Raw genomic sequence first — 44,836 nt, 5'->3', positions numbered from 1 at the left:
TTTAGAGATACCCAGAAGTGTTGCTAATTCCTCACCGTAGGTAAATGTAAAGAGTTCATAAGCGGATTTTCCGTTGAAAGCAGCTCGTTTGACGCTGTTGACATGCGAACAAACTAGGTTGATGTCATCCTGTGTCAAGCTATCAAAGTTAGTTCCTTTAGGAAGAATGTCTCTGATGAGTGTATGATTCTTCTCAATTCTCCCCTTCTGGTCAGAACGATTTGGGTCACAGAAGAAGAGTTTAGATTCTCCACGAACATCCATTTCGATATCGTCTACTCTGGCGAACTCACCGCCATTGTCGGTCAGAATGACAGGGAATAGTTCGCAGAAGTCTCTCTCTTTCTGATGTAGGTCATTCTTGATAGCGTAGAGGTGTTTAGCGACCTCATTAGCTGTTTTATTATCAAGTAATCGAGCGAAGATAAAGTTACAGAAGGAGAGGTTGAAGGTGAGAAGTACCTTTCCGCCGATCCGTCCAGTAACGGTGTCCATTTCCAGCCAATAGCTGATTCCTTTCTCTGTGAGGAAGCGTTGGAAGTCCTCGTAAGACCGTCCTTCTTTGGCAGTTTTAGGAATGGGTTGGAGGTTTCTGGTTCTCCGCTTTCTGAATTTCACGACACGGGGGAAATCAATGGGCTTTGTGGACAGATAGCCTTTTTCAAGGTAACGATAGATAGAAGCTCTGGATGCCGAAAGTTCGTTTGAGGCGATGATGTGGTTGAGGTGTTGTCCCTTTTGGATGGAAGAAGAGACAATCTCGTCCATGCGATAGAATTCTTCCTTGTTTAGGGCAACACCTGTTCTCGAATCTGAGAGCTTAGCTTCATAATCAAGCTGAGCTCTTTTTGCGTAGTAGAACTGTTTCTGGTATCCACAATTGCTTCTCTTTTTCGGACAAGCATTACAAACGTAGGGAGCCTTTTTGAGTAGAGGGCAGGTCTCACAATTAGATGTCACAGAATTTTCTTTAACCACTCGATTTCTCCGAACTTCTTTTGAGATTGTGGACGGATCTTTTCCTAGCTTAACAGCGATAGCTGAGAAGGACTTAAGTTGTTCGATTCCTATTTGAATATCGTTGCGATCAGAGAGAGTTAAGTGTTTGTTTTTCATTATCAGTTACCAACTTGTCCCATAGTAAGTTCTACCTTATTTCCTTGTCTCAGTCTAATTTCCAGTTTTTGGGCTAGACTAGAACTTACTTTGAGAATTTTGGATGCCTTTTTATCTTATGCTTTTTTTATTTTTATCTTGTTTTTTCATTTTTTATATGATATACTTAACAAGTTAATTAAAAGGTTAAGGAGCTGATTATGAATCAGGTTGCATTAGAAATAGAGAAGTACCTGCATGAGATTGTGTTGAGTTCAGAGAATCAGTTAGAGATTTTAGTTGGCTCATGTCAAAGCTCTGTGAAGTTGACAAATACACAAGAACATATTTTGATGCTGATTGATAAAGCAGCTTATACAAATACAGAAATAGCTAAGCAGTTAAATGTCAGTCAGGCTGCAATTACTAAGGCGACAAAATCTTTGGTTGCTCAAGGTCTATTGGTTGCTGTTAGGGATTCTAAAGATGCCCGTGTTGTTAGATTTAGTTTGACCGAGGCAGCTAAGCCTATTGCTACGGAACATGCTCATCACCATGCTCATACTTTAGAAGCTTATGAAGAGCTTCTGGAGAACTATAGTTGTGAAGAGCAAGAGTTGATTGCTAGATTTTTAAATGAATTAGTGGAGAAAATTAGAAAGTAAATGAGATATATTACTGTTGAAGATTTGTCGTTCAATTACGATAAGGAGCCTGTTTTAGAACATATTCATTATTATTTAGATAGTGGTGAATTCGTTACATTAACTGGTGAGAATGGGGCGGCTAAGTCGACCCTTATTAAAGCAACTTTGGGAATTTTAAAGCCAAAACAAGGACAAGTTTTATTTTCAGAGAAAAGTATAAAAGGTAAGAAACTACGAATGGCTTACCTACCTCAGCAGATTGCAAGTTTCAATGCTGGTTTTCCAAGTACAGTTTATGAGTTTGTTAAATCAGGTCGCTATCCTCGAAATGGCTGGTTTCGTAGATTGACAGCACATGATGAAGAGCACATTCGGATTAGTTTAGAATCTGTAGGGATGTGGGAGCATAGAGATAAACGATTAGGGGCTTTGAGTGGAGGTCAAAAACAACGTGCGGTCATTGCTAGGATGTTTGCTTCGGATCCAGATATTTTCATTTTAGATGAGCCTACTACGGGAATGGATGCTGGAACAAAGGATGCCTTTTATAAGTTAATGCACCATTCTGCTAAGAAGCATGGAAAGGCTGTTTTGATGATTACTCATGATCCTGATGAGTTGAGTCGGTATGCAGATCGTAATATTCACTTGGTTCGTGACCAGGCTTCCCCTTGGCGTTGTTTCAATGTTCATGATGCGGAATTAGAAACGGAGGTAGGCCATGTTTGATCTGTCTATTTTCCATTATGATTTCATGCAGCGGGCTTTTTTGGCAATTATTGCTATGAGTTTGTTTTCGCCAATTCTGGGTGTTTTTCTCATCCTCAGAAGACAGAGTTTGATGTCGGATACCCTTAGCCATGTTTCTTTGGCAGGTGTGGCATTTGGGTTGGTATTGGGTATCTCGCCAACTATTTCAACGATTCTTGTTGTCATTGTCGCGGCTGTATTTCTGGAATATTTGCGGACTATCTATAAGAATTTTATGGAAATAGGAACGGCCATTCTCATGTCAACCGGTTTGGCGATTTCCTTGATTGTTATGAATAAATCAGGAGGGAAGTCGGGATTGAGTCTGGAGCAGTATTTGTTCGGTTCGATTGTGACCATTAGTCAAGAACAAGTGGTTGCTTTGTTTGTGATTGCATTAATTGTCATTGCCTTAACCTTACTGTTTTTACGTCCTATGTATATCTTGACCTTTGATGAGGATACAGCTTTTGTGGACGGTTTACCAGTACGTGCCATGTCGATTGCTTTTAATGTGGTGACTGGTGTTGCCATTGCCCTGATGATTCCTGCTGCAGGGGCTCTTTTGGTTTCGACCATTATGGTTTTGCCTGCTTCAATAGCCTTACGCATAGGAAAAAGTTTTAAAGCGGTTATCTTTACAGGAATGGGCATTGGTTTCTTTGGAATGGTCACTGGTTTGCTAACATCTTACTATGCTGAAACACCTGCAAGTGCTAGCATTACCTTGATTTTTATTAGTATTTTCTTGTTGGTGAATCTAGTAGCCAAGTTAAAAAAATAGGAGGAATTATGAAAAAATTAGCAGTTTTAGGTTTGAGTTTATCGCTTTTGGCTTTGTCGGCCTGCGGCAATAGCACAGCTTCTCAGGATGATGAGTTGAACATCGTGACTACCTTTTATCCTGTCTATGAGTTCACCAAGCAGGTAGTCGGTGAGGAGGGAACGGTCGATTTGCTGATTGAGGCAGGAACAGAAGTTCATGACTTTGAGCCGTCTGCCAAGGACATTGCCGTTATTCAAGAAGCGGATACCTTTGTCTATGAAAATGAAAATATGGAAACCTGGGTTCCAGATGTACTGGATACTATTGATACAGAACAGGTTGGTGTCATCAAGGCGACGGAGGGAATGTTGCTCTTACCTGGTAGCGAGGAAGAAGAACATGACCATGCTGAAGGGGAAGAACATCACCATGCATACGACCCACACGTTTGGTTGTCGCCGGAACGTTCCATTACCTTGGTAGAAACCATTCGGGATGGTTTGATTGCCCAGTATCCTGAGAAAAAAGCTATTTTTGAAGAAAATGCGGCAGCATATATTGAAAAATTGACTGATTTGGATGCCAAGTATTATGAAACTTTATCTGCAGCAAAACAAAAATACTTTGTTACCCAGCACACTGCCTTTGCTTATTTGGCTTTGGACTATGGTTTGCACCAAGTATCCATCACCGGTGTCTCTGCAGACCAAGAGCCTACGGCAACTCGCTTGGCAGAATTGGCTGAATACATCAAGACCTATGGCATCAAGTACATCTATTTTGAAGAGAATGCTTCTTCAGCAGTAGCAGAAACCTTGGCCAAGGAAACGGGCGTTGAGTTGGATGTCCTTGATACTTTGGAGAGCTTGACGACAGAGGCTATGGACAAGGGCGAGGACTACATTTCCATCATGGAAGCCAACTTGGCGGCCTTGGAAAAAACAACCAGTCAAGCAGGTGTGGAGATCTTGCCAGAAGAGGGTGCGGAAACGGCTCAGACGGTTTACAATGGGTATTTTGAAGATTCTGCGGTAAAAGACCGGACTCTTTCAGATTACGCAGGTGAGTGGCAGTCAGTTTATCCTTATTTGCTGGACGGAACGCTGGATCAAGTCTGGGACTACAAAGCCAAAATCAAAGGCGATATGACTGCTGAAGAATATAAGGCATACTATGATACAGGCTACAAAACAGATGTTGATCAAATTAACATTACAGACAATACAATGGAGTTTGTAGTGGGTGATAAGTCTTATAAGTACACTTACAAGTATGTTGGGTACGAGATTTTGACCTACAAAAAAGGAAATCGTGGAGTTCGTTTCTTGTTTGAAGCAACGGATGCAAATGCTGGCAACTATAAGTATGTGCAATTCAGCGACCACAATATCGCACCTGTCAAAACAGGTCACTTCCATATCTATTTTGGTGGAGAGAGCCAAGAAAAACTTTTGGAAGAATTGGAAAACTGGCCGACTTACTATCCAGTTGGTTTGACTGGTTTGGAAATTGGTCAGGAAATGCTGGCTCACTAATATGAAAAACGACCGAGTATCTTGCTCGATCGTTTTTCTTGACAATTTTTGACTACAAATGTAAACTAAAGTTAGAAAATGATTGTTGGGAGGTGAATGTGTGGAGCAAACAATTTCTGCTGCGGAGTGGCAGGTTATGCGGGTCCTGTGGGCCCATCCTGGTGCAACTTCTCAGGAAATTATTCAGGCCTTGCAGGAAGGTTTTGACTGGCAGGCGACGACCATTAAGACACTCTTGGGGCGGCTGCGGAAGAAAAACTATCTGAGAATGGCTAAGGAAACTAGTAAGTACCACTACTATCCGCTGATCAGTGAAGAGGAACATTTGCAGGGGCAGGTGGAGCTCTTACTAGCTGCCATATGTTCCACAAAACAGGGGCAACTGGTTGAAAAACTGCTAGACACAGGGACATTTTCCAAAAAAAGCCTTGAAAATCTAGCCAGCAAAATCTCGCAGCTACAAAAGACCGCACCTGAGCAAATCGCTTGTCGGTGCTTGGCGGGGCAATGTACTTGTGGGCATCATCATCCTCTTCGAAAATCAACCTCAGACGTTGTTGACTTGATTTGATGAGTGTAAAGCTCCGGTGGAGCTATACAGCCTACTACCTGAAAATGCGAAAGTAGTAGGGGTCTATCTGCTATTGGAGAAACGAAGACGTTCGCCCAATTTCCAACCTTCAAAGGTTCCCCGAACCTTTTTGTAGCGAACAGTTTCGCCCAATTTCCAACCACCAAAGGTTCCCCAAACCTTTTTGTAGCGTACAGGTTCGCTTTATTTCCAACCTTCAAAGGTTCCCCGAACCTTTGAAGCTAGTCTGAATCTGATTTTCATTGAGTATAAAAAAGGAGAAAGAACATGAAGCAAACTTTGAAATTGAAAAACTTATCGTGTCAGAACTGTGTCAAACACGTGACCAATCACCTTTTGGACTTGGACGGGGTGGAAGAGGTGAAAATCCAGCTGGAAGAGCAGTTGGCGGAGGTGGAAACCTCGGTGGCCTACGACTTGGAGCGTTACCAAGAGGTGCTGGAAGACACTATCTACGAAGTGGAAGAATTGATATAAACGAAAAGGCAGCCGTCGGGCTGCTTTTTATAATGCTTTGAGAAAATGAGCCAGGTCCAGCTGCACTTGTGCAAGTGAAATTTGGTCCCAGAAGCCGTCTGATCGAAAGCGTGGAATCAGGTGGACATGGAAATGGGTGCCAGTGTCAAACAAGCGATCGTTGCAGGCTAAGGTCACACCGTCAATTGCCAATGTTTGACAGAGTTTCTCAGTCAAAAAGACTTCTAGGTCTGATAATTCATAGCGAACAGCAGTAGGGACTTGGCTGAGTGTGTCATAATGTTCCTTGCTGATAATCAGTAGATGTCCAGTTTGGATAGGGTCAATATCCCAGACGACCTTGAAATGTTCCGTCTGGTAGAGAATATCTTCTTCTTTGAGTTGATGGCAAAAAATGCAGGTCACGTCATTTCTCCTAGGTTAGTAGAAAAGGAAATCACATAGGATTTCCTTGAAAAATATTAATAAGTCAAAACAGAATACTTCTTCTTCCCACGACGGATAACGGTTAGCTCGCCGTCAATCTTGTCGCTGTCAGAAAGGGTATAGTCCAAGTCCTGCACACGCTCACCGTTGACATAAATGGCACCATTTTGCACATCTTCACGAGCTTGGCGTTTTGAGGTGACAATACCAGAGGTAACTAGAAGTTCCACGATGTTAAGGTTGTCTTCAGCCTGGACAGCGTAGTTTGGAACGTTGCTGAGGCCCTGCTTGAGTTCTTTTGCGGATAGGTTTTTGATGTTGCCAGCGAACAATTGCTCGGTGATGTTAAGGGCTTGGTTATATGCTTCTTCACCGTGAACCAATGTCACGACTTCCTTGGCCAAAATCTTCTGAGCCAGGCGTTCATGACGGGCAGCGTCAAATTGTTTCTCGATTTCAGCAATCTCATCTAATGACAAGAAAGTAAAGATTTTCAAGAAACGAACGGCATCATCGTCCATGACATTGAGCCAGAATTGGTACATTTCATACGGAGAAGTCTTGTCGGCATCCAACCAAACAGCGTTACCCTCTGACTTACCGAACTTCTTACCTGTCGAGTCGGTAATGAGAGGTACAGTCATCACGTGGCCAGACTTGTCAGCCTTGCGGCGAAGCAATTCAGTACCTGCAGTCATGTTGCCCCACTGGTCAGAACCACCGATTTGCAGGGTCACATTGTGCTTGTCATTGAGCTCGTAGAAGTCATAGCCCTGCATGATTTGGTAGGCAAACTCGGTGTAGGAAATCCCAGTTTCAATCCGTTTTTTCACAGAGTCCTTGCTCATCATGTAGTTGACCGTGTAGTATTTACCAACATCACGAAGGAAGTCGATAAAGCTGATGTCTGAGAACCAGTCGTAGTTGTTGACCATTTCAGCCTTGTTGTCACCATTTTCAAAATCCAAGAAGCGAGAAAGCTGACTTTGGATTTTTGTTACCCAGCCGTCCACGGTGTCTTTGGTTTGCAAGCTGCGCTCCGCATCCTTGAAGGAAGGGTCGCCAATCAGACCAGTTGCACCGCCAACTAGGGCGTAAGGCTTGTGGCCAGCTAATTGCAAGCGACGGCTAGTTAAGATAGCAACCAAGTGCCCCAAGTGTAAACTATCTGCTGTTGGATCGTATCCTGTGTAGTAAGATACTTGCCCTTCTGTCAATGCTTTTACCAAGGCTTCTTCGTCTGTCGTTTGAAAGACCAAGCCACGTGCTTTTAGTTCTTCAAAAATGTTCATGCGTTTCTCCCTCAATTAGATGCTTCAATGTTTAATATTACAAAATAAATCTGCATCTCTTCCTTAAAAATTCTCTCTTATTATACCATGAAATTGCGGAAAATAAATAAATTTTGATATAATGGAAAGATAAGGAGTTAAAAATGGCGACTAATTCAAATAAGCAAGAAATGAAAGAAAATAGAAAGCACCTACCCCTGACGGGAGTATTTAGCATATTTCTACGTACCTTGAAATTATTATTTAATTCTGTGGCTGTATTGTTGATGCTTTTTGGTGTATTTGGAGCCGGGATCGGAGTTGGCTTTGTCGTAAGTTTGTTCGATAATGTAAAGGTTCCTGCAACTGAAGAGCTCTTAGCAAAAGTTTCGGAAGTTAGCCGTATTTCCAAAGTGGTGTATTCTGATGATACATTAGTTTCAGAAGTTAATTCGGATTTATTAAGGATACCTGTTGAGTCTTCTCAAGTATCTGACTATCTGAAACAAGCTGTCATTGCAACAGAGGACGAAACGTTTGAAAGTCATAACGGGGTTGTACCTAAGGCTGTTTTACGTGCTGCACTAGGGTCTGTCGGTGTGGGCTCGTCTAGTGGTGGTTCAACCTTGACCCAGCAATTAATCAAGCAACAGTTGGTCGGCGATGCACCAACTTTCACTCGGAAGGCAAATGAAATTGTTTCTGCTTTGGCCCTTGAGCGAAACATGTCAAAGGAGGAAATCTTAACGATTTACTTAAATGTTTCTCCATTTGGGCGAAACAATCAGGGGCAAAATATTGCCGGAGCTGAAGCAGCGGCCCAGGGTATTTTTGGAAAACCGGCTAGCGAGTTGACAGTTCCGCAGGCAGCTTTCATCGCTGGTTTGCCACAAAGTCCGATTGTCTATTCACCTTATGCATCGGATGGAACTCGTAAATCAGATGAAGATATGGTTTATGGTATGGGACGTTATCAAGATGTTCTCTTTAATATGTATCGTGCATCTTTCCTTACAAAGGAAGAGTATGAAACCTATAAAGCTTACGACATTAAGCAAGATTTCATTGCACCAGCACCAGTAACAGCTGATACCAAAGATTACTTGTATTACGAAGTGATGGAAGAAGCTGATCAAGTAATGTTTGACTACTTGGTGAAGAGGGATAATGTTTCTGAAAACGATCTGAAGAATGATGAAACTAAGGCAGCATATGAAGAGCTGGCTCGACAAGAATTGAGTCAAGGTGGCTATACTATTAAGAGTACGGTGAATAGAGACATATATGAAACTATGCAGTCGGTGGTCGCTAACTATGGATCGGTATTAGATGCTGGCAATGAGTATGTTGAAACAGGTAGTGTCTTGATTGACAATGCCACAGGAGCCATTCTTGGATTTGTTGGTGGTCGAGATTACGCAACCAACCAGAATAACCACGCTTTTGATACCTTGAGATCACCAGCATCGTCCATTAAGCCTTTGCTAGCTTACGGAATTGCGATTGACCAAGGCTTGATGGGGTCAGCAAGTATTCTATCGGACTATCCGACGAATTTTTCAAGTGGACAACCTATTATGTATGCTTCTAGTCGGGGTTCAGGCATGTTAAACCTTCAGACAGCAATTGATAAGTCTGTTAACATTCCAGCATTTTGGACATATAAGATGCTACAGAATTCTGGAGTTGATGTGAAGTCATATATGGATAAAATGAATTACAATATTTCCATGTATGATATCGAAAGTGTGCCACTTGGAGGCGGTGTCGAAATTTCTGTTTTGACCAATACAAATGCTTATCAAACTTTGGCAAATGGTGGAGTTTATAATAAACATTATATAGTTGAAAGCATTACAGCAAACGATGGTACGGTAGTTTATCAACACGAAGCTGCACCTGTTCAAGTATACTCAAGGGCTACTGCTAGCATCATGAATCAATTAATGCGTCAAGTTATCAATTCGGGTACAACCTCAACATTTAAAAATCGACTAAGCGCCCTAAACCCACAGGCCGCTAGTACGGATTTTGTTGGGAAAACAGGTACAAGCAATGAAGTTAATGATGTCTGGTTAATGCTCTCTACACCGCAGGTAACTCTCGGGACCTGGGCAGGGAATGATGATAACTCAGAAATGTATGTGTGGACTGGTTATCAAAATAACGCACAGTATGTTTCCCATATGGTTGATGCGCTATACAATGTAGACTCAAATATGTTTTCTGGTAAATTTGAATTGGATAGCAGTGTTATTTCTTCGACTGTCCTTGCTTCGACTGGTCAACGTGCGGGAACAGTTCAGGTTAATGGTCGTCCAGTGACAGTTGGAGGAGCAACGACTACAAGTTATTGGGCGAAGAATGGTGCACCAGTTACAAGCTATGATTTTATGATTGGTGGCACAGAAAGTGACAAAGCACAGGCATGGAGTAGTATTCTAGGGGCTCAAACAACAACAACTCCAAGTAGCTCAACTCAAAGAAGTAATTCAAATCGCTCCAATTCGTCAAATGATCAGAATAATAATGAATAATACTTGATAATTGCATAGTATTTTGCTATAATTGTATAAATAATTTGTCGTGTGTCTTGTTTGAAATATTGTCCAAACAAGGCTTGCAGCAGTTAAATCAAACTTTTTCAAAGGAAGATTTAGCTGCTCTTTTTGTGTCTATGAGGAAGATTTTTAAGTGTTGTCATCTATTCTTAAAGATTCTAAATATTCAGACAAAAGGACAAGTATTGGTCATTTGATGGCTGTTTTAATTGAACTCGGGCTAAATTTGTCGGAAAAAAGATAAATCTCCTAGTGTCTTGTTGACACTTCGTCGATTTCCTATTTTTCTCTCAAATTTTACGCCCTCGTATCTTTTAATTGAACTCGCCTACAACTCTGTGAAAAAAGATAAGGTTTGTAGAGCTTTGGTTTTGTTTACTTCGTGGCATCGTAAACGACTGAACTTTCTTCGACTGTTGGTCTCGAAAGTCCTAGTCGTTCTGACGAGGGTACGTCAACAAAATCAAAGATTTTGGACTTACCGCTTATTTTTCTTTGAGTTGCTTACGGCTTAGTATCTTTAATTGAACTCGGGCTACATTTGTCGGAAAAAAAGATAAATCTCCTAGTGTCTTGTTGACACTTCGTCGATTTCCTATTTTTCTCTCAAATTTTACGCCCTCGTATCTTTAATTGAACTCGGGCTACACTCCTATAGAAAAAGATACATCTCCTTGCAATCCTTTGATTGCTTTGTCGATGTCCTATTTTCTTTTGGAGTGTTACACGCCCTCGTATCTTATTACAAAGGAGAAAACTTTTGGCAGGACATGAAGTTCAGTACGGTAAGCACCGTACCCGTCGTAGTTTTTCAAGAATCAAGGAAGTTCTTGATTTACCAAATTTGATTGAAATCCAAACGGATTCATTTAAAGATTTTCTTGACTATGGTTTGAAAGAAGTCTTTGAAGATGTGCTTCCAGTTTCAAACTTTACAGATACCATGGAATTGGAATTTGTTGGTTATGAGCTAAAGCAACCTAAGTACACATTGGAAGAGGCGCGTGCACACGATGCCAACTATTCTGCTCCAATTTATGTGACTTTCCGTCTTGTCAATAAGGAAACTGGCGAGATCAAGACTCAAGAAGTCTTCTTTGGAGAGTTTCCAATCATGACTGAAATGGGTACTTTCATCATCAACGGTGCAGAGCGTATCATCGTTTCTCAGTTGGTGCGTTCACCAGGTGTCTATTTCAATGATAAAGTAGATAAGAATGGTAAAGTAGGTTATGGTTCAACGGTTATCCCTAACCGTGGAGCTTGGTTGGAATTGGAAACAGACTCAAAAGATATTGCCTACACTCGTATTGACCGTACGCGTAAGATTCCGTTCACAACGCTTGTTCGTGCGCTTGGTTTCTCAGGTGACGATGAAATCTTTGATATCTTCGGTGATAGCGAATTGGTTCGCAATACCATTGAAAAAGATATTCACAAAAACCCAGCAGATTCTCGTACAGATGAAGCGCTTAAGGAAATCTATGAGCGCCTTCGTCCAGGTGAACCAAAGACAGCTGAAAGCTCTCGTAGCCTTTTGACAGCTCGTTTCTTTGACCCACGTCGTTACGACTTGGCACCTGTTGGTCGTTATAAAATCAATAAAAAACTCAACCTTCGTACTCGTTTGCTCAACCAAACACTTGCTGAACACGTGATTAACGGTGAAACTGGTGAAATCGTCTTAGAAGCAGGTACTGTCTTGACTCGTGATGTGCTTGAAAAAGTAGAAGCACAATTCGACGAGTTGAACATTGTAGAATACATTCCAAATGACAACGCTGTACTTCTTGAGCCAGTTCTTTTGCAGAAATTCAAGATTGTGGCACCTAAGGATCCAGAACGTGTAGTCACTGTGATTGGTAATGCCAATCCAGCTGAAAATGTGCGTATTGTTACTCCAGCAGATATCTTGGCAGAGATGAGTTACTTCCTTAACCTTGCAGAAGGTCTTGGTCGTGTTGACGATATTGACCACTTGGGTAACCGTCGTATCCGTGCCGTTGGTGAATTGCTTGCCAACCAAGTCCGTATCGGTTTGACCCGTATGGAGCGTAACTTGCGTGAGCGTATGTCTGTTCAAGACAATGAAGTATTGACGCCACAACAAATCATCAATATCCGTCCTGTTACAGCTGCCATCAAAGAATTCTTTGGTTCATCCCAGTTGTCACAGTTCATGGACCAACACAACCCACTTTCTGAGTTGTCTCACAAACGTCGTTTGTCAGCCTTGGGACCTGGTGGTTTGACACGAGACCGTGCAGGCTATGAAGTTCGAGACGTTCACTACACTCACTATGGTCGTATGTGTCCGATTGAAACGCCTGAGGGACCAAACATCGGTTTGATCAACAACTTGTCATCTTATGGTCACCTCAACAAGTATGGTTTCATCCAAACACCATACCGCAAGATTGACCGTGCAACAGGTACAGTAACCAACGAAATCGTTTGGTTGACAGCGGACGAAGAAGACGCCTACATCGTAGCCCAATCAACATCACCTCTTGATGAAAACAACCGTTTCGTTGATAAGATTGTTATGGGACGTCATCAAGGTAATAACCAAGAGTTCCCAGCAGATTCAGCAGATTTCATGGACGTTTCTCCTAAGCAGGTAGTTGCCGTTGCGACAGCATGTATTCCTTTCTTGGAAAACGATGACTCCAACCGTGCCCTCATGGGTGCCAACATGCAACGTCAGGCTGTTCCATTGATTGATCCAAAAGCACCTTACGTTGGTACCGGTATGGAGTATCAGGCTGCCCATGACTCAGGTGCGGCAGTTATTGCCCAACATGATGGTAAGGTTGTTTACGCAGATGCGGATAAGGTTGAAGTTCGTCGCGAAGATGGCTCCTTGGATGTTTACAGTATTCAGAAATTCCGTCGTTCAAACTCAGGTACTGCCTACAACCAACGTACCCTTGTGAAATTGGGTGATGTCGTTGAAAAAGGTGATTTCATCGCAGACGGTCCTTCTATGGAACGTGGGGAAATGGCCCTTGGTCAAAACCCTATCGTTGCCTACATGACGTGGGAAGGTTACAACTTCGAGGACGCGGTTATCATGTCTGAACGCCTTGTGAAAGATGATGTCTATACATCTGTTCACTTGGAAGAATACGAGTCAGAAACACGCGATACCAAGTTAGGCCCTGAAGAAATCACTCGCGAAATTCCAAACGTTGGTGAAGATGCTCTTCGCAACTTGGATGAAATGGGGATTATCCGTATCGGTGCTGAAGTTAAAGAAGGCGACATTCTTGTTGGTAAGGTAACACCAAAAGGTGAAAAAGATCTTTCTGCTGAAGAGCGCCTCTTGCACGCTATCTTTGGTGATAAGTCACGTGAAGTACGTGATACATCTCTTCGTGTACCTCACGGTGCCGATGGTGTCGTTCGCGATGTGAAAATCTTTACCCGTGCCAACGGTGATGAATTGCAATCAGGAGTTAACATGTTGGTTCGTGTTTACATCGCTCAAAAACGTAAGATCAAGGTCGGAGATAAGATGGCCGGTCGTCACGGTAACAAGGGTGTCGTTTCACGTATTGTACCTGTTGAGGATATGCCATATCTTCCAGATGGAACACCAGTTGACATCATGTTGAACCCACTCGGGGTGCCATCACGTATGAATATCGGTCAGGTTATGGAACTTCACTTGGGTATGGCGGCTCGCAACTTGGGTATCCATATCGCAACACCAGTTTTCGATGGTGCAAGTTCAGAAGACCTCTGGTCAACTGTTAAAGAAGCAGGTATGGACTCAGATGCAAAAACCATTCTTTACGATGGCCGTACAGGTGAGCCATTTGACAACCGTGTGTCTGTCGGTGTCATGTACATGATCAAGCTTCACCACATGGTTGATGATAAACTTCACGCCCGCTCAGTCGGACCATACTCACTCGTTACCCAACAGCCACTCGGAGGTAAGGCTCAGTTTGGTGGTCAGCGTTTCGGTGAGATGGAGGTTTGGGCCCTTGAAGCCTACGGTGCTTCTAACGTCCTTCAAGAAATCTTGACTTACAAGTCAGATGATGTGACAGGCCGTCTGAAAGCCTATGAAGCCATCACCAAAGGTAAACCAATTCCAAAACCAGGTGTTCCAGAATCATTCCGCGTTCTTGTTAAAGAATTGCAATCACTTGGTTTGGATATGCGTGTCCTTGATGAAGATAACAATGAAGTAGAATTGCGTGACCTTGATGAAGGTGAAGATGATGACATCATCCACGTAGATGATCTTGAAAAAGCACGTGCAAAAGCCGCAGCTGACGCAGCCGCAGCCTTTGCAGCAGAAGAAGCAGAAGGTAAAGAATAGTTCAATTGGATGGAACAAGTTGGTCCAAACCTCAGAACGGAAAGGGATGAGGACCAACGGTCTTCCACCGTCTGATTTATAGAAAAATAGCTTACCAGCTATCCATTCTGCTGATTATTGTTCAAGAATTTGAGGTGTGGAAAACCAGCCTCTCACAAGAAAAGAAAGGGATTATTAGTGGTTGACGTAAATCGATTTAAAAGTATGCAAATCACGTTAGCTTCACCAAGTAAGGTTCGTTCATGGTCTTACGGTGAGGTTAAAAAACCTGAAACAATCAACTATCGTACACTTAAACCAGAACGTGATGGACTTTTTGACGAAGTCATCTTTGGTCCAACAAAAGACTGGGAGTGTTCATGTGGTAAATACAAGCGTATCCGTTATAAAGGGATCACTTGTGACCGCTGTGGTGTGGAAGTAACTCGTGCAAAAGTACGTCGTGAACGTATGGGACACATTGAGTTGAAAGCACCAATTTCACACATTTGGTATTTCAAAGGTATTCCAAGTCGTATGGGCTTGACCTTAGATATGAGCCCACGTGCGCTTGAAGAAGTTATCTACTTCGCAGCTTACGTGGTGATTGATCCGAAAGATACACCGCTTGAGCACAAGTCAATCATGACAGAACGCGAATACCGTGAGCGTTTGCGTGAATATGGCTATGGTTCATTCGTTGCCAAAATGGGTGCAGAAGCCATTCAAGACCTCTTGAAGCAAGTGGATCTTCCAAAAGAAATCGCAGCTCTTAAAGAAGAATTGAAAACAGCTTCTGGTCAAAAACGCATTAAAGCAGTTCGTCGCTTGGATGTACTCGATGCCTTCTACAAATCTGGTAACAAGCCTGAGTGGATGATTCTCAATATCCTTCCAGTTATTCCACCAGATTTGCGTCCGATGGTTCAGTTGGATGGTGGTCGTTTTGCCGCATCTGACTTGAACGAACTCTACCGCCGTGTTATCAACCGTAACAACCGTTTGGCTCGTCTCTTGGAACTTAACGCTCCAGGTATCATCGTACAAAACGAAAAACGGATGCTCCAAGAAGCTGTGGATGCTTTGATTGACAATGGTCGTCGTGGTCGTCCAATTACAGGACCAGGTAGCCGTCCGCTTAAATCACTCAGCCACATGCTGAAAGGTAAGCAAGGACGTTTCCGTCAAAACTTGCTTGGTAAGCGTGTTGACTTCTCAGGACGTTCCGTTATCGCCGTTGGTCCAACGCTGAAAATGTACCAATGTGGTGTGCCACGTGAAATGGCAATCGAGCTCTTCAAACCGTTTGTCATGCGCGAAATCGTTGCCCGTGATATTGCTGGTAACGTCAAAGCCGCGAAACGTTTGATTGAACGTGGTGATGATCGTATCTGGGATATCTTGGAAGAAGTGATCAAAGAACACCCAGTTCTTTTGAACCGTGCACCTACCCTTCACCGTTTGGGTATCCAGGCTTTTGAGCCAGTTCTAATTGACGGTAAAGCCCTTCGTTTGCACCCGCTTGTCTGTGAAGCCTACAACGCCGACTTTGACGGTGACCAGATGGCGATTCACGTTCCATTGTCAGAAGAAGCACAAGCAGAAGCACGTATCCTTATGCTTGCGGCAGAACACATCCTTAACCCTAAAGATGGTAAACCAGTCGTAACACCATCTCAGGATATGGTTTTGGGTAACTACTACTTGACCATGGAAGATGCTGGTCGTGAAGGTGAAGGTATGGTCTTCAAGGATGCGGATGAAGCTGTTATGGCTTACCGCAACGGCTATGTTCACTTGCATACCCGTGTTGGTATTGCAACAGATAGCCTTGATAAGCCTTGGAAAGACAACCAAAAACACAAGGTCATGATGACAACTGTCGGAAAAATCTTGTTCAACGCGATTATGCCAGAAGGTCTTCCTTACTTGCAAGAACCAAACAATGCTAACTTGACAGAAGGAACTCCTGATAAATACTTCTTGGAACCAGGATCAGATATCAAGGCTGCCATTGCAGAATTGCCAATCAACCCGCCATTCAAGAAGAAAAATCTTGGTAACATCATCGCTGAAATCTTCAAGCGTTTCCGTACAACTGAAACATCAGCCCTGCTTGACCGTTTGAAAGACTTGGGTTATTATCATTCAACACTTGCTGGTTTGACAGTGGGTATTGCCGATATTCCGGTTATCGACAACAAGGCTGAAATCATTGAAGAATCTCACGAACGTGTAGAACAAATCAAGAAACAATTCCGCCGTGGTATGATTACGGATGATGAGCGTTATGCAGCTGTTACAGATGAATGGCGTTCAGCTAAGGAAAAATTGGAAAAACGTCTGGTTGAAAAACAAGATCCGAAGAACCCAATCGTTATGATGATGGACTCTGGTGCCCGTGGTAACATTTCCAACTTCTCCCAGTTGGCCGGTATGCGTGGTCTGATGTCAGCTCCGAACGGACGTATCATGGAATTGCCTATCTTGTCTAACTTCCGTGAAGGTCTTTCTGTATTGGAAATGTTCTTCTCAACTCACGGTGCCCGTAAGGGTATGACGGATACGGCCTTGAAGACAGCCGACTCAGGTTATCTGACTCGTCGTTTGGTTGACGTTGCCCAAGATGTCATCATCCGTGAAGACGACTGTGGAACAGACCGTGGTCTTGACATCCGTTCTATCACAGATGGCAAGGAAATGATCGAGCCACTTGAAGAGCGTTTGCAAGGTCGTTACACTAAGAAAACTGTTAAACATCCTGAAACGGGTGCCGTTATCATTGGTCCAAACAAATTGATTACGGAAGATATTGCCCGTGAAATTGTCAATGCAGGCGTTGAACAAGTAACCATCCGTAGCGTATTTACATGTAACACTCGTCACGGTGTCTGCCGTCATTGTTACGGTATCAACTTGGCAACAGGTGATGCGGTTGAAGTGGGTGAAGCAGTTGGTACGATTGCAGCTCAATCTATCGGTGAGCCTGGTACACAGCTTACAATGCGTACCTTCCACACGGGTGGTGTAGCCTCAAACAGCGATATCACGCAGGGTCTTCCTCGTGTTCAAGAGATCTTTGAAGCTCGCAATCCAAAAGGGGAAGCGGTTATCACTGAGGTCAAAGGGGAAGTTATCGCTATTGAAGAAGATGCTTCTACTCGTACCAAGAAAGTCTTTGTTAAAGGTGTAACTGGTGAAGGCGAATACGTGGTACCATTTACAGCCCGTATGAAGGTTGAAGTGGGTGACCAAGTTGCGCGTGGTGCAGCCCTTACCGAAGGTTCTATCCAACCAAAACGCTTGCTCGAAGTCCGTGATGTCTTGGCGGTTGAAACTTACCTTCTTTCTGAAGTTCAAAAAGTTTACCGTAGCCAGGGTGTAGAAATCGGCGACAAGCACATCGAGGTAATGGTTCGTCAAATGCTTCGTAAAGTTCGTGTCATGGATCCAGGTGACACAGATCTTCTCATGGGTACCCTCATGGATATCACAGACTTTACAGATGCCAATGCTGACGTGGTTATTGCAGGTGGTATTCCGGCAACAGCTCGTCCAGTTCTTATGGGTATCACAAAAGCGTCCCTTGAAACCAACTCATTCTTGTCTGCCGCATCCTTCCAAGAAACAACTCGCGTTCTTACAGATGCAGCTATTCGTGGTAAACGTGACAACCTTCTCGGTCTTAAAGAGAACGTTATCATCGGTAAGATTATCCCAGCAGGTACAGGTATGGCCCGCTACCGTAATCTTGAACCACAAGCCATTAATGAAGTTGAAATCATTGAAGACACAGTAGCTGAAGAACTTGCAGCAGAAGCAGACCTTGAAGCTGTAACTGAATAAGATTTAAGACACATCTCTTTCTGAGGGATGTGTTTTCTTGTGTTCAGAAATAAAGCGCTCACATAACTTGATAAGGAATTAACAAGCAGAATGTTTTCTTAAATCAGACGAATTCGGTATAATGTGTACGAAAAAGGAAGTATGTGTTATGTATCAAGTTATTAAAATGTGTGGAGATTTTGAGCCCTGGTGGTTTTTAGATGGTTGGGAAGAAGATATTGTTAGTAAGGTAGCCTTTGACCGTTATGAAGATGCCTTAAAAGCATTTCAGAAGGAATGGGTACGGTTGTCCGAAAAGTTCCCTAAAAAGCAGAGTAAAAATGGCACAATGGTAGCCTTTTGGGACGAATCAGACCAGCATTGGTGTGAGGAATGCGATGAATATTTGCAGCGGTATCATTCGCTGATGTTGGTAGAAGCGAGAGAAAATTTACCTGCTGGATTTATCAAGCAGTCTACACAACCCCGCCTACGTCCTTGTAAATTAAAACAAACTAATTGTGTAAATGAATAGAAAATAAAGGACCCAACGGGTCCTTTGTTCACGAGCCAAGAAATTAGAGAGTGAGTAATGGCGCTGAGACCATTTTTCATGAGCTTGAAAACCAGATGGCGAATCAGGACCCCAACAGGTCCTTTTTAGCTGAATCTGATAGAAAAGGCTTCGGCATCAAGTTCTAGCTGTCCACCGATGGTAATGGTAAACAGAGGCTGGGTATGGGCAAAGTCCAAATCATAGAGAACAGGAACTTTTTTGAGAATAGGGTGCTTGTCCAGAATCGCCAACAAAATCTCCTCGGTCATCTTGGTTTCCTTAGGAAAACGACCCAGGACAAGAGCCTGTGGATTTGGATAGGCTTGTAGAAGGGCAGTCAAGTGACGAGCGATAATCAGATAATCGTCGTCTTCCGCCTCTTCTAAAAATAGAATATAGTTGTCTGGTCTGGGTGCGAACTCTGTCCCAGTCAGTAGGTTGAGGGTTGAGATGTTTCCGCCGATGGCAATACCAGAGGCCTTGCCTGGATTGTAGATTTTCCACTCTGTTGGGTAAAAGGTGCGAGGGGCGTCTGGTAGGTACCAGGCATCGCTAGACCATTCTGGACTCGGGATCAGTTCATAGGAATCTTGTGCCACAGCCTTGAGCCAGGCTTCTGTTTGATACTGTTGGGCTTGCACCATTTTAAAGCTTGAATAAGCTGGACCCATGTAGGTTGGCATGCCTGTCTTAGCGTAGATGGCATTGAGCAGGGCAGTCGTATCCGAATAACCGCAGAAAATTTTCGGATGGCGGGCAATTAGGTCAAAATCCAGATAAGGTAGCAGTTCGTTAGAGTTGAAACCGCCAATGGTTGTCAGAATGGCATCGACCGACTCATCCGCAAAGGCTGCTTCCAAGTCCGCAACACGACTGGCAATCGGATCCGAATCGAAAATATCGTTTTCAAAATAATGTTCTGAGAAAGAGAGTTTGAAGCCCAGTTCTTCCAATTTTTCCTTGGCGGCAAGATTGGCTTCAAAACCACCAATTCTTTCAATAGATGAAGAGGGGCTGACTACGCGTATGTGGTCGCCTTTTTTTAATCTTTTCATAAGAACCTCCAAACTTTTTTATTATTTTAACAAAAAAGTATGGAAAATCAAGTTTCCTTGCGAATAGATAGGGTGAGGAGGTTTTATGATTCAAGAAAAAGCAAGAAAGATGATTGAAGAGGCGGTGGCAGATAGGGTCAGTGACATCTATTTGGTTCCTCGAGGTAAGTGTTACCAAGTCTACCATCGCATCATGGATGAACGGGAGTTTGTGCAAGACGTGGCTGAGGAGGAAGTAACAGCCATTATCAGCCATTTCAAGTTTTTAGCAGGCTTAAATGTTGGTGAAAAACGCCGTAGTCAGCAGGGTTCCTGTGACTATGATTATGGGAGCGGAGAGATCTCACTTCGCTTATCAACTGTCGGAGATTATCGTGGCAAGGAAAGTCTGGTCATCCGCCTGCTCTATGACAATGACAAGGAACTCAAGTTCTGGTTTGAGGCAGCTGAGCGACTTGCAGAAGAAATAAAGGGACGAGGGCTCTACCTTTTTTCGGGTCCAGTCGGCTCTGGTAAGACCACACTTATGTACCATCTTGCCAGGCTGAAATTCCCAGACAAGCAGATTTTGACCATTGAGGATCCCGTCGAAATCAAGCAGGAGGACATGCTGCAACTCCAGCTCAATGAAGCCATCGGAGCCACCTACGACAATCTGATCAAACTGTCCCTCCGCCATCGACCAGACCTGCTCATCATCGGTGAGATTCGGGATGCGGAAACCGCTCGAGCAGTCATTCGAGCCAGCCTGACGGGAGCTACCGTTTTCTCAACGGTTCACGCAAGGTCTATTTCAGGTGTCTATGCTCGTATGTTGGAATTGGGGGTCAGCCCTGAAGAGTTAAATAATGCCCTTCAAGGTATTGCCTATCAACGTTTAATAGGGGGAGGAGGTGTGGTAGATTTTGCAAAGGGAAATTACCAAAACCATTCCGCAGACCAGTGGAATGAACAAATTGATCGGCTTTTTGCAGCAGGACATATCAGTCTTCGGCAGGCAGAAACAGAAAAAATTGCCCTTGGCTCGCCAGCGTAAGGTCATTGAGCTTTTCAATAATCTTTTTGCCAGTGGTTTTCATCTGGGAGAGATTGTTGATTTCCTCAAACGCAGTCAGCTTCTGGCGGATCCCTATACCCAGGTCTTGTCAGACGGGCTGTTAGCAGGCAAACCCTTTTCAAGTTTGCTGGCGGATTTGCGGTTTTCAGATGCGGTGGTCACACAGGTGGCTTTGGCAGAAGTTCATGGCAATACCAGTTTGAGTTTGAGCCATATCCAGTCCTATCTGGAAAATGTCAGCAAGGTTCGTAAAAAGCTGATTGAGGTGGCGACCTATCCGATTATATTGCTTGGTTTTCTGCTTTTGATTATGCTAGGCTTGAAAAATTATCTTCTGCCCCAGTTGGAGGAAGGCAATGCTGCGACCATGCTGATCAACCATCTGCCGACTATCTTCTTGTCCCTTTGTGGTCTGAGTTTAGTGGCTGTCATGTCTAGTCTGGTTTGGTTTCGCAAAACTAACAAAATCAAGGCATTTTCCCGCTTGGCAGCTCTGCCATTTTTCGGAAAACTCATCCAAACCTATCTGACGGCCTATTACGCCAGGGAGTGGGGGAGTTTGATTGGGCAAGGCTTGGACCTGCCGCAGATTGTGGGCTTGATGCAGGAGCAGCAATCGCAGCTCTTTCGAGAGATTGGTCAGGACCTGGAGCAGTCGCTTTCCAATGGTCAGAGCTTTCACGAACACATCCAAACCTACGCCTTTTTCAAGCGGGAGCTGAGCCTCATCGTGGAGTATGGGCAGGTCAAGTCCAAGTTGGGTAGCGAGTTGACAGTTTATGCAGCCGAGTGTTGGGAGGATTTTTTCTCTCGGGTCAATAGAGCCATGCAGCTGATTCAACCGCTGGTCTTTCTCTTTGTGGCCTTAATGGTCGTTCTCATCTACGCAGCCATGTTGCTGCCGATTTATCAAAATATGGAGTTATAAAATGAAAAAATTAATTGAAATGAAGGTAAAAGCATTCACTCTGGTGGAAATGTTAGTCGTTTTGGGGATCATTAGCCTGCTCTTGCTTCTCTTTGTACCAAATTTGAGCAAACAAAAAGAAGCGATTAAAGAGTCTGGAGGTACAGCTGTCGTCAAAGTCGTGGAAAGCCAGATGGAACTTTATGCATTGGAGCATGATAAGGAAGCTACAGTAGCAGATTTGCAGGCAGCTGGCTATATTACGGAGAAACAAGCAGAAGAGTATGCTAAGGCGAAAAAATAAGGCTTTCACGCTTTTGGAAAGTCTACTGACCTTATTTGTCGTTAGTTTTTTAGCTGTTTCCTTGTCGGGAACGGTACAAATGGCCTTTCGGTCTGTTCAAGAAGAGATTTTTCTCTGGGAATTTGAAGCTATCTATAAAGACAGTCAGAAATTGGCAGCTAGTTCTCACCGAAAAGTGAACCTTGCTATCGGTGGACAGGAGGTTACAAATAATTATCAGGCTGTAGAGGTGCCCAGAAACGTAGAGGTCTTAGAGGAGAAAACTATTCAGTTTGAAGAAGATGGTGGAAATTCTTCTCTGACCAAGATTCGTTTTCGGCTTAGTCGAAAAACAGTCACGTATCAATTATATATAGGGAGTGGTCGCTATAAGAAAACAGAAGAATAAGGCTTATATTTTGCTAGAGAGTCTGGTTGCCCTTGCGACCCTAGTAACCATCTGTAGCTTGATTTTGACAGCTGTGGATGTAGGTCGTAGGCGACAGGCTTGGGAATTGGAACAACAGGAGGTTCTCAATCTAGCTCAGATGGCTGTGCAGACCGGGCAAGATAACCTAGCCTTAAACGGTGTTACAGTGCAGGTTCAACGAACTGCGGATAAGATTATTGTTTTCCACGAGGGAAAGGAGGTTTTATCGGTTGTTAAAAAGTAAAGTTCCTGCTTTTACTCTCTTGGAATGCTTGGTAGCCTTAGTCATCCTATCAGGAAGTCTTCTGGTCTTTGAAGGCTTGTCAAAACTGTTGGTTCAAGAAGCGCATTACCAAGGTCAGACCGTTCAAAAGGAATGGTTGGTCTTCTCTAGTCAATTGCGGTCGGAATGGGACCAGTCGGAATTGGTCAAGATTGAAAATGGCAAGGTCTATGTCAATAAGGATGGACAAGCATTAGCCTTTGGCAAGTCACGTTCGGATGATTTTCGGAAAACAAATGACAGAGGACAGGGCTACCAGCCTATGATTTATCAGGTGGACAGCGCAGCTATTTCCCAAGAAAACCAACTGGTGCGTATCGACTTTAGCTTTAAAAATGGAGAGGAGCGGACCTTTATCTATGCTTTTAAAGAAAAAAGTTAAGGCTGGCATCCTACTCTATGCCCTTTTGATGCTGGCGGTTTTTAGTCTCTTGCTTCAGTTTTATCTCCACCGCCAAGAGGCTGAAAGTCAAATAGCTCAAGTAGCTAAGCAAGAAGCGACAGCCTATATCATGGCCCAGATGGTCTTGGATCAGGTTGAAGGAGACTTGCAGGAGCGTCAAGCAGTTGCTGAAAAGGTGGCTAGCCAAACAGAGGATAAGAAAGAGGATGAAGTAGTCGCTAGTGAGACTGTTGATGAGAAGGAAGTAAAGGAGGAACAACCAACTAGAGAGAGTCAAGAAAACGCTGAAAAACCTGCTCAAACGAGTTCTAAGAAAAAGGAGGAAAGTAAACCAATAGAGACCGAGGGAAGCGTCTTGTTTCGAGAGGGTCAGGCCAGCTATCATATTAAAAATAGAACTGTATCGGTTAACGTGAATCTAAGAAATGGAGGGGAGTATCACTATCAATTTCCGGTTAAAATATAGTCATTTAGTTTATCTTTGATTACTTCGACGAGCGAGGAAACGTCGTTTCCTTATTTCCAACTTCAAACACTCCACAGGAGTGATTTGAACTCGCTTTGCCGTACTCCAGTACAGCCTGCAGCTCGTTGCCTTGTACTAAAAGCAAACTAAACGACTATAGTACCCGAGGGGAGTGGCTAGCCGCTCCCTTTTTGGTGCAAAGTCTGTGAAATTTTGATAAGATAGGAGTATGAATTTTGAAAAAATCGAACAGGCCTACGACCTGCTATTAGAAAACGTACAGACCATCCAAAACCAGCTAGGCACCAATATCTATGATGCCATGATTGAGCAAAATGCAGCCTATCTAGCTGGTCAGCATGAGACGGACTTGATTGTCCGCAACAATCAGACTTTGAAAAATCTGAATCTGACCAAGGAAGAGTGGCGTCGTGCCTTCCAATTCCTGCTTATCAAGGCCAACCAGACCGAGCCAATGCAGTATAATCACCAGTTTACACCGGATTCTATCGGTTTTATTTTATCATTCTTGGTAGATCAACTAGTATCTACTCCTAAAGTAACAGTCTTGGAGATTGGCTCAGGAACAGGTAACTTGGCGCAGACCATCCTTAATGCCAGCCAGAAAGACTTGGACTATCTGGGGATTGAAGTAGACGATCTCTTGATTGATTTATCAGCTAGCATGGCAGATGTGATGGGGGCGGAGATTTCTTTTGCCCAGGGCGATGCGGTACGTCCGCAGATTTTGAAGGAAAGTCAAGTCATTGTAGCGGATCTGCCAATCGGATATTACCCAGACGACCAGATTGCTAGTCGTTATCAGGTGGCTAGCCAGACGGAGCATACCTACGCCCACCATTTGCTCATGGAACAGTCCCTCAAATATCTGGAAAAAGATGGCTTTGCTATTCTCTTGGCTCCAAATGATCTTCTAACCAGTCCACAGAGTGATTTGTTGAAAGGTTGGTTACAGGAGCAAGCTAATATCGTTGCCATGATTGCCCTGCCACCAAGTCTTTTTGGAAAATCGGCCATGGCCAAGTCTATTTTTGTCTTACAAAAGAAAGCTGCAAGACAATTGGCACCATTTGTCTATCCCTTGCAGAGTTTACAAGAACCAGAAGCGATTCAGAAGTTCATGGTCAATTTCAAAAATTGGAAGCAAGAAAATGCAATTTAAGTAAAAATCTGTTATACTGATTAGGAAAACGCTTTAAAAGGGGAACATTATGTCAAAAACAATTGCAATTAATGCAGGTAGTTCTAGTTTAAAATGGCAATTATACCAAATGCCAGAAGAAACAGTTTTAGCAGCGGGTATTATCGAGCGTATCGGCTTAAATGATTCTATTTCTACAGTTAAATATGATGGGAAGAAAGATACCGAAGTATTAGACATTCCTAATCATACAGTTGCGGTTAAAATTCTTTTAGAGGATTTGCTCAAACACAATATTATTGCAACTTATGAAGAAATTACAGGTGTTGGACACCGTGTTGTTGCAGGTGGAGAGATTTTCAAAGAATCAGCTGTTATTGGACCAAAAGAGGTTGAGCAAATTGAAGAGTTGAGTGCCTTGGCACCACTTCATAACCCAGCACACGTGGCGGCGATGCGCGCATTTGAAGAAGTATTGCCAGAAGTATTGAATGTAGCTGTTTTTGACACTGCTTTCCATACAACAATGCCAAAACACGCTTATCTCTATCCGATTCCAAAAAAATATTATACAGACTATAAAGTTCGTAAGTATGGTGCTCATGGGACAAGCCACTTCTATGTAGCGCATGAGGCAGCAAAAGTTTTGGGTCGTCCAATTGAAGAATTGAAATTAATTACGGCTCATATCGGAAATGGTGTATCCATCACTGCTAACTATCATGGTAAATCTGTGGATACGTCAATGGGCTTCACACCTCTGGCTGGTCCGATGATGGGAACTCGTTCAGGGGATATTGATCCTGCTATCATTCCTTACTTGATTGCGAATGTTGAAGAGTTGAAAGATGCTGCAGACGTTATTAACATGTTGAATAAACAGTCAGGCTTGTTTGGTGTATCTGGTCTTTCAAGTGATATGCGCGATATTGAAGCAGGCATCCAATCTCACAATCCAGATGCAGTATTGGCCTACAATATTTTCATTGACCGTATTAAGAAATTTATCGGTCAGTATCTTGCAGTTTTAAATGGTGCTGACGCCATCATCTTTACAGCAGGAATGGGTGAGAATGCTGCTGCAATGCGAAATGATGTCATTGCAGGTTTGTCTTGGTTTGGTATTGAGTTGGACCCAGCAAAAAATGTATTTGGCAACTATGGTGACATTTCAACGCCAGAATCAAAAGTTCGTGTCTTGGTTATTCCAACGGATGAAGAATTGGTTATTGCGCGTGAAGTTGAACGTTTGAAATAATCAGATATAGGCAAGGTCGGTGTCAGCACCGGCCTTTTATCGTCATTCAGTTTTGCTTTTACTACTTCGACGTAAGAGGAAACTCCGTTTCCTTATTTCCAACTTCAAACACTCCACTGGAGTGTTTGAACTCGCCTTGCCTGATTTTGTAATAGTGACTTGCTTTGCAAGTATTATATCCAACCTTGGACAGTTCATTGACTGTCCAAGCAGTCTGGGGGACTGTTTCAAGTCAATGCCTAGAAACAAGAAAGCATTGAGTTATGTCTGCGGCTTTTGATGCGAACTTTGTTCGCTTTATCTTCAACCTCCAAAGGTTCCCCGAACCTTTGGAGCGAGTACTAAGAGTAAACTAGAAGACTATATCTATAGCTGTTTCACATAGCCTGTCATAGTTAGAAGTGATTGGTCAGCCTAGATGAATTATGGTACAATGGTTAGGCAAAGAAATTTGCACAGAGTAGATGGTTTGCGTCAAGTGTATGTGGATGGGATGTTGCCACATAACGAAGCTTATCGTCATTTAGTTTTTCTTTTATTACTTCGACGTAAGAGGAAACTCCGTTTCCTTATTTCCAACTTCAAACACTCCACTGGAGTGTTTGAACTCGCCTTGCCTAACTCCAGTTATGCCTGCGGCTTTTGATGCGAACTTTGTTCGCTTTATCTCCAACCTCCAAAGGTTCCCCGAACCTTTGGAGCGAGTACTAAAAGTAAACTAAAAGACTATATCTTTGCTTGTATCTGGTGTCTCCTAGAGTAGGAGCATTGGGGTCTGGCTGAGACTAGCGCGGTAAACCATTGCATCCGCTGTCGAATACACACGACAGCTCCATTTTTTGAAAAAGGAGCATTTTTTATGGAAAAGAAAATTCCAAAACTAACGGTGCAGTTGTTGACTGCTATTGCGATGACCCTTGCCTTGGTTATGGTTGTGGAGAACTATTTCTCCATTCGGATTTCAGAAACCTTGCAGGTCCAGTTTACCTTTATTCCCAATACTATTTTGGGAGCTATTGCTGGTCCGGTTTGGGCGGCTGTCTTTGCGGCGATTGCAGACCCAGTCTTTGTCTTGTTTAGCGGGCAAACTGTCCTCTTCACTTGGATTTTGATTGAGGCGGTATCGGCTTTTATCTATGGCTGGTTCTTTTATCAGAAGCCGCTAGACACCAAGAACAAGGCTGATTGGCTCTATGTTGCAGGGGTTGTTGTCTTGATTCAGGTTGTGATTTCCTTTATCATGACGCCTATCGCCCTCCATTTCCATTTTGGAACACCTTGGATTGCCTTGTATAGCAGTCGTTTCATAAAAGCTATTTTTGAAATTCCATTACGCATTGTCGTGACCATGCTTGTCTTGCCAAGTTTACAAAAAATACCTGAATTGGCCAAGTTAATGGGTATTAAATAAAAACAGTTTCGAGCAACAGGTCATCCCCCTGTTGCTGCTTTTGTAGAGAGGGAATCATGAATTATCAAGAAACTCGCCGGTGGCTATCTAGTCGCCCGGCCTCTGATTTAGAACATGGGGTTGCACGTGTCAAATGGCTATTGGAAGGTTTGGACAATCCCCAACTTCAAGTGCCGACCATTCACTTTGTGGGCACAAACGGTAAAGGTTCGACCCTCAATGCCTTACAGTCCATCCTACAGGCTTCTGGCTACACCGTCGGCCGCTTTACATCACCGTCTATCATTGATTTTCGAGAGCAGATTGTCTACCAGCAAGAGATGATTTCGGAGGAGGATTTTGCGAGGATTGTGACAGACTTGCAACCCTTGATTGAGGACTTGGACCAGACGGCTGGACTGGATGCCATCTCGGAGTTTGAGATTGTAGTGGTGGCCATGTTTGTCTATTTTGCCCACTACCAACGCCCCGATATTCTCTTGGTGGAGGCAGGCATGGGCGGTTTGCAGGATGCGACCAATGTCCTTGCCCCCTTGGCAGTAGTTTGCCCGTCCATCGGCTTGGACCATCAGGCTTTTTTGGGAGAGACCCACGCTGCTATAGCCCGTCACAAGGTCGCCGTCTTGCGTGAGGGGGTTCCGCTCCTCTATGCGACCAATCAGCCAGAAGTGGTGGCAGTATTTGAGGATCACGCTCGTCAGCTTCAGAGTCCGACCTATGCGGTGGGGCGGGAGATTCTTTTGGAAAATAGCAGAGCAGGCTTTGCAGTTTCAAGTCCTTTCGGCCGTGTTGAGGGTTTGAGGCTACAGATGCAGGGCCGTCACCAGGAGGTCAATGCAGCCTTGGCAGTGACAACAGCTCAGCTTCTAAGCCCTGATTTTCCAAAGATTACCAATGAAACCATCCGCCAGGGCTTGTCCCAAGCCATCTGGCCAGGTCGCATAGAGTTGATTAGACCTAATCTCATGATTGACGGTGCCCACAATAATGAAAGTATCGCCGTCCTGACCCAGCTCTTGGAAGAAAAGTATGCTGACAGAGATATTGAAATTCTCTTTGCAGCCATCAATACCAAGCCAGTGGACCAGATGTTGTCCCAGCTTAGCCAATTTGGACCTGTTAGCGTGACGACTTTTGACGATTTCAGAGCGGTGCAGTTAAAAGATTATCCGTCAGGCTATGAACGAGTTCAGACCTATCAGGAGTGGTTGGAGCAGGCGGAGTTGGGCAATCCCAAAAAACTTTACCTGATTACAGGCTCGCTTTACTTTATTACTTATGTGAGGAAGTACATTTTAGAAGAGTTATTCTGATATTAAAATTTTACCCAAAAAGTTTTTGACAAAATTCTTAAAAATCAAGCAAAATACTTGACAAAAGCCCTGCTATACTAGTATAGCAGGGCTTGACACTTAGGCCAAGCCCTTCCTATTAGCATAATCAGGAGGAAAAGATGAGAAAGAACAATTATATATTTGGAGGTTTTGCAGCGACAACTGCAATTACCCTTGCAACCGTTGGTACACCAGTCCAAGCAGAGGAAGTAACTGCAACAGTTGAAACAGCAACAACTGTCGCTGAGGTTCCTGTAACAGCTGCTACTGTTCAATCTGCCCTTGAAGTAGCTGAGCAAGCACAAGCGTCTGTAGATGCTCAACAAATTGTTGTTGAAGCTGCAAAAGGTTCTCTCGAAACAGCTGAACAAGCAACTTCTCAAGCTAAGGAACAATTAACTAAAGCAGAGGAGAAGGTCGCTCAAGCTACACCAGAAAATATCCAAAATGCTGAAGATGATGTTGAAAATGCTAAAACAAACCAAGCAACTAAAGAAACAGCAGTACAGGTATCTCAAGATGCTGTTAAGGAAGCTCAGGATGCTGTAGATAACCAAACTAAGGTTGTTGAGTCGGCTAAAAAAGTGACCTCTAAAGAACAGGCTGATGTAGATGCAGCACAACAAAAGGTGAATACAGCCGAGGTTGCGTTTGATTCTGAATCATTATTGAAAGCACAACAAGAAGCCGGGTATCTAGATGCAAAAGTAAAAGAAGGGCAAAAAACAGTATCCGATCTAACATCTAGTCTATCTACAAGAGAGCAAGAGCAACGTGACCTAATTGCTAATGGTACTAAAAAGCGTCAAGAACTGGAACAAGCTGTAACAAGTGCAGGACCAGAATACTATACAGAAGTAGTAGAGCGTGAGTTAGGAAGACATGAGGTAAGTGAGAGCGAGTTGGTTTCCACACCTAAAGACCCAACGTATGTTAAAAATGGAAAAACATATTATGTTACAGCTAATGAAAATGTGATATTTGATGGTGAAAAAGTTGAAACAATTGTTCTTCCCAACAAAGAGGCATTCAATCAGAGAAAAACAGTTGACTATAAAAAAGTTTCTGAGTATCTTCGTGAATATATTGTTGAATTACGCCGCATCAATGGTATTGATATTCCAGTTCCTGAGGTAACTGAATCAGCTTTGAAATGGGCCAAAGCCAGAACAGATGAGATGGCAAAAAATCACAAACTCAGCCACGATACGGTCTTGAATCCTGCTGATTTTAATCTTTTGGGTGAAACAGAGAATGCTTCATGGGGTTCATTACCTACTAAGTCTAATTTAGACGAAAGACAAATTGCCTATAATGAATTGTTGAGCTATTTTAACGACTTTTCTAATGCATATCTCTATGGTGCTGAAAATCCTGAGGAAGGAAATGAATTTAATTACGGACACAGAATACCATTATTAGGGGCTACAGGTACAGGATTTGCTATTCAAAATACAGATGGATACAGCATTCTGACCTTTGTTTCGACAACAGATAGGGATGTTTATGGAGTGCTTCCTTCGAACCTAGATGAAAGTGTGTATTCAATATCTGAATATGATGGAAAAATGTATAAAAATCCGCCTTATAGCTCTTATTTTTTAGCTAGGGCAGAAAATAAAGATTCTGACCCACTTCGTTCTGAATACTACTTTAATGGTAAACGTATCAAGTTTCTGCCAAAAACTACTTTCCGTTATGTTTGGGAGGAGACTCTTTACCATAAAAATACTAAGCGAGAAGACGCTGTTACTGCTTTAAATAATTTTAATAATGCACAAAAAATAGCAGAAGAAAAAATTACAAACATAATTTCGAGTATGAAGTCTGAATTAGAAACAGCTCAAAATATTTTATCAACAGATGAAAATGCACTGAAAGTTGCTAATAATCGTGTGACAGCATTGACATCTGATAATGCAGATAAGGTTAGAATTCTTAAAGAAGCTCAGAATGAACTCACAACCCAACAATCCGAACTGAAGTCAGCTAAAGAAGTTTTGACAAAAGAGGAAGAAGAACTTATTCGACTTGAGGGACTTCGTGATAAGGCACAGAAAAATCTTACTCAAGCTGAGACAGGGCTTGAGGAGGCAAAGAAAGCTGTCCGCAGTGCAGAACAGGAGCTGCTTGATTTGCAAAATGCACCTGAGAAACTAGAGGAGGCTAAGGGCAACTACGCAAAAGCCCAACAACAGCTCAAAGAAGCTAAGGAAACATTTGACGATGCGAGTGCCCTTTTAGAAACATTACTGACGGAACGCGATACAAAACTGTCAGAATACAAAGAACTCAAAGCGAAGTTTGATTTGAATCAAGCGAAACTAAAAGATTTAGAAAATCAAGCGAAAAACAAGGTAATTGTCACATTGCCTGACGGAACTGTTGTTACAGTACCCAAAATAGAATCAACAACTGGTGGAAAACCAGTAGTTGTCATCGATGAATTCAAAGATGTTACTGTTAAAGGTCAAGATGCGAAGGTTGTAGGCGGTGAGGTTGTGGTGATGAACACACAAGCAGGTGTAACCGTCACACCACAAGGTATTACTTACTCACGTGTCGAACGAGCTAAGGCCTTGCCAAACACAGGGGAACAAACAAGTCTGTTGGCACTCGTAGGTGTGACAGCATTGTCCAGTCTTGGTCTTGCAGGTGCAAGAAGACGCAAACAAGGATAGTTAGTCAACATAAAAAATCTTCTTACTAAACAGTAGGAAGATTTTTTGGATTGCAAAAAAATTCGGAAAGACTACGCTATTCCAACAATTTTTAGGGATAAAATATGATATACTAGATGAGTAGAAAAGTGAAGACGGTAGCTCTTGATTTTCTGAAAGTGAGGTGATGCCTATGGGCAATTCATCAAAATCTGACGGAAAGGAGGAGCGTTCTTTTGACAGCTTTTGAAGTTGTGCAGACGATTTTAAGTTTCGGTGGTTTCACAGTTGCTTTGATTGGTTTGTGCTATAAAATCTTCAAAGATAATGACAAAAAATAATCCGTCCCCACTTTTGCGCGAGTAGGACGGATTAAATCTGTAATACGAGCCGCCGTCTTTTTAACGGTTCTACATGGGGTTGGTTTGCAGACCAACTCCTTTTCTATTTCCATTATATCAGATTACTTGTAAAATGCAAACGCTATGTTAACTTGGGTGCTTCGTTTGCTATAGGTTTGTTTCTTATAATAGGCTCAGACTTATCGGTGAATGCCAGAATATGACGATACAGGTTAGAGAGCGTTTACTGTTATGTTATTTTTTACTAGTTGGGTAGACTCAGCAATCATAGGGGACTTCTTCGCTTTGCATAACTGTCTAATAATTCTTGATCAAATCAACTGTTGAGCGGTCTAGCTTTTTAACGATAGCCTGCAAGAAGGCTTGAGCTTCTAAGAAGTCATCCATATTGTAGAGGGTTTGGTGAGAATGGATGTAGCGAGCGCAGACACCGATGGTTGTTGATGGAACGCCATGATTTTTCAAGTGAGCTGCACCAGCATCTGTTCCACCTTTACCACAGTAGTATTGGAATTTGACACCTGCTTCTTCGGCAGTTGTGAGGAGGAAGTCTTTCATGTTTTTTAACATGATATGGCCAGGATCGTAGAAACGAAGCAGAGTACCGTCACCAATTTTTCCTTGGTCGCCATAAATATCTCCAGCGGGCGAGCAATCAACAGCGAGGAAAATGTCTGGATTGAACTTGGTTGTAGAGGCATGAGCACCACGTAGGCCAACCTCTTCTTGCACATTGGCCCCAGCAATTAACTGATTTGGCAATGCTTGACCGGATAGGTTTTCCAGTAATTCCGTCACCATAAGGACACCGAAGCGGTTGTCCCAAGCCTTAGAAATAACATTTTTTCCGTTGGCTGTTAGAATTGTTTCATTTTTGGGAACGAGGACATCTCCCGGACGAACGCCGAAAGCCCAGGCTTCGTCATAACTGTCAAAACCAGCATCGAAAATAATATCAGCAATGGCAGGCAGGCCAGGAGCGTTAGCCCCACGTGAAAGGTGAGGTGGTACTGAGCCTGAGATGGCTGGAATGGTACGACCGTCCTGCAACTGAAGAGTGAAGGCCTGGCTAGAAACAACCAGAGGATTCCAGCCACCTAATTCGACAACACGGAAAGTACCGTCTGGCTTGATTTGGCTAATCATAAAACCAACCTCATCCATGTGGGCGGCCACTAGGATACGAGGAGCATTTTCAACAGTCGTATCTCTGATACCAAAAATTCCACCCAGTCCATCTGTTTCAATGCGGTCTACATGTGGTGTGATTTTCTGGCGGATGTGATTGCGAACCTGTCCTTCAAATCCCGGTAGACTTTGTAATTCTGTAACTTCTTTAATTTTTTCAAAAAGAGTCATACTTCTTCCTCCATGATATGATTACTACTATTTTATCACGAAGAGCCAGACTTGTCTTAAAAATATAGAAAAATATGGATAGTATTGACAAGAATGATTGAAGTTTGCTAGGATAGAAATGCCCCTCAAAATAGAGAGGAGGTGATTGCTAAGTGTGGGAAGCATTTATCACAGTTTTTCTTGTACCTTTGTTCGTCAGTTTTCTAACAGTTTTGTTTGAAAGATGGCTTAACAATCGTGACAAGTAGGCCCCAGGGGCAAAAGAAAACCCTCAACGCTGGGAACGTTGGGGGCTTTTTGATTGCCAAGTGTTGACAAACATTTATCACTGTAAGACCATTCTATCTATTTTTAAGTCTTTTGTCAAGTGGTGCGAGTTTGTCTCAGCTGTCACAAGTTCAATGGCATTTTTGGGAAAAATCCTGGGAAATATGATAAAATAGTCAACATGAAAAAGAAAAAGACAGCCTTGCTAGCAGGCTTATTGGGGGCAGGTGTGCTCACCGCTAGTGCTCAATTTTACCGTAAAATCCAAGAAGACCGTAAAAAAGCACAGGCCTTGCAGGAGGTGCGTGACTTTTTCGCTGATTTAGGAGAGATTGCCACGGTCTATGTGGATGAAACAGCCTCAACTCGTGACCAGCTTATTGGCGGGGTTGTGATGGAGGCAGGACAGGTGTTTTTATTTGAAAATACCCAAGGTTCTATTCAGTACAGGGAGGAAGAAAGATGATTTTTCCAACAAATCTTGAAGAAGTGGCTGCCTTGATTGAAGATGGCAAGCCAACCGTTTTTCTATTTGTGACGACTTGGTGTGGGGATTGCCACTATATCAAACCGCATGTGCCAGCTATCGAAGAGGCTTTTCCAGATTTCCGTTTTGTGCAACTGGATCGAGATGACTTTATGCCTTTGGCACAGGAATGGGCTATTTTAGGCATTCCAAGTCTGGTTGTTTTGGAAAATGGTCAGGAAATCGGTCGTTTTGTCGATAAGAATCGCAAGACCAAGGAAGAAATCATGAACTTCTTATCTGGACTGGGTAGATAAATTAGCAGAGAAGCTCTGCCATTTCCCAAAAGAAAGGAAAGAACATGAAGAAATCACTAGGAAAAATCCTTCTAGCACCTGTGGTGCTGGGGTTGAGTTTGAGTCTTGCTCCCTTGGTGCAGGCTGAGATTCAAACAGATGTTATCAATGAAAAATGGGGCAAGCCAACACTAGTCTACGGTGGAGGTTTGTCAGATGCGCAGGCGACAGAGGTTAACAATCTATTTGGTATTTCGGATGTCAATAATGTTAGCCGTCAGGTGGTTGTTGGCGCGGATATGGACCAATATTTAGGTACATCTGGAGCGGACACAGCCTCCCTCTATTCATCTGTCTTGGTGCAAAAGCAGGACGCTGGCAAAGGGGTTGTGGTGGATATTAAGACGCCACAGAACATCACCTTGATTACCGAAACACAGTATGCCAATGCGGCTATTACAGCTGGTGCGACGGATGTCTTGATTGATGTGGCAGCACCGATTAAGGTGACAGGGGAGTCTGCTTTGACAGGTGTTTACAAGGCTCTTGCGGCCAATGGTGAAACAGTTGACCCGGCTCGGACAGAGGTAGCCCAACAAGAATTAACGACTGTTAACGAAGTGGCAACAGCCCATACAGGTGACGCCAATTTTGATAGTTCAGCTTTGGACAAGGCAGTCGCAGAAATCAAGACGGCACTTGCAGACTACAAACAGTCCAACGGTCAGGTAGCTTCTGAATCGGACATCAATACTATTATCAACGATGTCTTGGCCAATAACGGTTTGGAAAATGTCATCACAGCAGATGAAGTTTCAAAATTGGTTACCTTTGCCAAAGCCTATCAGGAAACTTCTGCCATTGATTCGGCTGAGGTTGCTGCCCAGCTCAACCAGTTCAAGCAACAGGCGGAGCAACAAATTTCAGAAGCCTATAAGAATCTACAAGATTCAGGAATTCTAGAAAAAATCGGTGCCTTCTTTGAAAATCTTTGGAAAGGCTTGACCGGTCTATTTGCATAAAGGAGAAATGAAAAGAAATGATTTTTACATATAATAAGGAACACGTCGGCGATGTTCTTATGGTGATTGTGGCTGAAGACAAGGGTCAGCCTGTTCAGTTTGAACGCAAGGGTCAAGTGGCGCGTGTTTTCCTAGAGGAAACAGGAAAAACAGTAGCCTGGAATATCTTTGAAGCATCAAGTTTGGTTGAGATTGCTGGAAATGGTCAAGTTTTCTTAACAGATGAACAAGTTGCGACCTTGAATGCTGAATTGGCTAAGGAAGGTTTTACTGAAAGCTTGGTTAACGATAATGCTCCAAAGTTCGTAGTCGGTCAGATTGTGGAATTGGTTCCTCATCCCGACAGCGACCACCTCAATATTTGTCAGGTCAATGTTGGTGACAAAACAGTGCAAATCGTAGCCGGTGCCCCAAATGCTGCCCAAGGATTGAAAACCATTGTGGCTCTTCCGGGGGCAATGATGCCGAGCGGTAGCCTGATTTTCCCAGGGAAGTTGCGTGGTGAAGATAGCTTTGGTATGATGTGCAGTCCGCGTGAATTGGCTCTGCCAAACGCACCACAAGTGCGTGGCATTATCGAATTGGACGACTCCGCAGTGGTCGGAGAAGCTTTTGATCCAGCTAAACACTGGAAGGGATAGAAAAAAGAAGAATTGGTCAGATGGCCAATTCTTTTATGCTGTTTCAATTTTTCCTTCAATAGCTTGTCGGAGTTCCTCTGTCAAAACCTGATGTGAATTGAGTTGGAAGTAGAGACTGGATAGGAAATGCTGGAGGTTGAGCCACCGGAAGTAGTCCAGAGGTTCTTGGTTGGGAAAGTCTAGTTCGTTCATCCATTCTGTCAGCTCTTGGCTGGTTACTTTTTCATTCAGTAGTAAATATACAGGAATTTGTGCCAGACGGATTTCCTCGCCAGCTGAGAAAACTTTACTTTGTCTGGTCAGACAAGTGACAGTAGTTTGCCAGACTTCTTTGCTTTTTTCAGCGGGAAATTGATCATGACAGCTTGCGGCCAGAAGAAAATCTGCTCCGTGGGCAACGGTATGGATCCAACCGAGTTTTTCATCGTAGCAAGACCAGTCATTTTCAATCGCCAAATAATCCAAGGCCTGCTGGAAGAGTAGGTCACGGTCGTTAGTGCTTAAAAATGCATGATAAATAGACTCTGGCTCATTATCGACAGACAGCAACAGACAGTAAAGTAAGCAAGTAAAACTTCGCTTTAGTGTGGAACTTTCTAGGGAAAGAGGATTGGTTTCTTGAGAGAATTGTAGCAGCGACTGTGCTTGCTCCCTTGTGACCAAGCCCTCAAAAAAGATGTGGCAAAAACTAGCATAGACCAGTTCGTCGCGTATAGCAGGAACATAATGACCGATGTTTTCCAGCAACCAAGCCAGTTCATCATCGGTATATGGTTTAGAGGTTTGCAATTTTTCTATTAATTCTTTCATGATTTTCTTTCTTTTTATGAACTTTCTACGAATAGATAAGTAGGAGGATGTAATATGTATAATAAAACAATTTTAATTGGTCGTTTGACGGCCCAACCTGAACTCACTCAAACCCCTAACGGTAAAAATTTGACTCGTGTAACCATTGCGGTTAATAGACGATTTAAGACAGAAAATGGCGAACGTGAAGCGGATTTTCTCAATGTTATTTTCTGGGGTAAACTGGCGGAAACACTTGTTTCCTATGGCAGCAAGGGCAGTCTGATTTCTGTTGATGGTGAATTGCGAACCCGTAAATACGAAAAAGATGGCAGCAATCACTATGTGACAGAGATTCTAGGTCAATCTTTCCAATTACTAGAAAGCCGCGCCCAACGTGCCATGCGAGAAAATAATACTGGCGATGACCTAGCTGACTTGGTTCTGGAAGAGGAGGAATTACCGTTTTAATATCGGTCCCAAGACCGATGGAGAATGTTGAAAAGTAGGCTATACTATAGTCAATCCTAAATATTTTTCATATCTCCTTAAAAACACCGACGAAAGTTGGTGTTTTTTGCTGTTCATTTTCTATATCTCCACCATTCTACTAGCATAACAATCAGTGACAATAGGATAACACCATAAAAGAAAAAGATGATGTAGTGAGGGTGGCTAAAGAAAAATATCCAGACTAGCCAGAGCAGATAGGCGAATATCATCTTCCCCCAAAAGCCTAATTTACGTTTTAAAAACCATTCGGCAAAACTTTCGTGGGCAGAAAATCGACTCTCAAGGTAATCTGTTTTTAAATCTCTAAAAAATTTCATGAATCCCCCCTAACTTGTTAAAAATAGTATAACATAGTTTACCAACAATGAATAGGTAAATTCTGTCTCATACTTAAGAAGGATTTTCACGAAAAAGGAATAGAATTTTCTTGACTATTTTTGACCAAGTGATACAATAGGAAATGTGAGTTAGCACTCGCATGTAGAGAGTGCTAAAAAGACCAGGAGGTAATAGAATGTTAAAACCATTGGGCGATCGTATCGTCGTAAAAATTGAAGAAAAAGAACAAACAGTTGGTGGCTTTGTCCTAGCAGGCGCAAGCCAAGAAAAGACAAAAGAAGCAAGTGTCCTAGCGATCGGACAAGGGATTCGTACCTTGAATGGTGACTTGGTTGCCCCAGCGGTGGCAGTTGGAGATACTGTTTTGATTGATGCTCACGCAGGATTGGAAGTTAAAGACGGAGACCAAACCGTTCACATCATCCGTGAAGCAGACATTTTGGCAATTGTAGAATAAGAGGTAGGAAAATGGCAAAAGAAATCAAATTTGCAGCAGATGCACGTGAAAGCATGGTCCGTGGTGTCGATATTTTGGCTGACACGGTCAAAGTAACCTTGGGACCAAAAGGTCGCAATGTTGTCTTGGAAAAAGCTTATGGTTCACCACTTATAACAAACGACGGTGTGACCATTGCCAAAGAAATCGAATTGGAAGACCACTTTGAAAATATGGGTGCCAAGTTGGTATCTGAAGTGGCATCAAAAACCAATGACATCGCTGGTGACGGGACAACCACTGCTACTGTCTTGACTCAGGCTATCGTACGTGAAGGCTTGAAAAACGTAACTGCAGGTGCCAACCCAATCGGAATTCGTCGCGGGATTGAAGCCGCGGTTGCGACTGCGGTTGAAGCCTTGAAAGCACAAGCAAGTCCTGTATCCAATAAAGCTGAAATTGCTCAGGTGGCAGCCGTGTCTTCACGTTCTGAAAAAGTTGGTGAGTACATTTCAGAAGCAATGGAGCGCGTGGGAACAGACGGCGTTATTACTATCGAAGAATCTCGCGGTATGGAAACTGAGCTGGATGTGGTTGAAGGTATGCAATTCGACCGTGGTTATCTGTCACAATACATGGTAACAGATAATGAAAAGATGGTGGCAGAACTTGAAAATCCATTCATCTTGATTACTGATAAGAAGATTTCTCATATCCAGGATATTTTGCCACTTTTGGAAAGCATTCTTCAGACCAACCGTCCGCTTTTGATTATTGCTGACGATGTGGATGGGGAAGCACTTCCTACCCTTGTTCTCAACAAGATTCGTGGTACATTCAACGTTGTTGCTGTTAAAGCTCCAGGCTTTGGGGACCGTCGTAAAGCTATGTTGGAAGACATTGCGATCTTGACAGGTGGTACAGTGATTACAGAAGACCTTGGTTTGGACTTGAAAGATGCAACCATTGAAGCACTTGGTCAGGCTGCCAAGGTTGTGGTTGACAAAGATGGTACAACCATTGTTGAAGGTGCTGGCAATCCTGAAGCCATTGCCAACCGTGTCGCTGTTATCAAGTCACAAATTGAGGTAACCACTTCAGAATTTGACCGTGAAAAATTGCAAGAGCGCTTGGCTAAATTGTCAGGTGGTGTCGCAGTTATCAAAGTCGGTGCCGCGACGGAAACTGAGTTGAAAGAAATGAAACTCCGTATCGAAGATGCCCTCAACGCAACACGTGCCGCAGTTGAAGAAGGAATCGTTGCCGGTGGTGGTACAGCCCTTGTCAATGTTATCGATAGCGTAGCGAAATTGGAGTTGAAAGGCGACGATGAAACAGGACGCAATATTGTCCTTCGTGCCTTGGAAGAACCAGTTCGTCAGATTGCCTATAACGCAGGCTATGAAGGTTCAGTTGTCATTGATAAATTGAAGAATTCTGAGCTTGGAACAGGCTTTAACGCTGCAACAGGCGAATGGGTCAACATGATGGATGCAGGTATTATTGACCCTGTTAAGGTGACTCGTTCGGCCCTTCAAAACGCAGCTTCTGTAGCCAGCTTGATTTTGACGACAGAAGCAGTTGTTGCCAACAAACCAGAACCAGCTGCTCCAGCTATGCCACAAGGTATGGATGGAATGGGTATGGGCTACTAAGAAATAGCAAAATGACACAGCTGATTGGCTGTGTTTTTTCTTGAAAATTTCAAACATATCTATTTGACAATGGGTTTGGGATATGGTACTATATTAGACGGTACTTTTTACTTTTGGTCTCTCAAGAGTGTACAGGGACGTGCTGACAATTGTTGCAAAAGTACACACAGATAGGGGTTGTCACCAATGCCTTATCACCAAAAATAAAAAATATATACAGGAGAATGTAGATGCCTACAATTAACCAGTTGGTACGTAAACCACGTAAGTCTAAAGTAGAAAAATCTAAATCACCAGCTTTGAACGTTGGTTACAACAGCCGTAAAAAAGTTCAAACAAACGTTTCATCACCACAAAAACGCGGTGTTGCAACTCGTGTCGGAACAATGACACCTAAAAAACCTAACTCAGCCCTTCGTAAATTTGCTCGTGTACGTTTGAGCAACCTTATCGAGGTTACTGCTTACATCCCAGGTATCGGTCACAACTTGCAAGAGCACAGCGTTGTTCTTCTTCGTGGTGGACGTGTAAAAGACCTTCCAGGGGTACGTTACCATATCGTTCGTGGTGCACTTGATACTGCAGGTGTTAACGATCGTAAGCAAGGCCGTTCTAAATACGGTACTAAACGTCCAAAAGGCTAAGAAGGGGGAAATATAAATGAGTCGTAAAAATCAAGCGCCTAAGCGCGAAGTATTGCCAGATCCATTGTATAACTCAAAATTGGTAACTCGTTTGATTAACCGTGTTATGTTGGACGGTAAACGTGGTACTGCTGCATCAATCGTTTACGGTGCCTTTGATCAAATCAAAGAAGCAACTGGTAACGATGCACTTGAAGTATTTGAAACAGCAATGGAAAACATCATGCCTGTACTTGAAGTACGTGCACGTCGTGTCGGTGGTTCTAACTACCAAGTCCCAGTTGAAGTTCGTCCAGAGCGTCGTACAACACTTGGTCTTCGTTGGTTGGTAACAATCGCTCGTAACCGTGGTGAGCACACTATGATCGATCGCCTTGCGAAAGAAATCATGGATGCAGCAAACAACACTGGTGCAGCTGTTAAGAAACGTGAAGATACTCACAAAATGGCAGAAGCAAACCGCGCATTCGCACACTTCCGCTGGTAAGATAGGATGTGAGGACGTTAAGTTAGTTCTACATAAATCAATTGAGATTATTGTACAAACTTCTCGTTCAATCATCACAAATCGGATTGAGGCTTGCCTCATCCACTTCACACCATTAGTAAGAAATCAAGCGGGTGGGACTTGCCCACTCGCTTTTCTTAAAATATGGTATAATAAAGTATAAAACTAAAATTATAGGAGAACAAACCTCATGGCACGCGAATTTTCATTAGAAAAAACTCGTAATATCGGTATCATGGCGCACGTTGACGCGGGTAAAACAACGACAACTGAGCGTATTCTTTACTACACTGGTAAAATCCACAAAATCGGTGAAACTCACGAAGGTGCATCACAAATGGACTGGATGGAGCAAGAGCAAGAGCGTGGTATCACAATCACATCTGCTGCGACAACAGCTCAATGGAACAACCACCGTGTAAACATCATCGACACACCAGGACACGTGGACTTCACAATCGAAGTACAACGTTCACTTCGCGTTCTTGATGGTGCGGTAACCGTTCTTGACTCACAATCAGGTGTTGAACCACAAACTGAAACAGTTTGGCGTCAAGCAACTGAATACGGTGTTCCACGTATCGTATTTGCCAACAAAATGGATAAAATCGGTGCTGACTTCCTTTACTCAGTAAGCACACTTCATGAGCGTCTTCAAGCAAATGCTCACCCAATCCAATTGCCAATCGGTTCTGAAGATGAGTTCCGTGGTATCATCGACTTGATCAAGATGAAAGCTGAAATCTATACTAACGACCTTGGTACAGATATTCTTGAAGAAGATATTCCAGCTGAATACCTTGAGCAAGCTCAAGAATACCGTGAAAAATTGGTTGAAGCAGTTGCTGAAACTGATGAAGAATTGATGATGAAATATCTTGAAGGTGAAGAAATCACAAATGACGAATTGAAAGCTGCTATCCGTAAAGCAACTATCAACGTTGAATTCTTCCCAGTATTGTGTGGTTCAGCCTTCAAAAACAAAGGTGTTCAGTTGATGCTTGATGCAGTTATCGACTACCTTCCAAGCCCACTTGACATCCCTGCTATTAAAGGTGTTAACCCAGATACAGATGCTGAAGAAGAGCGTCATGCATCAGATGAAGAGCCATTTGCAGCTCTTGCCTTCAAGATCATGACTGACCCATTCGTAGGTCGTTTGACATTCTTCCGTGTTTACTCAGGTGTCCTTAACAGCGGTTCATACGTATTGAACACTTCTAAAGGTAAACGTGAGCGTATCGGACGTATCCTTCAAATGCACGCAAACAGCCGTCAAGAAATTGAAACTGTTTACGCTGGTGACATCGCCGCTGCGGTTGGTTTGAAAGATACTACAACTGGTGACTCATTGACAGATGAAAAAGCAAAAATCATCCTTGAGTCAATCCACGTTCCAGAACCAGTTATCCAATTGATGGTTGAGCCTAAGTCTAAAGCTGACCAAGACAAGATGGGTATTGCCCTTTCTAAATTGGCTGAAGAAGATCCAACATTCCGCGTTGAAACAAACGTTGAAACTGGTGAAACAGTTATCTCTGGTATGGGTGAGTTGCACTTGGATGTCCTTGTTGACCGTATGCGTCGTGAATTCAAGGTTGAAGCAAACGTAGGTGCTCCTCAAGTATCATACCGTGAAACATTCCGCGCTTCTACACAAGCTCGTGGTTTCTTCAAACGCCAGTCTGGTGGTAAAGGTCAATTCGGTGACGTTTGGATCGAATTCACACCAAACGAAGAAGGTAAAGGTTTCGAGTTCGAGAACGCTATCGTCGGTGGTGTGGTTCCACGTGAATTCATCCCAGCGGTTGAAAAAGGTCTCGTAGAATCTATGGCTAACGGTGTTCTTGCTGGTTACCCAATCGTTGACGTTAAAGCTAAGCTTTACGATGGTTCATACCACGATGTCGACTCATCTGAAACAGCCTTCAAAGTGGCAGCATCTCTTGCCCTTAAAGAAGCAGCTAAATCAGCTCAACCAACTATCCTTGAGCCAATGATGCTTGTAACAATCACTGCACCAGAAGATAACCTTGGTGACGTTATGGGTCATGTTACTGCACGTCGTGGTCGCGTTGATGGTATGGAAGCTCGTGGTAACACACAAATCGTTCGTGCTTATGTGCCACTTGCTGAAATGTTCGGTTACGCAACTGTTCTTCGTTCAGCAACACAAGGTCGCGGTACTTTCATGATGGTATTTGACCACTACGAAGATGTACCAAAATCTGTACAAGATGAAATCATTAAGAAAAACGGCGGCAACGCATAATTAATTGCCCATGCCTGCTCGAAAGAGTGGGCTTTTTCGTGTTTACGAGATAACAATTTTACAATAGAATAGAAAAACCACCAGTTTTGCTGGCGGTTTTTCTATTCTATGAAAATCAATTTCAGACGAATTAAATTGAGATGAGAATGTACGGTTAAGTAAGGAAATAGGACAAATGACATTCTATCATAAATGGAATCATTGATTGTGAACTGGGAAAATTCTAAAGAATTGTAATTGTTCTTGGTACAATTGATTGTATTTGCTAGCTTGTGATAAGCTGGATAGAATTGTTTGGGTACGACTTGGATAGTCAGTGATGATACCATCTACTCCGATTGAGTCTGCTTGTTGAACACCTTCGTCAGTATTGACTGTCCATACATAAAGTGATTTTCCTGATTCACGAATATAGTTAAGTAATTCGTCGGTTAGTTGGTCCAATGGAACACTATATCCCGTTAGATTAGGCAATTCATTTTCCGGAGGAGTATTCATTAACAAGTATGTTTCGAATGCTGGGGAGTAGGAGAGGGCAGTTTTCATGAAATCATAGCTGCCAGACTGGAGTTGGTGTCCATCTTTCTCAAAGATTTGCTGATATTTTTTCATGAAATTATCCACCATCTGAGGACTATCCTGTTCTGAAGTTTTAAAGTCAATTAAGAGTTTCTGATTTTGAGCGGATGCTTCAGCTAGAATCTGGTCAAAACTTGCGATTTTGGCTGTATGTCCAGCTGCATCTGTTATTGTCGTTTCTGTTAGACTTGCCAAAGTCAGATCATGGGGACGATAATCAATACCCGCCCAGTTGATCAAACTTGGATCATGAAATGCAATAAACTCAAAGTCAGCGGTCTCCCAAAGGTCGATTTCGATATAATCTGGCTTGCTTTGGCTAGCTATTTGGACAGCCTCAACCGTATTTTCGATGGCTTGATGATCATTTAGAGCACGATGAGAAATGACAAGAGGAGACTGAGGTAGATGAAATCTTGCTTCATACTGGGCGAATAAAAAAACAGGTAAGGCTGGAAGAAAAATGACAAGAAGTGAGGAGGGGTTCCACCAAGTGAATCTTTCGTTAAATACTATTTTCCACCAGACCCATAAAGGAAGGGTAATGGCAAGGACTAGGTTGCTATATAGAAGAGCAAAAAATAGAATATAAATTGTCTGTACATGATTGGGAAATAGATCTGAGAGTAGGGATTGTGAAAAGCTATTGGCTAAACTTAATCCGTACCAAGTTCCCAGACTTAGTAAGGGGATAAGAATGCTAAGGACACATTTTTGCCACCTAGGACGACGTATTCTATTTTTGGGACGTCTTTGATGACTTTTTGAGTGATTTGTTGGCATAAGAACAATTACTTTCTAAAAAAACATTCTTAACAATTGTATCAAATTTTATAGGTTTTAGCCAATTGAATTAGTGGGATTTCAAAAAACAAAGGTAGCTCCATATATTGGGTAAATTCTCAAAGTAAGTTCTAGTTCCCGTCCTTCCAGAAGTTACTTTGAGAAAACTGCATAAAATCAACAGAATTTAGTCTCAGACTAAGTTCTGTTTTTGACTAAAAATGTTGATAATAGTGAGTTTTAGGATTGAAATTGTTGAAAAAAAGAGTACACTAAAGTTACTGGCTCTGAGACGTCTCAAAGTAAGTTCTAGTTATCTGGAATTTTGGATGGGACAAGTTCCTTTCTATTTTGAAATTATTTTTTGATAAAAACTAGCGATT

41 protein-coding genes are annotated in these 44,836 nt (G+C 42.9%); 33 read left to right on the top strand and 8 right to left on the bottom strand.

Annotated features, from left to right (window positions below):
* Positions 1 to 1,116 (bottom strand): IS30 family transposase (locus tag C1E99_RS14285; protein ID WP_105207851.1); only part of this gene is annotated, 1,116 nt, incomplete at its 3' end.
* Between the two features lie 200 nt (positions 1,117 to 1,316).
* On the opposite strand from C1E99_RS14285, the gene C1E99_RS14280 reads away from it, so the two are divergent.
* From C1E99_RS14280 to C1E99_RS14250, 6 genes are all read left to right on the top strand, one after another.
* Positions 1,317 to 1,760, top strand: coding sequence for a zinc-dependent MarR family transcriptional regulator (locus C1E99_RS14280; protein WP_105107903.1), 444 nt, complete (start codon positions 1,317 to 1,319; stop codon positions 1,758 to 1,760).
* Positions 1,761 to 2,471, top strand: a complete 711-nt coding sequence (locus C1E99_RS14275) for a metal ABC transporter ATP-binding protein (RefSeq protein WP_105107904.1) — start codon at positions 1,761 to 1,763, stop codon at positions 2,469 to 2,471. It begins immediately after the preceding gene.
* On the top strand, positions 2,464 to 3,276 hold the full coding sequence (locus C1E99_RS14270; RefSeq protein WP_105207850.1) for a metal ABC transporter permease: 813 nt from the start codon (positions 2,464 to 2,466) through the stop codon (positions 3,274 to 3,276). The genes C1E99_RS14275 and C1E99_RS14270 overlap by 8 nt, the downstream gene beginning before the upstream one ends.
* 8 nt (positions 3,277 to 3,284) lie before the next feature.
* Positions 3,285 to 4,793, top strand: a complete 1,509-nt coding sequence (locus C1E99_RS14265; protein ID WP_105107906.1) for a zinc ABC transporter substrate-binding protein AdcA — start codon at positions 3,285 to 3,287, stop codon at positions 4,791 to 4,793.
* Positions 4,794 to 4,893: 100 nt separating this feature from the next.
* Positions 4,894 to 5,364: a CopY/TcrY family copper transport repressor gene (locus C1E99_RS14260; protein ID WP_161951235.1), complete on the top strand. Its 471-nt coding sequence runs from the start codon at positions 4,894 to 4,896 to the stop codon at positions 5,362 to 5,364.
* Between the two features lie 288 nt (positions 5,365 to 5,652).
* Positions 5,653 to 5,862 carry a heavy-metal-associated domain-containing protein gene (locus C1E99_RS14250; RefSeq protein ID WP_105107909.1) on the top strand — a complete coding sequence of 70 codons (210 nt, stop codon included), beginning with the start codon at positions 5,653 to 5,655 and terminating at the stop codon, positions 5,860 to 5,862.
* 27 nt (positions 5,863 to 5,889) lie between these two features.
* On the opposite strand, the gene C1E99_RS14245 is transcribed toward C1E99_RS14250, so the two are convergent.
* Positions 5,890 to 6,267 carry an HIT family protein gene (locus tag C1E99_RS14245; protein WP_105207848.1) on the bottom strand — a complete coding sequence of 126 codons (378 nt, stop codon included), beginning with the start codon at positions 6,265 to 6,267 and terminating at the stop codon, positions 5,890 to 5,892.
* Between the two features lie 56 nt (positions 6,268 to 6,323).
* Complete coding sequence (gene tyrS / locus C1E99_RS14240; protein WP_105207847.1) at positions 6,324 to 7,580, bottom strand: tyrosine--tRNA ligase; 1,257 nt, start codon at positions 7,578 to 7,580, stop codon at positions 6,324 to 6,326.
* Between the two features lie 143 nt (positions 7,581 to 7,723).
* Here tyrS and pbp1b point away from each other — a divergent pair, with 143 nt between their 5' ends.
* From pbp1b to C1E99_RS14220, 4 genes are all read left to right on the top strand, one after another.
* On the top strand, positions 7,724 to 10,096 hold the full coding sequence (gene pbp1b, locus C1E99_RS14235; RefSeq protein ID WP_105207846.1) for a penicillin-binding protein PBP1B: 2,373 nt from the start codon (positions 7,724 to 7,726) through the stop codon (positions 10,094 to 10,096).
* 784 nt (positions 10,097 to 10,880) lie between these two features.
* Entirely contained in the window at positions 10,881 to 14,453 is a 3,573-nt protein-coding gene (gene rpoB, locus C1E99_RS14230) for a DNA-directed RNA polymerase subunit beta (protein WP_029186887.1), read from the top strand.
* Between the two features lie 177 nt (positions 14,454 to 14,630).
* Positions 14,631 to 18,278, top strand: coding sequence for a DNA-directed RNA polymerase subunit beta' (gene rpoC / locus C1E99_RS14225; RefSeq protein WP_105207845.1), 3,648 nt, complete (start codon positions 14,631 to 14,633; stop codon positions 18,276 to 18,278).
* 148 nt (positions 18,279 to 18,426) lie between these two features.
* Positions 18,427 to 18,792: a DUF1033 family protein gene (locus C1E99_RS14220; protein WP_105107914.1), complete on the top strand. Its 366-nt coding sequence runs from the start codon at positions 18,427 to 18,429 to the stop codon at positions 18,790 to 18,792.
* Positions 18,793 to 18,917: 125 nt separating this feature from the next.
* Here the strand turns inward: C1E99_RS14220 and C1E99_RS14215 are convergent, their stop codons facing one another.
* Entirely contained in the window at positions 18,918 to 19,868 is a 951-nt protein-coding gene (locus C1E99_RS14215; protein WP_105207844.1) for a S66 family peptidase, read from the bottom strand.
* Positions 19,869 to 19,953: 85 nt separating this feature from the next.
* On the opposite strand from C1E99_RS14215, the gene comGA reads away from it, so the two are divergent.
* The 13 genes from comGA (at position 19,954) to C1E99_RS14145 (ending at position 31,863) form a co-directional block, all read left to right on the top strand.
* The gene (comGA, locus tag C1E99_RS14210) at positions 19,954 to 20,904 is read left to right on the top strand and encodes a competence type IV pilus ATPase ComGA (protein ID WP_105207843.1); all 951 of its coding nucleotides are present in this window, start codon (positions 19,954 to 19,956) and stop codon (positions 20,902 to 20,904) included.
* A complete protein-coding gene (gene comGB, locus C1E99_RS14205) occupies positions 20,816 to 21,853 on the top strand; it encodes a competence type IV pilus assembly protein ComGB (protein WP_269088959.1) in 1,038 nt (345 codons plus the stop codon). The genes comGA and comGB overlap by 89 nt, the downstream gene beginning before the upstream one ends.
* Before the next feature lies 1 nt (position 21,854).
* Positions 21,855 to 22,136 (top strand): competence type IV pilus major pilin ComGC, encoded by a 282-nt coding sequence (gene comGC, locus C1E99_RS14200; RefSeq protein WP_099806705.1) that lies wholly within the window; start codon positions 21,855 to 21,857, stop codon positions 22,134 to 22,136.
* On the top strand, positions 22,117 to 22,524 hold the full coding sequence (comGD, locus tag C1E99_RS14195) for a competence type IV pilus minor pilin ComGD (RefSeq protein WP_105207842.1): 408 nt from the start codon (positions 22,117 to 22,119) through the stop codon (positions 22,522 to 22,524). The genes comGC and comGD overlap by 20 nt, the downstream gene beginning before the upstream one ends.
* Positions 22,496 to 22,789 (top strand): competence type IV pilus minor pilin ComGE, encoded by a 294-nt coding sequence (gene comGE, locus C1E99_RS14190; protein ID WP_044669897.1) that lies wholly within the window; start codon positions 22,496 to 22,498, stop codon positions 22,787 to 22,789. The genes comGD and comGE overlap by 29 nt, the downstream gene beginning before the upstream one ends.
* Positions 22,776 to 23,210 carry a competence type IV pilus minor pilin ComGF gene (gene comGF, locus C1E99_RS14185; RefSeq protein WP_105207841.1) on the top strand — a complete coding sequence of 145 codons (435 nt, stop codon included), beginning with the start codon at positions 22,776 to 22,778 and terminating at the stop codon, positions 23,208 to 23,210. The genes comGE and comGF overlap by 14 nt, the downstream gene beginning before the upstream one ends.
* Positions 23,188 to 23,697 (top strand): competence type IV pilus minor pilin ComGG, encoded by a 510-nt coding sequence (gene comGG / locus C1E99_RS14180; RefSeq protein ID WP_105207840.1) that lies wholly within the window; start codon positions 23,188 to 23,190, stop codon positions 23,695 to 23,697. Before comGF ends, comGG begins: the two co-directional genes overlap by 23 nt.
* A 229-nt stretch (positions 23,698 to 23,926) precedes the next feature.
* The gene (locus tag C1E99_RS14170) at positions 23,927 to 24,880 is read left to right on the top strand and encodes a class I SAM-dependent methyltransferase (protein WP_105207839.1); all 954 of its coding nucleotides are present in this window, start codon (positions 23,927 to 23,929) and stop codon (positions 24,878 to 24,880) included.
* A gap of 49 nt (positions 24,881 to 24,929) precedes the next feature.
* Entirely contained in the window at positions 24,930 to 26,117 is a 1,188-nt protein-coding gene (locus tag C1E99_RS14165; protein ID WP_105207838.1) for an acetate kinase, read from the top strand.
* An 859-nt stretch (positions 26,118 to 26,976) separates the two neighbouring features.
* Positions 26,977 to 27,528 carry a folate family ECF transporter S component gene (locus C1E99_RS14160; RefSeq protein WP_105106881.1) on the top strand — a complete coding sequence of 184 codons (552 nt, stop codon included), beginning with the start codon at positions 26,977 to 26,979 and terminating at the stop codon, positions 27,526 to 27,528.
* 56 nt (positions 27,529 to 27,584) lie between these two features.
* Positions 27,585 to 28,841 carry a bifunctional folylpolyglutamate synthase/dihydrofolate synthase gene (locus C1E99_RS14155; RefSeq protein ID WP_105207837.1) on the top strand — a complete coding sequence of 419 codons (1,257 nt, stop codon included), beginning with the start codon at positions 27,585 to 27,587 and terminating at the stop codon, positions 28,839 to 28,841.
* Positions 28,842 to 28,981: 140 nt separating this feature from the next.
* Positions 28,982 to 31,543, top strand: coding sequence for an LPXTG cell wall anchor domain-containing protein (locus C1E99_RS14150; RefSeq protein WP_105207836.1), 2,562 nt, complete (start codon positions 28,982 to 28,984; stop codon positions 31,541 to 31,543).
* Between the two features lie 179 nt (positions 31,544 to 31,722).
* Entirely contained in the window at positions 31,723 to 31,863 is a 141-nt protein-coding gene (locus tag C1E99_RS14145) for a putative holin-like toxin (RefSeq protein ID WP_105149115.1), read from the top strand.
* 318 nt (positions 31,864 to 32,181) lie between these two features.
* Here C1E99_RS14145 and pepA read toward each other — a convergent pair whose 3' ends face one another.
* The gene (gene pepA / locus C1E99_RS14140) at positions 32,182 to 33,243 is read right to left on the bottom strand and encodes a glutamyl aminopeptidase (protein ID WP_105207835.1); all 1,062 of its coding nucleotides are present in this window, start codon (positions 33,241 to 33,243) and stop codon (positions 32,182 to 32,184) included.
* Between the two features lie 448 nt (positions 33,244 to 33,691).
* On the opposite strand from pepA, the gene C1E99_RS14135 reads away from it, so the two are divergent.
* Genes C1E99_RS14135 through ytpR form a run of 4 tightly spaced genes read left to right on the top strand, consistent with a single transcriptional unit; the run spans position 33,692 to position 35,935 of the window.
* Positions 33,692 to 33,976: a DUF4651 domain-containing protein gene (locus tag C1E99_RS14135; protein ID WP_002940015.1), complete on the top strand. Its 285-nt coding sequence runs from the start codon at positions 33,692 to 33,694 to the stop codon at positions 33,974 to 33,976.
* Complete coding sequence (locus tag C1E99_RS14130; RefSeq protein ID WP_014735298.1) at positions 33,973 to 34,293, top strand: thioredoxin family protein; 321 nt, start codon at positions 33,973 to 33,975, stop codon at positions 34,291 to 34,293. The genes C1E99_RS14135 and C1E99_RS14130 overlap by 4 nt, the downstream gene beginning before the upstream one ends.
* A gap of 44 nt (positions 34,294 to 34,337) precedes the next feature.
* Positions 34,338 to 35,294, top strand: coding sequence for a DUF1002 domain-containing protein (locus tag C1E99_RS14125; protein ID WP_105207834.1), 957 nt, complete (start codon positions 34,338 to 34,340; stop codon positions 35,292 to 35,294).
* Positions 35,295 to 35,311: 17 nt separating this feature from the next.
* On the top strand, positions 35,312 to 35,935 hold the full coding sequence (gene ytpR / locus C1E99_RS14120; RefSeq protein ID WP_044765560.1) for a YtpR family tRNA-binding protein: 624 nt from the start codon (positions 35,312 to 35,314) through the stop codon (positions 35,933 to 35,935).
* A gap of 33 nt (positions 35,936 to 35,968) precedes the next feature.
* Here the strand turns inward: ytpR and C1E99_RS14115 are convergent, their stop codons facing one another.
* Positions 35,969 to 36,745 carry a DUF2785 domain-containing protein gene (locus C1E99_RS14115; RefSeq protein WP_105207833.1) on the bottom strand — a complete coding sequence of 259 codons (777 nt, stop codon included), beginning with the start codon at positions 36,743 to 36,745 and terminating at the stop codon, positions 35,969 to 35,971.
* A 54-nt stretch (positions 36,746 to 36,799) separates the two neighbouring features.
* Here C1E99_RS14115 and C1E99_RS14110 point away from each other — a divergent pair, with 54 nt between their 5' ends.
* Positions 36,800 to 37,195, top strand: coding sequence for a single-stranded DNA-binding protein (locus C1E99_RS14110; protein WP_044676376.1), 396 nt, complete (start codon positions 36,800 to 36,802; stop codon positions 37,193 to 37,195).
* Positions 37,196 to 37,308: 113 nt separating this feature from the next.
* Here the strand turns inward: C1E99_RS14110 and C1E99_RS14105 are convergent, their stop codons facing one another.
* Complete coding sequence (locus C1E99_RS14105; RefSeq protein ID WP_105106873.1) at positions 37,309 to 37,554, bottom strand: hypothetical protein; 246 nt, start codon at positions 37,552 to 37,554, stop codon at positions 37,309 to 37,311.
* A gap of 197 nt (positions 37,555 to 37,751) precedes the next feature.
* Here C1E99_RS14105 and groES point away from each other — a divergent pair, with 197 nt between their 5' ends.
* The 5 genes from groES to fusA all read left to right on the top strand — a co-directional run bounded on the left by groES (position 37,752) and on the right by fusA (position 43,091).
* Entirely contained in the window at positions 37,752 to 38,033 is a 282-nt protein-coding gene (gene groES, locus C1E99_RS14100; protein WP_014637330.1) for a co-chaperone GroES, read from the top strand.
* Positions 38,034 to 38,044: 11 nt separating this feature from the next.
* Complete coding sequence (groL, locus tag C1E99_RS14095) at positions 38,045 to 39,667, top strand: chaperonin GroEL (protein ID WP_014637331.1); 1,623 nt, start codon at positions 38,045 to 38,047, stop codon at positions 39,665 to 39,667.
* A 230-nt stretch (positions 39,668 to 39,897) separates the two neighbouring features.
* Positions 39,898 to 40,311 (top strand): 30S ribosomal protein S12, encoded by a 414-nt coding sequence (gene rpsL, locus C1E99_RS14090; protein ID WP_002940030.1) that lies wholly within the window; start codon positions 39,898 to 39,900, stop codon positions 40,309 to 40,311.
* A gap of 16 nt (positions 40,312 to 40,327) precedes the next feature.
* Positions 40,328 to 40,798: a 30S ribosomal protein S7 gene (gene rpsG, locus C1E99_RS14085; RefSeq protein WP_002940031.1), complete on the top strand. Its 471-nt coding sequence runs from the start codon at positions 40,328 to 40,330 to the stop codon at positions 40,796 to 40,798.
* 211 nt (positions 40,799 to 41,009) lie between these two features.
* Positions 41,010 to 43,091 carry an elongation factor G gene (gene fusA / locus C1E99_RS14080; protein ID WP_024419398.1) on the top strand — a complete coding sequence of 694 codons (2,082 nt, stop codon included), beginning with the start codon at positions 41,010 to 41,012 and terminating at the stop codon, positions 43,089 to 43,091.
* A gap of 198 nt (positions 43,092 to 43,289) precedes the next feature.
* Here fusA and C1E99_RS14075 read toward each other — a convergent pair whose 3' ends face one another.
* Positions 43,290 to 44,453, bottom strand: a complete 1,164-nt coding sequence (locus tag C1E99_RS14075; RefSeq protein ID WP_105207832.1) for a glycerophosphodiester phosphodiesterase family protein — start codon at positions 44,451 to 44,453, stop codon at positions 43,290 to 43,292.
* Between the last annotated feature and the right edge of the window lie 383 nt (positions 44,454 to 44,836).

The sequence above is a fragment of the Streptococcus suis genome (genome assembly GCF_002964045.1).
Classification (GTDB): Bacteria; Bacillota; Bacilli; order Lactobacillales; family Streptococcaceae; genus Streptococcus; species Streptococcus suis_U.
This window is presented reverse-complemented; position numbering and strand designations above follow the sequence as displayed.

What these genes read in the sequence shown, in the direction of transcription:
- C1E99_RS14075 (WP_105207832.1), bottom strand. Translation starts at nt 44,453, where the DNA reads ATGCCAACAAATCACTCAAAAAGTCATCAAAGACGTCCCAAAAATAGA.
- comGA (WP_105207843.1), top strand. Translation starts at nt 19,954, where the DNA reads ATGATTCAAGAAAAAGCAAGAAAGATGATTGAAGAGGCGGTGGCAGAT.
- fusA (WP_024419398.1), top strand. Translation starts at nt 41,010, where the DNA reads ATGGCACGCGAATTTTCATTAGAAAAAACTCGTAATATCGGTATCATG.
- C1E99_RS14110 (WP_044676376.1), top strand. Translation starts at nt 36,800, where the DNA reads ATGTATAATAAAACAATTTTAATTGGTCGTTTGACGGCCCAACCTGAA.
- pbp1b (WP_105207846.1), top strand. Translation starts at nt 7,724, where the DNA reads ATGGCGACTAATTCAAATAAGCAAGAAATGAAAGAAAATAGAAAGCAC.
- C1E99_RS14170 (WP_105207839.1), top strand. Translation starts at nt 23,927, where the DNA reads ATGAATTTTGAAAAAATCGAACAGGCCTACGACCTGCTATTAGAAAAC.
- groL (WP_014637331.1), top strand. Translation starts at nt 38,045, where the DNA reads ATGGCAAAAGAAATCAAATTTGCAGCAGATGCACGTGAAAGCATGGTC.
- C1E99_RS14160 (WP_105106881.1), top strand. Translation starts at nt 26,977, where the DNA reads ATGGAAAAGAAAATTCCAAAACTAACGGTGCAGTTGTTGACTGCTATT.
- rpsL (WP_002940030.1), top strand. Translation starts at nt 39,898, where the DNA reads ATGCCTACAATTAACCAGTTGGTACGTAAACCACGTAAGTCTAAAGTA.
- comGC (WP_099806705.1), top strand. Translation starts at nt 21,855, where the DNA reads ATGAAAAAATTAATTGAAATGAAGGTAAAAGCATTCACTCTGGTGGAA.
- ytpR (WP_044765560.1), top strand. Translation starts at nt 35,312, where the DNA reads ATGATTTTTACATATAATAAGGAACACGTCGGCGATGTTCTTATGGTG.
- C1E99_RS14165 (WP_105207838.1), top strand. Translation starts at nt 24,930, where the DNA reads ATGTCAAAAACAATTGCAATTAATGCAGGTAGTTCTAGTTTAAAATGG.
- C1E99_RS14215 (WP_105207844.1), bottom strand. Translation starts at nt 19,868, where the DNA reads ATGAAAAGATTAAAAAAAGGCGACCACATACGCGTAGTCAGCCCCTCT.
- C1E99_RS14275 (WP_105107904.1), top strand. Translation starts at nt 1,761, where the DNA reads ATGAGATATATTACTGTTGAAGATTTGTCGTTCAATTACGATAAGGAG.
- C1E99_RS14130 (WP_014735298.1), top strand. Translation starts at nt 33,973, where the DNA reads ATGATTTTTCCAACAAATCTTGAAGAAGTGGCTGCCTTGATTGAAGAT.
- comGB (WP_269088959.1), top strand. Translation starts at nt 20,816, where the DNA reads ATGAACAAATTGATCGGCTTTTTGCAGCAGGACATATCAGTCTTCGGC.
- comGG (WP_105207840.1), top strand. Translation starts at nt 23,188, where the DNA reads ATGCTTTTAAAGAAAAAAGTTAAGGCTGGCATCCTACTCTATGCCCTT.
- C1E99_RS14265 (WP_105107906.1), top strand. Translation starts at nt 3,285, where the DNA reads ATGAAAAAATTAGCAGTTTTAGGTTTGAGTTTATCGCTTTTGGCTTTG.
- C1E99_RS14125 (WP_105207834.1), top strand. Translation starts at nt 34,338, where the DNA reads ATGAAGAAATCACTAGGAAAAATCCTTCTAGCACCTGTGGTGCTGGGG.
- rpsG (WP_002940031.1), top strand. Translation starts at nt 40,328, where the DNA reads ATGAGTCGTAAAAATCAAGCGCCTAAGCGCGAAGTATTGCCAGATCCA.
- tyrS (WP_105207847.1), bottom strand. Translation starts at nt 7,580, where the DNA reads ATGAACATTTTTGAAGAACTAAAAGCACGTGGCTTGGTCTTTCAAACG.
- comGD (WP_105207842.1), top strand. Translation starts at nt 22,117, where the DNA reads ATGCTAAGGCGAAAAAATAAGGCTTTCACGCTTTTGGAAAGTCTACTG.
- pepA (WP_105207835.1), bottom strand. Translation starts at nt 33,243, where the DNA reads ATGACTCTTTTTGAAAAAATTAAAGAAGTTACAGAATTACAAAGTCTA.
- C1E99_RS14280 (WP_105107903.1), top strand. Translation starts at nt 1,317, where the DNA reads ATGAATCAGGTTGCATTAGAAATAGAGAAGTACCTGCATGAGATTGTG.
- groES (WP_014637330.1), top strand. Translation starts at nt 37,752, where the DNA reads ATGTTAAAACCATTGGGCGATCGTATCGTCGTAAAAATTGAAGAAAAA.
- C1E99_RS14270 (WP_105207850.1), top strand. Translation starts at nt 2,464, where the DNA reads ATGTTTGATCTGTCTATTTTCCATTATGATTTCATGCAGCGGGCTTTT.
- C1E99_RS14150 (WP_105207836.1), top strand. Translation starts at nt 28,982, where the DNA reads ATGAGAAAGAACAATTATATATTTGGAGGTTTTGCAGCGACAACTGCA.
- C1E99_RS14135 (WP_002940015.1), top strand. Translation starts at nt 33,692, where the DNA reads ATGAAAAAGAAAAAGACAGCCTTGCTAGCAGGCTTATTGGGGGCAGGT.
- C1E99_RS14115 (WP_105207833.1), bottom strand. Translation starts at nt 36,745, where the DNA reads ATGAAAGAATTAATAGAAAAATTGCAAACCTCTAAACCATATACCGAT.
- C1E99_RS14155 (WP_105207837.1), top strand. Translation starts at nt 27,585, where the DNA reads ATGAATTATCAAGAAACTCGCCGGTGGCTATCTAGTCGCCCGGCCTCT.
- C1E99_RS14105 (WP_105106873.1), bottom strand. Translation starts at nt 37,554, where the DNA reads ATGAAATTTTTTAGAGATTTAAAAACAGATTACCTTGAGAGTCGATTT.
- C1E99_RS14250 (WP_105107909.1), top strand. Translation starts at nt 5,653, where the DNA reads ATGAAGCAAACTTTGAAATTGAAAAACTTATCGTGTCAGAACTGTGTC.
- C1E99_RS14220 (WP_105107914.1), top strand. Translation starts at nt 18,427, where the DNA reads ATGTATCAAGTTATTAAAATGTGTGGAGATTTTGAGCCCTGGTGGTTT.